Genomic DNA, 55,237 nt, shown 5'->3' on the forward strand with positions numbered 1-55,237 from the left:
TTTCAGCCGTTCAAGTCTCTGTCAAATTGACCGGACTTGCTCGACCTGCTGGAATTAAGTCGCGCCCCGCTTCCGGGACAACCCCTCTAACTTACCAGCCTGTCGCTCGGTTAGCGAACCGATCTTCAAACCCGCGAGCCAGAAGGGATTGTCGACGTTACGCGTCGCAACGCACCAAAATCACCGGAGTGAAGGGAGTGGGTTGCGCCGCACCTCGTCGGCTTCTAAAGATTAGCAGCGCTCCCGACCACTCGGGACGCGTTCGCCGGCTCTCCCGGCCACAGAACGATCACGGCCGAACATAGACTCCCCCCGTGAGCAGCAACACGCCGCCAGTGGCGAAGAAGGTACCGACTGAGCGCATCCATCACGGCGACACGTTCATCGACGAGTACGCCTGGCTAAGCAACAAGGACGACCCGGACACAACGGCGTACCTGGAGGCAGAGAACGACTTTCTCAAAGAGCACACCGCGCATCTCGCCGAGCTCCAGGAGCAGGTCTTCCAGGAGATCAAGGGGCGCACCCAGGAGACCGACCTGTCGGTGCCGAGCCGCAAGGGGGCGTGGTGGTACTTCACGCGTACCGAGGAGGGCAAGCAGTACGCGGTGTCCTGCCGGGTGCCGGCCGACAGTGACGCGCCGCCGCAGATCACCCCGGGCGAGCGCCTCGAGTGCGAGCAGGTCGTGCTCGACGGCAACGAGCTCGCCGGCGACAGCGCGTTCTTCTCCGTCGGCACCAGCGCCGTCACGCCCGACGGGACGATGCTGGCCTACTCCACCGACTACAAGGGCGACGAGCGCTTCACGCTGAGGTTCAGGAACCTCGAGACGGGCGAGGTGCTGACCGACGAGATCAAGGACATCTTCTACGGCGGCGCCTGGTCGGCCGACGGCTCGGCGTTCTTCTACACGCGCGTGGACGACGCCTGGCGTCCCTACCAGGTCTACCGGCACACCCTCGGGACGGAAGAGGACGTCCTGGTCTACGAGGAGACCGACGAGCGCTACTGGGTGGGCATCGGGCTGACCCGCAGCGAGCGGTACCTCGTGCTGGGCGCGGGCAGCAAGATCACCAGCGAGGTGCGCATCCTCGACGCCTCCGACCCCACCGGCGAGTTCCAGGTCGTCAGGCCCAGGAAGACCGGCGTGGAGTACGGCGTCGAGCACGCGGGCGACTTCTTCTACGTCCTGCACAACGAGAGCGCCGAGAACTTCGAGCTGGCCACGGCCCCCATCGACGAGCCCGGCTCCTGGACCCCGCTGATCGGGCACCGCGAGGACACCAGGCTGCTGGAGATCGACGCCTTCTCCGACCACGCCGTCGTGCACTTCCGCCGTGACGGCCTGACCGGCCTGCGGGTGCTGCCCTACAGCGCCGCGGGCGCGGGCTGGCGCGAGCGCATCGAGGCCGCCGAGCGGAACGCGTACGAGATCGACTTCCCCGAGCCCCTGTACGACGTCGGCCCGGCGGGCAACCCCGAGTTCACGACGACGCGGCTCCGGCTGGCGTACACGAGCATGGTGACGCCGCCGAGCGTCTACGACTACGAGCTGGACTCGCACGAGCTGATCCTGCTCAAGCAGCGTCCGGTGCTGGGCGGCTATGACGCGGGCGACTACGAGCAGTTCCGGGAGTGGGCGACGGCCGAGGACGGCACGCGCGTGCCGATCTCGATCGTCAAGCGCAAGGACACCACGACGCCGGCCCCGACCCTGCTCTACGGCTACGGCAGCTACGAGACCTCGATCGACCCCGGGTTCTCGGTTCCCCGGCTGTCGCTGCTCGACCGCGGGTTCGTCTTCGCCATCGCGCACGTCAGGGGCGGCGGCGAGATGGGCCGTCACTGGTACGAGGACGGCAAGCTGACCAGGAAGCGGAACACGTTCACCGACTTCGTGGCGGCGGCCAGGCAGCTGAAGGCGAGCGGCTGGAGCGGGCGGATCGTCGCGCGCGGCGGCTCGGCGGGCGGGCTGCTGATGGGCGCGGTGACGAACCTGGCTCCCGAGGAGTTCGCGGGGGTGGTGGCCGAGGTGCCGTTCGTGGACGCGCTCAACACGATCCTCGACCCGTCGTTGCCGCTGACGGTGATCGAATGGGACGAGTGGGGCGACCCGCTGCACAACCCGGACGTCTACGCGTACATGAAGAGTTATTCGCCGTACGAGAACGTGGACGGCAGGGTGTACCCGCCGATCCTGGCGATCACCAGCCTGAACGACACGCGGGTGCTGTACCACGAGCCGGCCAAGTGGATCGCGCGGCTGCGGGCGACCGCGTCCGGCGGGCCGTTCCTGCTGAAGACGGAAATGGGCGCGGGGCACGGCGGGCGCAGCGGCCGGTACGACGCCTGGCGCGAGGAGGCGTTCGCGCTGTCCTGGATCATCGAGAGGGGGACGGCGTGAGCTTTGTGGCCGATGAGCGGCGTTACGAGCGTCAGCCGTACAACCGCAGCGGGCGCAGCGGGCTGCGGTTGCCGGCGGTGTCGCTGGGGTTGTGGCACAACTTCGGCGACGACCGGCCGATCGAGAACTCGCGGGCGGTGCTGCGGCGCGCGTTCGACCTCGGGGTGACGCATTTCGACCTGGCCAACAACTACGGCGTGCCGTACGGGTCGGCGGAGCGGAACTTCGGGCGGATCCTGCGGGAGGACTTCGGGGCGTACCGGGACGAGCTGGTCATCTCGACCAAGGCCGGGTACGACATGTGGCCGGGGCCGTACGGGGAGTGGGGGTCGCGCAAGTACGTGCTGGCCAGCCTCGACCAGTCGCTCGCCCGCATGGGCCTGGAGTACGTGGACGTGTTCTACAGCCACCGTCCGGACCCGGAGACGCCGCTGGAGGAGACGATGGGGGCGCTGGACCGGGCGGTGCGCTCGGGCAAGGCGCTGTACGCGGGCGTCTCCAACTACTCGGCCGAGCAGACCGCGCAGGCTGCGCGGATCATGCGCGAGCTGGGCACGCCGCTGCTCATCCACCAGCCGTCGTACTCGATGATCAACCGGTGGATCGAGGACGACGGGCTGCTCGACGTGCTGGAGGAGGCGGGCATGGGCTGCATCGTGTACTCGCCGCTGGCGCAGGGGCTGCTCACCGACCGCTACCTGGAGGGCGTGCCCGAGGGCTCGCGGGCGGCGACGAGCCGGTTCCTGAGCGCCGAGCAGATCGACCGGGACCTGGCGCGCGACCTCAACGAGATCGCCGGGGGCCGGGGTCAGACGCTGGCCCAGATGGCTCTGTCGTGGACGCTGCGCGACCCGCGGGTGACCAGCGTACTGATCGGGGCGAGCAGTGTCCGGCAGCTGGAGGACAACGTGGCGTGCGTGGACGGCCCGGTCTTCACCGAGAGCGAGCTGGCGGCGATCGACAAGATCACCGAGCCGGTCACGTCGGCCCGCTGATCACCCGCGGCGCACGGGGCCCCGTGCCGCCCGAGGGCGGTTCACAGGGCCTCGTGCCGCTGGAGGTAGGTGAAGGCGGCCCAGCCCGGCAGCACCGGCAGCCAGAACGTGAGCAGCCGGTGCAGCAGCACGGCCGAGGCCGCCAGGTCCCATTCGAGGCCGGCCGCGACCAGGCCGAGGGTGAGCGCGTACTCGACGGCGCCGAGGCCGCCCGGGGTGGGGGCGGCCGAGCCGATGGCGTTGGCCGTGAGGTAGACGACGGCGACGGCGGTGAAGCTCAGCTCGCCGCCGAACGCCGCGACGCAGGCGTCGAGGCAGGCCACGAACGCGATCGTGATCATGAGCGTGCCGAAGGCGGCCTCGATCATCTTGGCCGGCGACTGGAGCACGTCGAGCAGGCGGGGCAGCACGTTCGAGAACAGCCTGCGCATCCGCACGGTCACGAGCCTGCGCAGCGGCGGCACGCCGAGCACCACCGCGACCAGCAGCGCGATGGCGAGCATCGCCACGACCAGGCCGCGTGAGGGGGTGAAGGAGGTGGCGGCGTCGGAGCCGGTGATGTAGGCGAACAGCAGCAGCAGGGCGATGTGGAAGACCAGCATGATGAGCTGCGAGGCGCCCACGCTGGCCACCGCGAGCGCCGGCGCGATGCCGCGTTTCTGCAGGTAGCGGGTGTTGATCGCGACGCCGCCGACCGCGGCGGGCGCGACCAGCTTGACGAACGACGACGCGAACTGCACCAGGACGGTACGCCACAGCGGCAGGCGTTCCGGGACGAACCCGCGCAGCATGAGGGCGGCGGCGACGAAGCTGGTGAACGAGGCGATCAGCGCCAGGCCGGACCACGCCCAGTTGGCGGTGGTCGCCACCTTGTAGAGGTCGACCTTGCTGAGCTGGGACAGCACGACGTAGGCGGCGACCGTGCTGGCGATGATCGTGATCAGGGTGCGCGGGCGGAAGCGCTCCAGGCGTACCTCTTCGACCTTGCCCTGGGGCTTGAGGGCGACGATGTGGTCGCGCAGGCCCGTGAGCACGTTCTTGGCCTTGGACAGGGCCGAGCGGGTCTCCCTGGTCAGGGCGATGCGCTGGAGCAGCGGCATGGCGGCGGCGAGGGCGTCGGGGCCCATCACGGCGGCGGCGGCCCGGACCGAGCGCTCGGCGCCGACGCGCAGCGCCAGGTAGGTGAGGAGCTGGGCGATGTCGAGCCGGAGCAGCAGGTCGCCGGCGGCGATCTCGCCGCTGCGGGCGTCGGTCAGCACGACCCGGCCCGCGCGGTCGAGGTGGATGCTGTCGCCGGTGAGCCGCCGGTGTGCCAGCCGCTGGATCTGCAGCAGCTCGACCTGCTCCCAGATCTGGGCGAGCAGGGCGTCGTCGATCTCGGCGTCGGGCACCTCGTCGAGCGGGCGGGTCTCGATGTGCTCGTAGGCGAGCAGGGCGGCCTCGGTGCCGATCTCGCTGGTGCCGAGCAGGCGCGGCGTGCTGGCGCCGGCGGCCTGGGCCGCGTACGCCATCAGGGCCTCGCGTTCCAGCTCGGCCCGGAGCGAGCGGATGGCCCGGCGCCTGGTCTCGGAGTTGAGCCTGATGCGCCGCCACAGCCGGTACGGCAGCCCGGCCACCTGGCGGTCGCGGTCGAGGACGGTGACGTCGAGGCTGGTGCCGTCCTTGAGGCCGATGGCGTAGCGGCGGCTGCCCTGGTGGTCGTCCTCGATGCGGCGGGCGGAGACGGGCGAGAAGGACAGCTTGCGCAGCGCGGCGACCACGGCGCTGCCGGGCGGGCGGGTGTTGGGGCTGCCGACGCCGTAGAGGGTGGCGTAGCCGATGGCCATGCCGACCAGGACGGTCACGATGGCGCTGGGCAGGGTGATCTGCCTGCCGGAGAAGTAGGTGAGGATGTAGAGGGCGATCGAGGTCCACATGAGCATGCGCCACGTGGGGCGGCGGGCGATGCGCACCGCGGTGGTGTAGGCGATCACCGAGGTGAGCAGCGTGTTCAGCGGCTCGATCGCGCGGTCGCCGGTGAGCAGGATGCGCAGGTCGGTCAGGCTGCTGGCCTCGATCCACTGGCCGAGCAGGAACGACCCGGCCATGCCGATGATGGCCGCGATCAGCCCTTCGGCGACGCGCAGGCCGTCGCGGTGGAAGACCCGCTCGACGGCGAACGCGGCGGGCACGATCAGCACGGCGGCGCTGCCGATGAAGGCCGCGACCCGGCTGAGCAGCGGGACCATCTCGGCGCCGACCTTGACGTCCTGCTCAAGGCCGTTGAGCGTCTGCTTGGCGACGAGGGCGAGCAGGATCACCGCCGCGAGCACCGTCAGCGTCGCGAAGAAGCGCAACAGGTCGGACGGCCGCCGCAACCGCTGGGGAAGGAGCGGCTCGACTACGTAGACGCCGCCGTCGGCGCGTGGCTCGGCCACGGCTGGATCCCCCTCCGCGAGGTCCTCCGTGTCATCGTCTCGTTCCCTGATTTCGGCCACCGACAGTGATTCTGCACCTTCCCGGCCGGACCGTACGATCTCTGTTCTCCAGTGTCCTCGTTCGCCGCTCCGGCGCGCGCATCGGGTACGGACCCGACCAGCATTGACCTGCCCGCGTGTCTGGCATGTTCACTCTCGCGATGCCGGTGCCGGCCCTCGTCGCCCCCGACGCCCGGCGCACACGGGGAAACCCGCGCGGCCGGGCGGCCCGGTCACGACGCGTCGGCCGAGTACGTCGCGGCCAGGCTGCGCGAGGCAGGGTACACGGTGGAACTCCAACCGTTCACCTTTGAGTTCTTATCCGAGGTCGGCTCGGCGGTGTCGCGGGCGCGGACGGTCGCCCGCCACGGCTGCCTCTCGACGTAGGCTGTGCGCATGTCGGGTGATTTGAGGGTTTTGGGGGCATGTCCGCTTGACTGCCCGGACACCTGCTCCTGGGTCGTGACCGTGCGGGACGGGCAGGCCGTCAAGATGCGCGGCAACCCCGACCACCCCTACACCCGCGGCGCGCTGTGCGTGAAGGTCAACCGGTACCTGGAGCACACGCAGGCGGACGACCGCATCCTGTACCCGATGCGGCGCACCGGGCCGAAGGGGTCGGGGCAGTTCGAGCGGATCACCTGGGACGAGGCGCTCGACGAGATCTCGGCGCGGCTGCGGACCATCGTGGACGAGCACGGCGGCCAGGCGATCTGGCCGTACCTGGGCACCGGGTCGCTGGGGTACCTCCAGGGCTGCGAGGGCGTGGCGGGCCGCCGGTTCTGGAACGTGCTGGGGGCGTCCAAGCACTGGCTGAACATCTGCTCGGCGGCCGGCAGCAGCGGGCTGATGAAGGCCAACGGCACCGCGGGCGGCATGGACCCGGAGAACTTCGCCCAGGCCAGGCTGATCCTGCTCTGGGGCACGAACACGCTGACCAGCGGCCACCACCTGTGGAAGTTCATCCAGGACGCCCGCGCGGACGGCGCGTACGTGGTCGCCATCGACCCCATCCGCACCAGGACCGCCGACCAGGCCGACCAGCACCTGGCGATCAGGCCGGGCACGGACGCCGCGCTCGCGCTCGGGCTGCTCAACGTCGTGCTGGCGGAGAACGCCCAGGACGAGGAGTTCCTGGCCGAGCACACCGAGGGCTGGGAGGACTTCCGCAAGGAGATCCTGGAGTACCCGGTGGAGCGGGTGGCGGAGATCACCGGCATCCCAGCCGAGGACGTCCACAGCCTGGGGATGCGCCTGGCCCACACCCGGCCGACCGCGATCCGCGCCACCATGGGCATCCAGCGGCACGCCGGCGGCGGCACCGCGATGCGCACGATCGCCGCGATCCCCGGCGTGACGGGCGACTGGCGGCATCCGGGCGGCGGCGTGGCGTACTCGACGAGCGGTCACGTGCGCGTGACCGTCGACACCCGCGACGACCTGCTGGCCAAGCCGGTGCGCACGCTGGTCATGACCAAGCTCGGCTCCCAGCTCGACGACGTGAAATGCCTGTGGGTGTACGCCGCCAACCCGCTCGGCTCGACCCCCGACGCCAACACGATCAGGCGGCAGCTCGCCCGCGAGGACCTGTTCACGGTCGTCATGGAGCAGTTCCCGACCGACACCGTGGACTACGCCGACATCGTGCTGCCCGCGACCATGCAGACCGAGCACATGGACCTGCACGCCGGGTACGGCCACCTGTACCTGCTGTGGAACGAGCCCGCCGTGCCGCCGCCCGGCGAGTGCCTGTCCACGACCGAGACCTTCCGCCGGCTGGCCGCTCACATGGGGCTGACCGAGCCGTCCCTGTACGACTCCGACCTGGAGCTGGCCGAGTCGCTGCTGTCGGGCGGGCACCCGTCGCTCGAAGGCGTCACGCTGGACCGGCTGCGCAAGGAGGGGTGGGTGCGGATGAACTACCCCAAGCCGTTCGCGCCGTTCGCCGAGGGCTTCCCGACGCCTTCCGGGCGGCTGCGCTTCCCGCCCGCCGGGAAGGCGTACGTGCCCTCGCACACGGCGGTCGCCGACCGGTCGGCGTACCCGCTGACGCTGGTCACGCCGGCCTCGCACACGTTCCTGAACACGATCTTCGCCAACAATCCGGAGCTGCGGCGGCGGGCCAAGGGGCCGGCCGTGCTGGTGAACCCGGCCGACGCGGCCGCCCGCGGGCTGGTGGCCGGGCAGCGCGTACGGGTGCACAACGACGGCGGCGAGTTCCTGGCCGACGTGGAGATCAGCGACCGGGTCGCGCCCGGCGTGGTGGCCTCGCCCAAGGGCCGGTGGCCCAAGCTGACCCCGGGCGGTGCGAACGCCAACGCGGTCGTGGCCGAGCGGGACGGCGACATGGGCAGGGGGCCCGCCTTCCACGACAACCTGGTCGAGATCAGCCCTTGTGCCGGTCCATGAACGCCACGACCGTGTCGAGCACCTTGGCGGCGTGAGGGCTGCCGAACAGGGCCGAGGCGTGCAGCGACTCGCCGGGGATGACCAGCACCTGGTTGTCCGGGGCCTTGGTCGCGGCAGCCTCGGCCTCGCGCATCGACCCGGCGCCGCCGTAGGAGTCGTGCTCGGAGCCGATCTGCAGCAGCGGCACGGTGAGCGCGGCGGCGTCGCCCTTGTCGATCTCGCCTGACAGGGCGACGACGCCGGCCACCTCGGCGCCCAGCCGCTCGGCCGCCGGGACCGAGGCCGTGGCGCCGATCGAGCCGCCGACCAGGAACAGCCGCTCGACGCCCTTCTCCTTGGCCAGGCGCTTGCCCATGGCGACCGCGCCGTCCTCGGGGAGGAGGCCGGCGTCCCTGGCGTACAGCAGGACGCGGTAGCCGGCGGCGACCAGGCGGTCCGACAGCGGGCGCCAGGAGCACACGGTGCCGCGGCGCTCGTAGGTGATCACCACGCCCACCGGGCCGTCGCCGGCGATCACGCCGGGCAGGCCGCGGACGTGGGTGAAGATCTTGCCGTCCTGCTCGGTGAAGCAGCCCGAGACGTTGGGGCCGGTGGGCGGCGCGCTCTGGGTGGGCGCGCTCGTGGCGGGGGTCGTCTCCGTGGTGGAGGCGGGGGACTCGGCGGCCGTCGTACGGACGGCGGTGGTGCCGGTGCCGACCGTGCCCCCGCAGCCGGTCAGCCCCATGGTGAGGAGTGCCATCCATCCGACGATCTTTCGCATGGCCGCCGCGCCCTTCTCCCGACTATGTCTGAACTGACATAGTGCCGCAAGCACCATATCCTTGGACCCACCATGACCTCAACGCTCGGATACGCGATCCTGGCCGTGCTGGCGCGCGGCGATCGCACCGGATACGACCTCGCGGCGGCCATGCGGCGGCCGGTCGGCTACTTCTGGACGGCCGGCCACAGCCAGATCCACGCCGAGCTGCAGAAACTGCGGGCGGCCGGGCTGGTCGGGTTCGAGAGCGCGCACGGGCCGGGGCCGCAGGCCAAGAAGGTCTACCACCTGACCGCCGAGGGCCTGGCGGCACTGCGGGCATGGGTCACCGAGCCGCCGCGCGAGCGGCCGGAGCGCGACGAGCTGGTGCTGAAGACGTACGCGGCGTGGCTGGCCGAGCCGGAGTCGCTGCGGCGGCTGTTCACCGACCAGCTCGCCGCGCACGAGGAGCGGCTGGCCGACTACGAACGGCAGGAGGCGTCGTTCGGCGGGCGGCCGGCCTTCGGCGACCCGGGGTTCGGCGGCTACGCGACGCTGCGCTGCGGGCTGAGCTACGAGCGGCACCGGGCCGAGTGGTGCCGCTGGATGCTGACCCAGCTCGCCGACGGCGGGTCAGCTGAGTGAGAGCTTGTAGCCCTCGTGGGAGGCGGTGAAGCCGAGCGCGTCGTAGAAGCGGTGGGCGTCGGTACGCGACTTGTCGGAGGTGAGCTGGACGACGGCGCACCCCCTGGCCCGCGCCCGGTCGATGGCCCACTGGATCATCTTGCCGCCGAGCCCCTGGCCGCGCGTCGAGGCGGCCACCCTGACGGCCTCGATCTGACACCGCTCGGAGCCCAGCCGTGACAGCCCGGCCAGGTACGTGAGCTGCATCGTGCCGACCACCTCGCCCTCCCGCTCGGCCACGATGAGCTCGTCGTGCGGGTTGGCCTCGATGCGGTCGAAGGCCATCAGGTAGCGGGTGTCGTCGGGGGCTCCCTCGCGGGCGGCGCCGAGCGGGTCGTCGGCCAGCAGCCGGACGATGGCCGGGACGTCCTCCTTGCGCGCCTGCCGGAACAGCAGGGAAAGCACGTAGTGGGACTCCATCAGGGACGGGTTGGAGGGCAGGGCCATGACCTTGCCGCTGCGGACGAAGCCCTTGGCCCCGTAGAGCGCGCGGGCGGCGTGGTTGCGGTCGACGGCCCAGAGCTGCACCTGCTCGGCCCCGGCCGAACGGGCCCACTCGACGGACCGGTCGACCAGCCGGGAGGCGAGCCCGCGTCCCCTGGCCTCGGGGGCGACCCACATGGACAGCAGGTGGGCGCCGGACTCCTCCAGGAGCATGCACACCAGGCCGACGTCGCCCAGGCCGTCGCCCTCGGCCACCCACCAGCTCGAGTGCGGATTCTTCAGCCGCTCGGCCCAGTCCGCGGCGGAGAACCCGGCCTCGCGCGCGTAGGAGGAGCCGAACGCGTCCGGTGACTCCTGGAGCGCACGCAGCCGGACGTCCTTCAGCCGCTCCCCGTCGTCCGGCCCCAACTGCACAATGGCGATTTCCGTCATATGGGAATCATGTCAGGGACAGGTCAGGGTCCGTCCCCGATGCCTCCTGGGGGCCCGCGGCGGCACCATGAGGACATGAACGAAATCAGTAGACGCGATGAAGTCTCACTGTCCGCGGCGGCCCTGCGGGGCGCCCCTTGGAAGACCGCCGCCATCGGCGGCGCCGTGGTGTCGGCCGCCAGCTTCGGGATGGGCGCGCTCACCGGCGACGGCGACCTGGTGTGGGCCCTGGGCCTCGGCATCAGCCTGTTCGCGCTGATCGCCGCGATCGGCTCGGTCGCCAAGCCGAACGAGGGCGACCGCGTCACCCGCCAGGCCCGGCTGTGGTCGTTGCGGCACCCGTGGAAGTTCGCGCTCCTGCCCGCCGCGATCACGGCGGTGCTCGACTACCCGGTGCAGCTCGTGCTCGACGACGAGGGCGTGTTCGGCTCGGCCGTGCAGGCGATGTGGCACGGCGCGCTGGTCTACCTGATCGCCGCGATCCTGACCCTCACGATGAAGGGACGAGCACGATCTTCCCAGTGACCCGCCGCTCCAGCAGGTCGTCCATGGCCCGGCCCGCCTCCGCCAGCGGCCTGACCTCCGGCGCCGCCGGGACGATGCCCGGCATCGTCAGCAGACCTTCGAGCACGGCCCGGTTCTCCGCCGCGTGGCTCATCGACCACGCGCCCCAGTCGACGCCCACCACCGCCCGGTTACGCAGCAGCACCTGGTTGGCCGGCAGCCTCGCGATCGCGCCCGAGGCGAACCCGACGACCAGGAGCCGCCCGCCCTCGCGCAGCCCGCGAAGGGCCTGCTCGGACAGCTCGCCGCCGACCGGGTCGACGGCCACGTCCACGGCCCAGGCCCTGGCCGCTTCCTTCAGCCCGTCGTAGCCGATCACGTCGTCGGCTCCCGCCCGCCGGGCGCGCTCCCTCTTCTCGCCGGTGGACGCCGCCGCCAGCACGACGGCGCCGAGCGCCTTGGCGACCTGGACCACGGCCAGCCCCACACCGCCGCCCGCCCCGAGCACGAGCACCCGCTCGCCGGGCAGCAGCCGGCCGCGCTCGCTGAGCGCGTACATGGCGGTGCAGAAGCTCTGCGGGAACGCCGCCGCCGCGAGCACGTCGAAGCCCTCGGGCAGTGGTACGGCCTGCGCCCGGTGCACCGGCACCCGCGTGGCGAAGCCGCCCAGCCCGGTGATCGCCACCACCCTGCCGCCGTCGGGCAACCGCCCGGCCGGTGCAGACGACGGCCCTCACGCTCATGGGGCCAGCTTCACCGACAGAACATCATTCCGGCAAGGCCTTCTCGGCCTCGCTCCGGCACACGCAGAACTCGTTCCCCTCGGGGTCGAGCATGGTCACCCAGCCCGTGCCGTCGGGCCTGCGCTGGTCCTGGAAGACGGTCGCGCCGAGGCCGAGCAGCCGCTCGACCTCCTCGTCACGCGTACGGCCCTCGGTGCCGTTGACGTCGAAATGCACCCGGTTCTTGCCGGCCTTGGCCTCGGGCACCCGGATGAACAGCAGGAACGGGCCCTGCGGCGTACGCAGCATCACCTCGTCGGCGCCCGGCTTGTCACCCTCGCCCAACGGCCACCCGGTGGCCTGGCTCCACCAGTTCGCGATCTCGTAGGGGTCGGTGGCGTCGACGGTGATGGCATGGATCTCAATCATCGCACTAGTGTCCACCAGCCAGATTGAGCCCCACGACACCGGCCAGGATGAGCGCGATCGAGGTCAGGCGCAACGGCGACACGTCGTCGCCCATGGCGACCATGCCGAGGATCGCGGTGCCGACGGCCCCGATGCCGGTCCACACGGCGTACGCGGTGCCGACCTCCAGGGACTTGAGCGCGTAGGCGAGCAGCCCGAAGCTGAGGGCGGCCGTGGCCAGGAAGGACAGGGTCCACCACAGGTTGCTGAGGCCGTTGCTGAGCTTGAGCGACAGTGCCATGGCCACCTCGAACAGGCCGGCCAGCACGATGAGGATCCACGCCATGATCAGTACTCCTGAGGACGAGACGTACAGGTACGTGCGTCGTCTTGGCATTCCGGGTACGGCGCGTCTCGTCCGGGAGCAGTCAGCTCAGTTCGTACAACGGCTCAGAGAAACGGATCATTCCCACCAGACGGTGACCCACCGGTCGCGCGGCACCGGCCACATGCCCAGCTCGACGGCGGTCTCGGCCACCTCCTCCACCCTGGACGGGTCGAGGCACACCCGGCGGCAGGCGCTCTCGGCCAGCTCCTCGACGGTCGTGAAACGTTCCAGGGGCGCCTCCCGCTCCTCCACGCGCACGGGGAAGCCCAGCGCCGCGGCCAGGGCCACGCAGTCTTCCGCGATGGGCCGGACCGGGCGGTCGACGCCGTGGAAGTGCTGCCAGAGCGGCGTCATCCAACTCATGGGATGACGGTGCGACAGTTCGAGCACCACCCGGCCGCGGGTGCGGCGGTCGAGCGCCTGGAGGAACTCCGCCAGGTCGGGCACGTTGTAGACCACGTGCGCGGCGACGGACACGTCGGCCACCGGCACCTGGTCGGCCACGTCGGGCCAGCGCCCCTCGACGGTGGTGGCGGGCACGCCGAGGTTCATCGCCCTGACCTTCAGGCCCTCCAGCATGGGCGCGGACGTGTCGACCGCGTAGAGGTGGCCGATGCGCTCGCGCAGCGGCAGTGAGGCGGCGCCGGGGCCCGAGCCGACGTCGAGCAGCGTGCCCTTGTCGGGCAGCGCCTCGGCGAGCCGGGTCATGGTCGGGCCGTCGTCGGGCTCGGCCAGCGCCCGGTCGGTCCGCGTGGCGAACCGGGCCGGTGAATGGCTCCACGGATCGGCCGGAGCCTTGGCCAGGATCTCCTCGGGGATGGCCCAGGATTCCAGTCGCTCCCGCCATCTGGTGGCGAGTTCTTCGGCGTCCATGGAGTCGAGCATGCCACGCATGGGCGGGGTTACCCGCGGGTAGCATTGCAGGTAAGGTTACTGGCCAGTACATGAAGACCTCGGTTCAAGGAGATCTGCACCCATGGGCCACTACAAGAGCAACGTGCGTGACCTGGAATTCAACCTCTTCGAGGTGTTCGGTCGACGCGAGATCCTCGGCACCGGGCCCTTCGGCGAAGTGGACGAGGACGTCGCGCGGAGCATCCTGGACGAGGTCAACAGGCTGGCGACCGGCGTGCTCGCCGACTCCTTCGAGGAGGGCGACCGCACCCCGCCGGTGTTCGACCCCGTGACGAGCTCGGTGACCGTCCCGGCCGGCGTCAAGAAGTCGTTCAAGGCGCTGATGGACGGCGGCTGGGCGCACCTCGACCTGCCCGCCGAGCTGGGCGGCCCCGGCATCCCGCGCACCCTCGCCTGGGCGACGGCCGAGATGGTGCTGGGCTCGAACCCGGCCCTGTACATGTACGCCGCCGGCCCCAACTTCGCCTACACCCTGTGGAAGCTGGGCACGCCGGAGCAGAAGCGCTTCGCCGAGCTGGCCATCGAGAAGAACTGGGGCGCCACCATGGTGCTCACCGAGCCGGACGCGGGCTCGGACGTCGGCGCCGGCCGGGCCAGGGCGGTCCAGCAGCCCGACGGCACCTGGCACATCGAGGGCGTCAAGCGCTTCATCACCAGCGCCGAGCACGACATGGCCGACAACATCTTCCACCTGGTCCTGGCCCGTCCCGAGGGCCACGGTCCCGGCACCAAGGGCCTGTCGATGTTCCTGGTGCCCAAGTTCCACGTGGACCTGGAGACCGGCGAGCTGGGCGAGCGCAACGGCGCCTACGTCACCAACGTCGAGAAGAAAATGGGCCTGAAGGTCTCCACGACCTGCGAGCTCACCTTCGGCGACAAGCACCCGGCGATCGGCTGGCTCGTCGGCGACGTGCACGAGGGCATCAAGCAGATGTTCATGGTGATCGAGCACGCCCGCATGATGGTCGGCACCAAGGCCATCGCCACGCTCTCCACCGGCTACCTGAACGCCCTCGACTACGCCAAGTCCCGCTACCAGGGCGCGGACCTGACCAAGATGGCCGACAAGTCCGCCCCCCGGGTGACCATCACCCACCACCCGGACGTGCGCCGCGAGCTGATGCTGCAGAAGTCGTACGCCGAGGGCATGCGCGCCCTGGTCCTCTACACGGCCACCTTCCAGGACGCCCTCCTGATCGACCCCGCGGACCGGCACGCGGAGGCCATGAACGACCTGCTGCTGCCCCTGGTGAAGGGCGTCGGCTCCGAGCGCTCGTACGAGCTGCTGGCCCGCTCGCTGCAGACCCTGGGCGGCTCGGGCTACCTGCAGGACTACCCGATCGAGCAGTACATCCGCGACGCCAAGATCGACTCCCTGTACGAGGGCACCACCGCGATCCAGGGCCTCGACCTGTTCTTCAGGAAGATCCTGCGCAACCAGGGCGCCGCGGTGGGCGCGCTGCTCGCCGAGATCAACGAGTTCGCCGCCTCCGAGGCGGGCAACGGCCGGCTCAAGGAGGAGCGCAAGCTGCTCGCCGAGGCCGCCGCCGAGGTCAAGGTCATGGGCGACACCATGGCCGGCTGGGCGCTCGGCTCGCTGGAGAAGCCGGAGGAGGTCTACAAGGTCGGCCTGAACAGCACCCGGTTCCTGCTCTCGCTGGGCGACCTGGTGATCGGCTGGCTGCTGCTGCGCCAGGCCGAGGTGGCCCTGGCCCGGCTGGCGGAGTCGGAGGACCCGTTCTACCAGGGCAAGGTGGCCGCGGCGTCGTTCTTCGCCACGACCGTGCTGCCGAGGCTGGCGGCCGAGCGGCGCGTCCTCGCCGCCACCGGCCAGGACCTCATGGAGCTTCCCGAAGAGGCCTTCTGAGCCACCGCCGGTGACGCCCGTTCCCGCTCCGGGGGCGGGCGTCGCTGTTAGGTTCCGGGCATGAGCTCTTCACCTCATGACCACCCCCTGCCCCCGCCGCGCGTCGAAGAGGTCTCCGAGGGCGTCTACGCCTACGTCCAGCCCGACGGGAGCTGGTGGATCAACAACACCGGCTTCCTGGCCGGGCGGCGCGGCGTGATCTGCGTGGACGCCTGCTCGACCGAGCGCCGCACCCGCGACCTGCGGGCGGCCGTCGGCAAGGTCAGCGGCGGGCCGATCACCACGCTGGTCAACACCCACCACCACGGCGACCACACCTTCGGCAACTGGCTGTTCCCCGAGGCCACGATCGTCGGGCACGAGGGCGTCCGCGCCCAGATCCTGGCCGACGGGGTCCCGGCGTACCGGGGGGCCTGGTCGCCGGAGGTGGTGTGGGGGGCGATGGAGGTCGCGCCGCCGTTCCTGACGTACACCGAGGGGGTCACCCTCTACTCCGATGACCTGCGCTGCGAGGTGCGGCACGTCGGGCCGGCCGCGCACACGACCAACGACTCGATCGTCTGGATCCCGGAGCGGCGGGTGCTGTTCTCCGGCGACCTGGTCTTCAACGGCGGCACGCCGTTCGTCCTGATGGGCTCGGTGGCCGGGACGATCGCCGCCCTGGACACGCTCAGGGAGCTGGGCGCGGAGACGGTCGTCCCCGGGCACGGCGAGGTGTGCGGGCCGGAGGTCTACGACCGGGTCGAGGGCTACCTGCGGTTCGTCCAGGAGACCGCCCGGCGGGGCCACGCGGCCGGCATGGCGCCCCTGGAGGCGGCGCGGGAGACCGACCTCGGCGAGTGGGGCGCGCTGCTCGACCACGAACGCCTCGTGGGCAACCTGCACCGGGCCTACGCCGAGCTGGACGGCCGCCCGCCCGGCGCGCCGATCGACGTCGGCGCGGCCGTGGAGGACATGATCGCCTACAACGGCGGACGGCCACTGTCCTGTCTCGCCTGACGCGGCGGGGGTGTGGTCACCGATACCCGGGTATGACCGTGGGCACATCTCGCCTTTGCCTGGAGGTCGTCATGGGTGTCGGGGTCAGCATCTTCTTCCTCACGCTCGGCGCCATCCTGCGGTTCGCCATCGAACCCGACGTGTTCGGCCAGAGCGTGCACATGGACATCATCGGCGTCATCTTCATGATCGTCGGAGGCGTCGGCGTCGTGCTCAGCATCGTGCTCGCGCCCCGGCGCGGGCGCACCTCCGAGGACCGGCTGATGCACCGCGAGAACCACCCGCCCGAGTTCTAGAGGGTTCTAGAGGCTGAGCTGCACGGCGGCGCGCGTCGCCAGGATCGGCTTGATGTACTCCGCGATCACGGCCTGGTGCCGGGGATGATCGCGGTAGATCACGAAGTCGTCCACGCTGTCGAGGTCGGCGACCACGGCGAACTCGTGGTTGCCCTGGGTGATGCCGGCGTCGGGCCCCACCGTGTACGCCCGTAGCTGCGGGATCTCGCCCGGCAGCTTGCGCAGCTCGGTCGCGACCGCGGCCTTCTGCTCGTCGGTGGCGTCGTCGGCCCAGGTGAACAGCACAATGTGACGGATCATGCGCCAACCCTATCGACACACACCCGTCAGTGGAGTTATTCTCAGATCGAGATTGACTCGAACTGAGAAGGACTTGGGGATGGAAGAGTTCCTGGCCGGCTACAACCCCCGGCTCTACGCGCCGGTCGCGGTCACCGTCGACGTGGTGGCGCTGACCATCCGCGACCGGCGGCTGCACGTCCTGATCGTCGAGCGCGGCGTGGAGCCGTACGCGGGCCGCTGGGCCCTGCCCGGCGGTTTCATCAAGCCGGACGAGGACCTGGCCGAGGCGGCGGTGCGCGAGCTGGCCGAGGAGACCGGCGTGGCCACCCGCCCGGCGCACATCGAGCAGCTCGCCAGCTACGGCGGCCCCGGCCGTGACCCCCGCATGCGGGTGGTGTCGATCTCCTACCTCGCCTTCGCCCCCGACCTGCCCGACCCCCAGCCCGGCACGGACGCCGCCGCGGCCGTCTGGCACCCCGTCGACGACGTGCCGCCGCTCGCCTTCGACCACGCCCGCATCCTGGCCGACGGCGTCGAGCGGGCCCGGTCGAAGCTGGAGTACACGCCGCTGGCCACCGCCTTCGCCGGCGCCGAGTTCACCGTCTCCGAGCTGCGGCTGATCTACGAGACCGTGTGGGGCACGCCGCTGCACGCGGGCAACTTCCACCGCAAGATCCTGTCCGTCCCCGGATTCGTCGAGAGCACCGGCCAGACCACCGAGACCGGCGGCCCCAGGGGCGGGCCGCGGGCCAGGCTCTACCGCGCGGGCGACGCCCGGCTGCTCCACCCCGCGCTGCTGCGGCCCGCACGGGAGGAGGAGGTGCGATGAACACCGAGCGGGCGGCGGCGATCGTCATGGGGGCGCGGTCGGCCCAGGAGCTCTTCGCCGGCGGGTCCGCGGCCGGCGTCTACCGGCGGCTGGCCAGGGCGCTGCATCCCGACCTCGCGCCGGGCGGCGAGGAGGCGTTCAAGCGGCTGGTCGCGCTCTGGGAGACCTACCACCGGGGTCAGCGGGTCGGCGACTTCCTGGTCGGGCCGCCGCTGCACAAGGGCGGCACCGCCGTGCTCTACCCGGCCGGGCGCGGCGCCGAGCGCGACTCGCTGCTCAAGGTGGCCCGCGACCCGGCCGCCGACCGGCTGCTGGTCCGCGAGGCCGCCGCGCTGCGGAAGATCGCGGCGGACGGCGACCCGCGTTTCCTGCCGTACGTCCCCCGCCTCGTCGCGAGTTTCCGCTACCGCGGCGGCGAGGTGGTCCGGCAGGCGAACGTGGTCAGCCGGGCGCCCGCCGGGTTCGTCACCCTCGAACGCGCCGGCACCGGCCTCGACCCGCGCGACGTGGCCTGGATCTGGCGGCGGCTGCTCGTGGCCGCCGGGCTCGCCCACCGGGCCGGCGTCGCGCACGGCGCCGTGCTCCCCCGCCACGTCCTCATCCATCCCCTCGACCACGGGCTCGTGCTGGTCGACTGGTGCCACGGCGACCGGCTCGACGAGCGCGCCGACATCGCCGCCCTGACCCGGTGCGTCGAACGCCTGCTGGGCGAGTGCCCGCGCCGGATGCGCGCCTTCGTCCGCGGCTGTCTGCTGCGCCCGCCGTCCGACGCGTGGGAGCTGCTGCGCGAGCTCGACGACCTGCTCGACGACCTCTACGGGCCCCGTACGTACCGTCCGCTCCACCTTTGAGGGAGGCTGCCATGGGCAGCGGAATCTGGTCCACGAACGTCTACGACTCCGCCGCGCGCTACCGCGCGGCCACCGGCTCCAGCGCCTTCGCCTACAGCGACGGCGGAGCCCGGCGCGTCCACCCCGACCTCGACCCCTTCGGCGTGACGCGGGAGAGCCGCGACTCGGCCGAGCACCCCGACTCGCTGGCCATCGCCGTGCTCTTCGACGTGACCGGCTCGATGCGCGCGGTCCCCCGCACGCTGCAGACCCGCCTGCCGGACCTGCTCGGGCTGCTGCTGCGCAAGGGGTACGCCACCGACCCGCAGATCATGTTCGGCGCGATCGGCGACGCCACCTGCGACCGGGCGCCGCTGCAGGTCGGCCAGTTCGAGTCCGACAACCGCATGGACGACCAGCTCGGTCTGATCCTGCTGGAGGGCGGCGGCGGCGGGCAGAAGCGCGAGTCCTACGAGCTGGCCATGTACTTCATGGCCAGGCACACCTCCATCGACTGCCACGAGAAGCGGGGTAAGCGCGGCTACCTGTTCGTGATCGGCGACGAGATGCCCTACCAGCGGGTGTCCAGGAACCACGTCAAGGACCTCGTCGGCGACCGCCTGACGGCGCCGCTCGGGGTGGCCGACGTCGTGGCCGAGCTGACCCGCAAGTACGACGTCTACTTCATCCTCCCGCAGGGAGCCAGCTACGCCGGCGACCCCGAGGTGCTGGACTCCTGGCGCCGCCTGCTCGGCCAGAACGTGCTGGAGCTGGACGACCTCGACGCCGTGTGCGAGACGATCGCGCTCACCGTCGGGCTCGGCGAGGACGCGATCGGCCTGGACGAGGGCCTTGAGGACCTGGCCGAGCTGGGCTCGACGGCCGGCGCGTCGGTGTCGCGGGCCCTGGCCAGGCTCGACCGCGGCACGGTGGTCACCGCCGAGCCGCTCGACGGGCTGGACGGGCTCGGCGGGCTCGGCGGGCTGCGGGCGTGAACGAGCACCTCGTCGTCGTCGACCTCGGGTACGGCGACGCCGGCAAGGGCACGGTCGTGGACTGGGCGTGCGCCACGCTGCCCGTCCACGCCGTGGTCCGGTTCAACGGCGGCGCCCAGGCGGGGCACAACGTCGTCCTGGACGACGGGCGGCATCACACGTTCGCGCAGTTCGGCGCCGGGACGTTCCGGGGGGTTCGCACGCATCTCTCGCGGTTCGTGGTGGTCGATCCGCTGGCGTTGTCGGCCGAGGCGGAGCACCTGGCGCGGCTCGGCGTGCCCGACCCCTTCGGGCTGCTCACGGTGGACCGGGACTGCCTGCTGGCGACGCCGTACCACGTCGAGGCCGGGCGCAGGCGGGAGCTGGCGCGCGGGGATGCGCGGCACGGGTCCTGCGGGATGGGCGTCGGGGAGACGATGGCGTACCACCTGGAGCACGGCGCGCTCGCGCCCCGGGCGGGCGACTCGCCGCCCGAGCTGACGCGCAAGCTGACCGTGCTGCGGGAGGCGCTGGGGGTCGAGGGGCCGCCGGTGGCCGACTGCGTGGCCGTCTACCGGGCGTTCGCCGAGCGCGTGCGGCTGGTGGACTCGTCGTACACCGCCGGGCTGGTCAGGCGGGGGCCGGTGGTGTTCGAGGGGGCGCAGGGCGTGCTGCTGGACGAGCGGTGGGGGTTCGACCCGTACACGACGTGGAGCACGACGACCTTCGCCAACGCGCTGGAGCTGCTGGAGGGGGCGGGGGCGGCGCGGCTCGGGGTGTTGCGCACCTACACCACCCGGCACGGCCCCGGCCCGCTGGTGACCGAGGACCCCGGCCTGGAGCTGCCCGAGCCGCACAACGTGACCGGCCCGTGGCAGGGAGCCTTCCGCCGCGGGCACTTCGACGCGGTCGCCCACCGGTACGCGGCCGAGGCGGCCGGCGGCGTGGACGGTCTCGCGCTCACCCACCTCGACGCGGACGTCTCTCGCATGTGCGTGCGCTACGACCGGCCCGTCACGTTCGCCGAGCCGGACCGTACGGCCCGGCTGCTACGGGCCGCGCCGGTCTACGAGGACGGTGTATCAGACTGGCCCGCGGCGGTCTCTCATGTCGTGGGCGCGCCCGTGTGGCTGGAGTCGTACGGCCCCCGCGCGCGGGACAAGAAGGCGCCCTGGCCGAGCCTGCGGTGACCGCCGGGGAGAGGGGTCCTCCCGGCGGTCGCCGCCTGGCTTCAGCCCCAGGCCAGCATGCGGAGCGGGTCCTCCAGCATCGCGCCGACGTCGCGCAGGAACATCGAGCCCAGCTCGCCGTCGACGATCCGGTGGTCGAAGCTGAGCGCGAGGGTGGTCACCTTGCGCACCGCCAGCTCGCCGTTCACCACCCACGGCATGTCCCTGACCTGGCCGAAGGCCAGGATGGCCGACTCGCCCGGGTTGAGGATGGGGGTGCCGGCGTCGACGCCGAACACACCCACGTTGGTGATGGTGATCGTCCCGCCCGCCATCTCGGCCGGCTGGGTGCGGCCGGCCCTGGCCGTCTCCGCCAGCGCGCCCAGCTGCCTGGCCAGCTCGGGGAGCGGGAGGGCGTGGGCGTCCTTGATGTTGGGCACCACGAGGCCGCGCGGCGTGGCGGCGGCGATGCCCAGGTTGACGTAGTGCTTGACCACGATCTCCTGGGCCGCCTCGTCCCAGGACGAGTTGATCATCGGGTAGCGCCTGACCCCGGTGAGCAGGGCCCGGCAGACCAGGAGCAGCGGGGAGACCTTGACCTCGGCGAAGTCGGGCAGGGCCCGCAGCCGCCTGACCGCCTCCATGGTCTCCGTCACGTCCACCTGGAGGAACTCGGTGACGTGAGGGGCCGTGAAGGCGCTGGCCACCATCGCCTGGGCGGTCATCTTGCGCACGCCCTTGACCGGGACGCGCTCCTCCCGCCGCTGGGGCTGCCCCTGCTGGACGGGCTCGGGCGCCGCCTGGAGGCCGCCCTGCGCGGCGGCGTGCACGTCGTCGCGGGTGATGGACCCCTGGGGGCCGGTGCCGGTGAGCGTGGCGAGGTCGACGCCCAGGTCCTTGGCCAGCTTGCGGACCGGCGGCTTGGCCAGCACGGCCACGCGGCCCGGACCGACGGGCGCGACGACGGGCGGCGGCCCGGCCGGCTCGGCCGGGCGGGCCGTCGGGGCCGGGCCGGGGACCTCCACGCGGGCCGGGTTGGCCACGGGCGCGGCCGCGATCGGCTCCGCAGACTGCTTGCGGGGACGGCGCTTGGAGGCGCCGGTCTTGACGCCGTAGCCCACCAGGACCGCCTGCCGCTCCTCCTTGGGCGCGGGGCTGCCGTGGGCGCCGGGCTCGACGGCGCCCTCCTCCGGCGGCTTGGGGACCATGTCGTCGGCCAGCGCCTTGAGGCCCTGGTCAGCGGGTCCCTGGCCTGCGCCGCCCGCCTCGCCGCCGGTGTCCACGGAGACGATCGGCGTGCCGACGTCGACCGTGCGGCCCTCCTCGACCAGCACGCCCGCGACCACGCCGTCCCAGGGGATCGGCAGCTCGACGATGGACTTGGCGGTCTCGATCTCCACCACGATCTGGTTGACCTTGACCTCGTCGCCCGGCCGCACGTGCCAGCGGACGATCTCGGCCTCGGTCAGCCCCTCCCCGACGTCGGGAAGCTTGAACTCGCGTCGCATGAAGCACGTCCCCCTTTCAGAACCCGAAGGCGCGGTCGACGGCGTGGAGCACCCGGTCCAGGTCGGGCAGGTAGTGCTCTTCGAGCTTCGACGGCGGGTAGGGGGTGGAGAAGCCGCCGACCCGCAGCACGGGCGACTCCAGGTGGTAGAAGCACTGTTCGGTGATCCGGGCCGCCAGCTCGGCGCCGAAGCCGCTGTAGACGGGCGCCTCGTGGACCACGACCACCCGGCCGGTACGGCGTACGGACTCCATGACCAGCGGCTCGTCCAGCGGGTTGAGCGAGCGCAGGTCGATCACCTCCAGCGAGCGGCCGTCGTCCTCGGCGGCCGTGGCGGCCTCCAGGCAGGTCTTGACCATCGGGCCGTAGGCCAGCAGCGTGACGTCGGAGCCGGGCCGCACGACCGCGGCCTTGTCGAACGGCGTCCACCAGTCGGTCGAGGCCGTGTCGATGTCGGCCTTCTCCCAGTAGCGGCGCTTGGGCTCGAAGAAGATGACCGGGTCGTCGCTCCGGATGGCCTGCTGGATCATGGTGTAGGCGTCGGCCGGGTTGGAGCAGGCCACCACGCGCAGGCCGGCCGTGTGCGCGAAGTACGCCTCGGGCGACTCGCTGTGGTGCTCGACCGCGCCGATGCCGCCGCCGCACGGGATGCGCACGACGACGGGCAGCTTGATCGCGCCGAGCGAGCGCATCGGCATCTTGGCGAGCTGCGTGATGATCTGGTCGGCCGCCGGGAACACGAACCCGTCGAACTGGATCTCGCACACCGGCCGGTAGCCACGCAGCGCCAGGCCGATCGCGGTGCCGATGATGCCGGACTCGGCGAGCGGCGTGTCGATGACCCGGTCTTCGCCGAAGTCCTTCTGCAGGCCGTCGGTGACGCGGAACACGCCGCCGAGCTTGCCGACGTCCTCGCCCATGATGAGGACCTTGGGGTCGTCCTCCATGGCGCGGCGCATGCCCTCGTTAAGCGCCTTGGACAGGCTCAACACCGTCATTTCTCGAAGCCCTCCAAGTAGGCGGCGAACTGAGCGCGCTCTCCGTCGATGAGCGCGTGGGGCTCGCGATAGACGTGGTCGAACATATCGAGCGGCTCGGGGTCGGGCATCGCCAGGCACCGCCTGCGCAGGTCGGCGCCGAGCTGGTCGGCCTCGGCGGTCACGGCGTCGAAGAAGCCCTGGTCGGCCAGCTCGTTGCGGAACAGGTACGACTTGACCCGCTCGATCGGGTCCTTCAGCTTCCACGCCTCCAGCTCGCTGGCCACCCGGTAGCGGGTCGGGTCGTCGGTCGTGGTGTGGGCGCCCATCCGGTAGGTGAACGCCTCGATCAGCGTCGGCCCCTGGCCCGTACGGGCGGCTTCGAGCGCCTTCCTGGTCACCGCGAGGCAGGCGAACACGTCGTTGCCGTCGACCCTGATGCCCGGGAAGCCGAAGCCCGAGGCCCGGCGGTAGAGGGGGATGCGGCTCTGCTTCTCCAGCGGCTCGGAGATGGCCCACTGGTTGTTCTGGCAGAAGAAGACGATGGGCGCGTTGAACACGCTGGCCCAGATGAACGACTCGTTCACGTCGCCCTGGCTGGTGGCGCCGTCGCCGAAGTAGGCGATCGTGGCGGCGGAGGCGTCGTCGCGCTGGATGCCCATGGCGTAGCCGACCGCGTGCAGGGTCTGGCTGCCGATCACGATCGTGTACAGGTGGAAGTTGTGCTCCTCGGGGTCCCAGCCCCCGTGGTTGACGCCCCTGAACAGGCCGAGCAGCTTCACCGGGTCGACGTCGCGGCACCAGGCGACGCCGTGCTCGCGGTAGGTGGGGAAGGCCATGTCCGAGTCGGTGAGCGCGCGGCCCGAGCCGATCTGGGCGGCCTCCTGGCCGAGCAGCGAAGCCCAGATGCCCAGCTCGCCCTGACGCTGCAGCGCCACGGCCTCCAGGTCGATGCGCCGGACGAGCACCAGGTCGCGGTAGAGCGACCTGACCTCCTCGGGCGTCAGGTCTATGTCGTAGTCGGGATGCTCGACCCGTACTCCTTCGGGGGTGAGCAACTGCACGAGCTCAGGGGGTGCTTCGGCACCACGAGAGGCGTCGACTGTCACGTGCCGCTCCTGTGCGATCGGGGCCGGTGTCGATGGGGTCGCCACCTGAGGCCAGCCGTGTGTGCGTGCGAACCATGTGGTGGTGGTTCATACGCGTTTGGGGACATCGTGGCAGACGTCACAGCCCTCCGCGCAAGCCCCATGTCCTCCCCGTTCCCGTTGTGTTGACGGCCATGCGCGCCGGTAGGCTTGCTTTCCCAAGCACCCACTCCACCCAGGAGGAACGTAGTGGCGCGCGTCATCGTCGACGTCATGCTCAAGCCCGAGATCCTCGACCCGCAGGGCCAGGCCATCGCCAGGGCGCTGCCCAGGCTCGGTTTCTCCGGCGTCTCGGCCGTCCGTCAGGGCAAGCGGTTCGAGGTCGAGCTGGAGGGCCCGGCCGACGAGGCGGCCCTCGACGAGGTACGGAAGATGGCCGAGACACTCCTGGCCAACACCGTGATCGAGGACTACAGCGTCCGGGTTGAGGGGTAGAAGGCACATTTGATGCCTGGTTTTACCCCTGGTGAGTTAAAGTCGCGTTCGGGCATGCCACAATGCCACGGGCGTGCCAACACTAAATAACAACAACGTGATTTTGCGGTTAGCCCCGATTTCACAGGGAAACCTACTCCAGGTGACATTCCGGAGCCCGGAGGAGTCCGGTGGATATTGAGTTCTCGTTGGCGCTGCCTCGGGATGCGATCGGCATACCGATGGTCAGGCGAGTGCTTGGCGACGCGATGCGCTCACTCAACGTGAGTGAGACCTGCATCGCCGACATGCTGCTCGCCGTCTCCGAGGCGTGCTCCAACGCGGTGCGACACGGCGGCCCCGCCAACCGTTACGAGGTCTCGGCGTCGATCGGCTACGGCCGCTGCGACGTGCGCGTCGCCGACAACGGCGACGGCCTTCCGTCGATGCCGCTGCACTTCCCTCCGCCCGACACCGAGAACGGCCGCGGCCTGCTCATCATGCGGTCCGTGGTGGACGAGATCTCCTTCGGCACCACGCCCGGCCGTGGCACGACGGTCCACCTGCGCAAGACGCTCGCCTGGGACGACGAGGCCGAGGGCGCCCGTCACCGCGAGCTGGCCGCTGTCTGACGGCTGTCCGACCACGGTCCGACCCGCTGCCCGGAACACAGCCGCGCACCCGATAATCTGAGTACACCGCCGTAGACCGCCGTCCGACCCCAAAGAGACGGTGGCACGCGCGTGCGCATTCCTCGGAGGGGACGACTGTCATGAGCGCTGCCCGTGTGGGCGTAGTCACGTTTCCAGGAACTCTCGACGACCAGGACGCCGCCAGAGCCGTGCGCCTCGTGGGCGCGCAGGCGGTCCCGCTGTGGCACGCCGACCACGACCTGAAGGGAGTCGACGCCGTCTTCCTGCCCGGCGGCTTCTCCTACGGCGACTACCTGCGTTGCGGCGCGATCTCGAAGTTCGCCCCGCTGATGGACGAGCTCGTCCCGGCCGCCAGGGCCGGACTGCCGGTCATCGGCACCTGCAACGGCTTCCAGATCCTCTGCGAGGCCCACCTGCTGCCCGGCGCGCTCACCCGCAACGCCTCGCTCCACTACGTCTGCCGCGACCAGCGGGTCACGGTGGAGCAGACCGCCACCGCCTGGACCGGCTCCTTCGAGCAGGGCCAGGAGATCGTGCTGCCGGTCAAGCACGGCGAGGGCCGTTACGTGGCCTCCGCTGAGACGCTGGCCGCGCTGGAGTCCGGCGGCCACGTCGTCGTGCGTTACGCCGGGGGCAACCCCAACGGCTCGCTCAACGACATCGCCGGCATCCGCAACGAGGCGGGCAACGTGGTCGGCCTCATGCCGCACCCGGAGCACGCCGTGGAGGAGCTGGTCGGCGCGCCGAGCACCGACGGGCTCGGCTTCTTCACGTCCATCCTGAGGAATCTGGTGAACGCATGAGCACCGACAGCGTCAAGCGGGCCGCCGAGACCCCCGACGAGCCGATGCCCTTCGCCGAGCTGGGGATGAAGCAGGACGAGTACGACCGGGTCAAGGAGATCCTGGGTCGCCGTCCCACCGGCTCCGAGCTGGCCATCTACAGCGTCATGTGGTCCGAGCACTGCTCGTACAAGTCGTCCAAGGTGCATCTGCGGCAGTTCGCCACCAAGGCGCCCAAGTCCGAGGCGCTTCTGGTGGGCATGGGCGAGAACGCGGGCGTCGTCGACATCGGCGACGGCTGGGCGGCCACGTTCAAGATCGAGTCGCACAACCACCCGTCCTACGTCGAGCCGCACCAGGGCGCGGCCACCGGCGTCGGCGGGATCGTGCGCGACATCATGTCGATGGGCGCCCGCCCGATCGCCGTCATGGACGCGCTGCGCTTCGGCGGCGCCGACGCCGTGGACACCCGGCGGGTGCTGCCCGGCGTGGTCGAGGGCATCAGCCACTACGGCAACTGCCTGGGCCTGCCCAACATCGGCGGCGAGGTCGTCTTCGACCCCTGTTACATCGGCAACCCCCTGGTCAACGCGCTGTGCGTCGGCCTGCTGCGCAAAGACCAGATCAAGCTGGCCACCGCGCCGGGGCCGGGCAACCAGGTCGTGCTGTTCGGCGCGTCCACGGGCCCCGACGGCATCGGCGGCGCGTCCGTGCTGGCCTCGGCGACGTTCGAGGACGAGTCGCAGGCCAAGCGGCCCGCCGTGCAGGTGGGCGACCCGTTCATGGAGAAGCTGCTCATCGAGTGCTGCCTGGAGCTCTACGCGGCCGACGTGGTCGTCGGCATCCAGGACCTCGGCGCGGCCGGCGTCTCCTGCGCCACGACCGAGCTGGCCGCCAAGGGCACCGGCGGCATGAAGGTCGACCTCAACCTGGTCCCGCTCCGCGACTCCTCGCTCAGGCCCGAGGAGATCCTGATGAGCGAGTCCCAGGAGCGGATGATGGCCGTGGTCCGGCCCGACGACATCCCCGCGTTCATGGCGATCTGCGCCAAGTGGGACGTCCCGGCCACCGTCATCGGCGAGGTCACCGACACCGGCCGCCTGGTCATGACCTGGGACGGCGAGGTCATCGTGGACATCCCGCCGGGCACCGCCGCCGACGAGGGCCCGGTCTACGAGCGTCCCTACCACGAGCCGGCCGGGCAGGGCGCGCTCAACGCCGACACTCCCGACCGGCTGGCGCGCCCCGACGACCTGCGGGCCACCCTGCTGCAGCTCCTCGGCTCGCCCAACCTGGCCTCCAAGGAGTGGGTGACCTCCCAGTACGACCGCTACGTCCGCTCCAACACCGTGCTGGCCCAGCCCGCCGACGCCGGGATGCTGCGCATCTCCGAGGTCATCGCCGGGGCCGAGCCGACGACCCGGGGCATCGCGCTGTCCACCGACGGCAACGGCCGTTACGCCAAGCTCGACCCCTACGCGGGGGCGCAGCTGGCGCTGGCCGAGGCGTACCGGAACGTGGCCGTGACCGGCGCCAAGCCGCTCGCCGTCACCAACTGCCTCAACTTCGGCTCGCCGGAGGACCCCGAGGTGATGTGGCAGTTCGCCGAGGCCGTACGCGGGCTCGCCGACGCCTGCCGCACCCTCGGCGTGCCGGTGACCGGCGGGAACGTCTCCTTCTACAACCAGACGGGCTCGACGGCCATCAACCCCACGCCGGTCGTGGGCGTGCTCGGCGTCATCGACGACGTGGCCAAGCGGGTGCCGTCCGGGTTCACCGCCGAGGGGCTGCGGGTGGTGCTGCTCGGTGACACCGCCGAGGAGTTCGGCGGCTCGGAGTGGGCGCACGTGGCCCACCGCCACCTGGGCGGCCTGCCGCCGCACGCCGACCTGGAGGCCGAGCAGGCGCTGGCGACCGTGCTGGTCGAGGCGGCGGCCCGCGGGCTGCTGGAGGGGTCGCACGACCTGTCCGACGGCGGGCTGGCCGTGGCGCTGGCCGAGTCGTGCCTGGCCCGCGGCATCGGGGCCACGGTGGCGCTGAGCGGCGAGCCGTTCACCGACCTGTTCAGCGAGTCGGCGGCGCGGGCCCTGGTCGTGGTGCGGCCGGAGGCGTTCGAGGAGTTCGCGGCGCTGTGCGGGCGGCACGAGGTGCCGTGCTACGGGCTCGGGGTCACCGGCGGGGCGTCGCTGGTGGTCGAGGGCGCGTTCGAGGTGGGGATCGAGGAGCTCCGCGAGACCCACTCGGCGACGCTGCCGGCGCTGTTCGGCTGAGGTCGAACGAGAAGGGCCGGTGCGGGATGACCCGCACCGGCCCTTTCGGCGTCGTCAGACCTTCTTGATGCAGACGACGTACACCTTGCCGGAGACGCTGGTGCCGTTGCCGCCGCCACTGGTGTAGTTGTTGCCGCCGCCGTTGTCATCCTTGGCGACGGTCACCGTCCAGCCGCTGTCGCCGGGGTAGCTGCCCAGGACTTCGGCGTTCTTCAGGGTGCCGAAGGAGAAGCCGCCGCCGGTGGGGGTGCCGCCGTTGTTGCAGGTGGCGGTCACCGAGCCGAGGCCGCTGATGGACGCGCTGTTGGTGTAGGTGGCGTAGTTGGCGCCGGCGCCGTCCTTGCCGGGCTCACCCTTGGGGCCCTGCTTGCCATCGTCGCCCTTGGGGCCCTGGGGGCCCGCCGGGCCGCGCTCGCCGTCCTTGCCGTCCTTGCCGGGGAGGCCCTGCTTGCCGTCCTGGCCGTCCTGGCCGTTCTTGCCGTCGTCACCCTTCGGGCCCTGGGGGCCCGCCGGGCCGCGCTCGCCGTCCTTGCCGTCCTTGCCGGGGAGGCCGTCCTTGCCGTCCTTGCCGGGGAGGCCGGGCTTGCCCTGGGGGCCCATGTGGCCCGTCTCACCGCGGGGGCCCTGCGGACCCTGCGGGCCCTGGGGGCCCTGGTCGCCCTTGGGGCCGGACGTGCCGCCGTTCAGCTGCGTCGTGCTGCCGCCTATCACGACGCGCTCTTCGGTCTTGCGGCACGGCGTGGTGGGGTTGACGATGCGGACGTACCGGGTCTTCTTGTGCACGCAGGCGTACACCTCGCTCGCCGCCGACGAGGCGGTGGCCACGCCACCGACGGCGAGGAGCGAGGCGGCGAGCGCTCCGACAGTGGCGAGGGTGAGCGTACGCCCACCGCGAACCTTGATAGCCACGGCTTTCCTTCCAGGGAACAAGTGATGCTCATGTGGTGCATGAGATTCACGTTTCGACCGTTCCAAAGGTTGGCAGAAACTACATAACGTATTTGTCACGAAACAGAGGGTTACTGACCGGATTGACCGACTGTCGCCGTTGCAGTGGGTAAAAGGACGCATTGGCAGCGGCGATCCCGCGTGCATAATCGGGTCTGTGCCCAGCCCCTACCTGCCGCCGGCCACGCAGCCCGTCCGAGGCGTGGTCTGGGTCATCCACCTCGCCCTTCCCCTGCTGGGGCTCTGGTTGCTGCTCTCCCAGCCCCACCTCAACGTCGTCTGGCAGCACAACGCGAGCCACTTCTGGATGATCCTCGCGGTGGCCGGCATCAACGTGGCGCTCGGCGGGCTGATCACCGAGGCCGCGCGCCGCCGCCAGGACGCCCGGCTGTTCCTGGTCTCCATGGTGTTCCTCAGCAGCGCGGGCTTCTTCCTCCTGCACGGCCTGGCCACGCCGGGGGTCATCCTGCCGACCGGCTCGCTGGGCTTCGACCTGGGGCAGCAGGTGGGGCTCACGATCGCCGCGATGTTCGCGTTCGCCTCGGCCCTGCCGCTGGGCGAGCGGGCGGCCGGCAGCGTCCTCGCGGCGCAGCACTTCGTCCGGGCGATGTTGTTCGGGTTCATGCTGCTGTGGGCGCTGGTCTCGCTGGTGCCCGAGCTGACCGAGCTCAGTCAGCCGCCGCCGGTCGCGCCCATGAGCTGGCTGGGCCCGGCCTCGATCCCCGGCGTCCTGCTGTACGGCGTGGCCGGCGTGATGATGTTCCTGCTCCACCGCCGCCGTCCCTCGGCCATGCTGGTCAGCCTGATCACCGCGTACGCGCTGCTGGCCGAGGCGATGGTCGCGGGAACGTCGCAGCTCAACTGGCACCTGACGTGGTGGGAGTGGCACGCGCTGCTCACCCTCGCCTTCGTGTTCGTGGCCTACAGCGCGTACCTGCAGTTCAGGCGCGAGGGGTCGAGCGCCGGGCTGTTCGACTCGGTGACGCTGGCGGCGACCGTCGCCCGCCTCCAGCAGGACTACGACCAGGCCCTGGAGGAGCTGGTCGAGCACGTACGCCGGGGCGAGCCGCTGGCCGCGGCCCGGTTGTCGGGCAAGTTCCGGCTGAACGAGAGCCAGGCCGCCGTGCTCGACCGGGCCGGGACGGCGCTGGCCCACGAGCGGGAGCTGTCGGAGCGGCTGGCCGCGCTGGTGGCGGTGAGCGCGCAGACCCGCGTGGGCCTGCCGGAGGGCGAGCTGCTGACCACCGCGCTCGACCGGGTCAGGCAGGCGTACGGAGACGTCAAGATCGCGCTGGTGTCGGAGGGCAAGACCCAGATCGGCTCCCGCGCGTACGAGTTCGAGGGCGACGGCCCGATCCGCCGCGACCACCGGCTGGCCTACCCGCTCACGGTCAGGGGCCACCTCGCCGGCGTGCTGGAGGTGCCGGTGGGCCGCACCGGCCATGACGAGGCGCTGGCCGCCACGCTCGCCGGCCAGCTGTCCATCTCGCTGGAGAACGCCCGCCTCTACCAGGAGCTGGACACCCTCTTCCGCCAGTACATGTCGCCCGACGTGGCCAACGCGCTGCTCGCCGACCCGGCGCGGGCGGCGCTCGGCGGCGAGCTGAAGGAGCTGACCGCGCTCTTCGCCGACCTCAAGGGGTTCACCTCGTTCTCCGAGCAGGTCGCGCCCGGCGAGATCGTCGAGATGCTCAACCGCTACCACACGGCCGCCGTCCCCTGCGTGCTGAACAACGGCGGCACGATCGTGCAGTTCGTCGGCGACGCGATGCTGGCCCTGTTCAACGCGCCGGCCACGCAGGCCGGCCACGCCAGGGCGGCCTGCCGGGCCGCGCTGGAGATGCAGCGGGCCGCCGCCGAGGTGGCCGAGGAGATGGCCTGGAAGCGCGTCGACGAGGTGGAGTGGCCGACCTTCCGGGTGGGCGTCAACACCGGCCCCGCGCTGGTCGGCAACATCGGCAGCCCCGAGTTACGCGGCTTCAACGCGATGGGCGACTGCGTCAACGTGGCCGCCAGGCTCCAGGCCCTGGCCGAGCCGGGGACGGTGGTGATCGGCGAGACGACCCTGAGGCAGCTCGGCCGCGACGCCTCGGTGAACGCCCTCGGACGGCTCAGCCTGAAAGGCAAGGAAGAACTCGTGGCCGCGTACGTTCTGACTGGAATGCCATAGAACGGCAATAGCCGTACGTACATAATCGGCGCATGGATCCAGAGCCCGGCGAGTTCCTTTCCATGCTCACGGCCGAGGAGGTCGAGGCGCTGCGAGCGGCCGGGCGCCCGCGCCGATGGGACCGCGGCACGACGGTGATCACCGAGGGCGACGCGGCCGACTGGGTGCTCGTGCTGACGCAGGGCCGGGTCAAGGTGTCCTCGCACACGAGCAGCGGCACCGAGGTGGTCCTCGCGGTACGCGGCCCGGGGGCGCTGCTGGGCGACATGTCGGCCGTGGACGGCTCGCCGCGCTCGGCCACCGTGACCGCGCTGGAGCCGATCCAGGGCATCGTGGTCCGCGACTTCAGCGGCTTCCTGGCCGCGCACGGCCGCATCGCCGTCCTGCTCCTGCAGCTCGTCGTCGGCCGGCTGCGCGACGCCGACCGCAAGCGGGTCGAGTACGGCGCGTTCGACACCACCGGCCGGGTGGCGACCCGGCTGCTCGAACTGGCCGACCGGTACGGCGAGCGCACCAGCACCGGCGTGCGGGTGGCCCTGCCGCTCAGCCAGGACGAGCTGGCCGGCTGGACCGGCTCCTCGCGGGAGGCGGTCAGCAAGGCGCTGCGCACCCTGCGCGACCGCGGCCTCATCGAGACCGGCCGGCGGCGGGTGGTCATCCACGACGTCGAGGGGTTACGCAGGCGAGCCAGGTGACCCCTGGTACAAAACGGACGTACGACGTACGTCATAGTGGGAGGCATGGTCGCGGTCACCCCCGAAGCCGGCACCCGCATGCGCTACGCCTGGCGCGTGTGCTCGGTCACCAGCCTGGGCCTCGTCCTCATCGGCATCGCGGGCAGCACGCTCAACGTCGCGCTGCCGACCGTCGTGCGGCACTTCCGGGCCGACGCGACGCAGTCGGGATGGATCCTGCTGGCGTTCCTGCTGGTCAACACCGCGAGCCTGGTGTTCTTCGGCCGGGTCGCCGACCTGCTCGGCAGGCGCGAGGTGTATCTGGCGGGCTTCGCCCTGTTCACGCTGGCCTCGCTGCTGGCCGGGCTGTCGCCGGACGTCTGGTTCCTGGTCGGCATGCGCGTGCTGCAGGCGATCGGCTCGGCCATGATCCTGGCCAACGGCACGGTGATCATCACCGACGCGTTCCCGCCCGAACGGCTCAGCCAGGGCATGGGCGTCTACATCGGCACGCTGTCGGTGGCCCAGCTCGCCGGTCCGACGCTCGGCGGCCTGATCGCCGAGACCGCCGGCTGGCAGTGGATCTTCTGGGTGAACGTGCCCGCCGGGCTGATCGCGCTCGGCTGGGGCGCGGTGATCTTACGCAAGATGCCGAAGAGGCCCAGGCAGCCGGTGGATGCACTCGGCAACGTGCTGGTGTTCGCCGCGCTGTCGGCCGTGCTGCTGGCGGTCAACGAGGCCGGATCGGGCGGCCTGACCAGCCCGGTCGTCCTGACGGGGGCGGCGCTGTTCGTGCTGCTGGTGCCGCTGATCGTGCTGGCCGAGCGGCGCTCTACCAACCCGGTGCTGGACCTGCGGCTGTTCGGCGGGCGGCTGCTGGCCTACGCGAACCTGGCCTCCTTCTGCAACGCGCTCGCGCGTTCCGCGCTGATCCTGGTGGTCGCGCTCTACTTCCAGGCCGCGCGCGGGCTCGACGCGTTCTCGGCCGGGCTGAGCGTGCTGCCGGTGCCGGTGGGCATCGGGCTGGCCTCGCCGATCGCGGGCCTGCTCGGGCCGCGGGTCTCGCCGTACGGGCTGTCGATCGGCGGCGCGGCGATGAGCGCGCTGGGGCTCGGCGCGCTCATGCTGACGGCCGACCCGGCGACGCCGTACTGGGTGACGGGGATCGCCCTGTTCGTGGCGGGCTGCGGCAGCGGGACGTTCCTGACCGGCAACACCACCCAGGTCATGGCCGCCCTGCCGAGCGGCAGCCTGGGCGTGGTCAACGGCTTCCGAGTCATGATCATGAACGTCGGCATCGTGATCAGCGTGGGCCTGTCGCTCAGCGTCGTGACCAGCTCCGTGGGCCCGGCGCTGCGCGCCCAGGTGTACGCGGGCACGCTGTCCACACTCTCCCCGGTGGCCGTCGGGCAGCTCATGGACGGCTTCCAGCGCGCGTACGCGGTCTTGTTCGCCGTGGCGCTGGCCGGCGCGGTGCTGGCCGCGCTCGCCAGGTCTCAGAGGGCTCCGGCGAGCCTCGACTCCACGTCGCGGTAGCGCGAGACCGGGATGAGGTGCACGCCGTCGAACGCGCCCGAGTCGCGCAGCGCGAACACCTGCTCGCAGGCCGCCTCGACGCCCGCCATACGGTCGGCGGCCACCCGCTCGACCAGCTCGCCGGGCAGGGCGATGTCGGGGATGGCGGCGGCCAGCGTACGGGCGTGGCGCTCGCTGGCCAGCACCATGACGCCCGCGTAGACCGGCACGTCGACCTGGTTGGCCTCGCGCCACCGGACCTGCGCCTCGACCGAGAAGCTGACCTGGGCGAACAGGAAGTCGGCCGCGCGCTTCCAGGCGGGCAGCGGGCGCAGCCCGGCCGCCGCGCCGACGCGGAAGGCCGGTGAGAAGCCCCTGGCCTCCTCGATCATCGAGCGGACCGTCAGGTCGCTGGTCCGGCTGCCGCTGGCGGGCTTGTCGCCGTGGACGAACAGGAACTGGTCGACGCCGTACGCCGCGGCCGTCAGCAGGTCGCGGTGGAAGCCGAGCAGGTTGCGGTCGCGGGAGTTGAGACAGGCGATGCTGCGCCCGCCCATCGCCTCGACCTCGTGGGCCACGGCCACGCTGGACACGGTGGCCCGGCCGATGTGGTTGTCGGGGATCAGGAAGGCATGGGCGACCTGGCTGAGCGTGCCGATCTGGTGGCGGACGCGCTTCAGATCGGGCTTGGTGGGCGGTTCGATCTCACAGACCAGCTCGAAAGGCATGATCTCGACCTTAACGTCCGGCGGCCAGCGCCTCGATGCCGCGCAGCACGAGATCGACGCCGAAGGAGTCGTAGAAGGCCGGGTCGGCGCCCGCGACCAGCGGTGAGGCCATCTCGACCAGGTGCGGGTACTTCTCGGGCGGCAACGACTGGAGGCCGGCCCGCTTGACCCTGACCATCTCGGCGATCTCCTCGCCGGTCCGGCCGGCCTTGAAGTGCACGGGCGCGTCGGCGATCGACAGGGCGCTCTGCAGCAGGTACTTGGTGATCAGGCAGCTCTCCTCCACGTCGAACCCGGCCGTACGGGCCAGGCCCAGCGCCTTGTCCCAGACGACCAGGAAGTTGGGGACGGAGATCGGGTCGATCTGCTCGATGACGTTCTTGGCGCAGGGATGGGTGCGCAGGGTCCTGATGAGCCCCTGGGTCAGGTCGCGGAGCTGCTCCTGCCAGGGCCGCTCATCGGCCGGCGGCGGCACGAAGCCGCCGATCAGGTGGTCGGCCATGCCGACCAGGAGCTGGTCCTTGTTCTTGAAGTGCCAGTAGAGGGCCATCGGCGTCACGCCCAGGTCGGTCGCCAGACGACGGATCGTCACGGCGTCGAGCCCCTCGGTGTCGCCGATCTCCAGCGCCCGCTCGGCGATGGCCCGCGCGGCCAGTTTTCCCATCACGGTTGACAACTATACGTCGTACAAGTTGAACTATACGACGTACAAGTACGACGTATAGGAGGCTTGTGACATGCGATGGTGGGCGCTGGGTGCCGTGACATTGGGCACCTTCATGACGTATCTCGACAACAACGTGGGGAACGTCGCGTTGCCGACGATCCAGCGGGAGCTCGGGCTGACCATCTCCGGGCTGGAGTGGATCGTGAGCTCGTACATCCTGGTCTTCGCCGGGCTCATGCTGGTCGGCGGCCGGCTCGCGGACCTGTTCGGGGCCCGCGTGGTGTTCCTGGCCGGGCTCTCCGTCTTCACCGCGGCCTCGCTGGGCGCCGGGCTGGCCACCTCCGGCGGCGCGCTGATCGCGGCGCGGGCCGTCCAGGGCGTGGGGGCGGCGCTGCTCACGCCCACGTCGCTCACGCTGATCAGCCAGATCTTTCCCGAGCCCGGCGAGCGCGGCAGGGCCGTGGGCATCTGGAGCGCGTCCGGGGCCCTGTCCATGGCGCTCGGCCCGGCGGCCGGCGGTTTCATCAGCGAGCACCTGCACTGGGGCTGGATCTACCTGATCAACGTGCCGATCGGGATCGCCACCTTCGGCCTGGCCCTGTGGGCGGTCCGGCCCGCCTTCACCCGCCGGCGGCACCGGCTCGACCTGCCCGGCCTGGCCACCTCGGCGCTCGCGCTGGTCTCCCTCACCTATGCGCTCATCGAGGGCGACCGCGCCGGATGGACGTCGGCCGAGATCCTGGCCGCGTTCGGGCTCGCGGCGGCGGCCGCCGTGGCGTTCGCGCTGGTCGAGACGCGGTCCGAGCGCCCGATGATCGACCTGTCACTCTTCCGCGCACGGGTGTTCAGCGGCGGCGCGCTGACCATGGGCATCTGGTCGTTCGGCGTGTTCGGCATCTACTTCTTCAGCGCCCTGTGGCTGCAGAACGTGCTCGGCTTCTCCCCCACGCAGGCCGGCCTGGCGTTCGTGCCGATGGCGCTGGTCATGGCGGTCGTCGCCATCACGTCGCAGCGGATCTCCGCGCGGCTCGGCACCGGCCGCACGGTGGCGCTCGGCATGGCGCTCATGGGCGCGGCGATCTACCTGATCTCCGGCGTCGGGGCCGACGGCGACTACGCCGACGTCGCCCCCTGGTTCCTGCTCTACGGCCTCGGCGGCGGCCTGCTGGTGCCGCTGACCTCGGCGATCCTCGGCGGCCTGCCCAAGGACAGGGCCGGTGTGGCCTCGGGCGTGCTGAACGTCTCGCGCGAGGTGTTCGGCCTGCTCGGCATCACCGTGCTGGGCGCGATCCTCAGCTCGCGCCAGAGCGGGAGCGACCAGCCCCCGCTGGCCGCCTTCCTCGACGCCTACCAGTTCACGCTCGTCATCGCGGCGGTGATCGTGCTGGCCGCCGTCCCGCTCGGCCTGTACGCGCTGCGCCCGTCCCGCCGCCCGCCGGTGACGGACGAGCCTCAGGCCACCGCCCCCGCGACCGTCGGCTCGTCGAACTGAGTGCGGTACAGCTCCTCGTAGCGGCCGCCCATGGCCAGCAGTTCGGCGTGCGTGCCCCGTTCGGCGACGCGGCCGTCCTCGATCACCAGGATCTGGTCGGCCGCCCGCACGGTGGACAGCCGGTGCGCGATCACCACGGCGGTCCGGCCCGCCAGCGCCTCCCCCAGGGCCTCCTGCACGGCCGCCTCGGAGGTGGAGTCGAGCGCGGCGGTGGCCTCGTCCAGGATCACCACGCGCGGCCTGGCCAGCAGGAGCCGGGCGATCGTGAGCCGCTGGCGCTCGCCGCCGGACAGCCGGTAGCCGCGCTCGCCGACCACCGTGTCCAGGCCGTCGGGCAGCGACTCGATCAGCGTCCGCAGCCGGGCCCTGGTCAGGGCGTCCCAGATCTCCTCCTCGCTCGCCGCCGGCCTGGCCAGCAGCAGGTTCTCCCTGATCGTCTCGTGGAAGAGGTGGCCGTCCTGGGTGACCATGCCGAGGGTGTCGCGGACGGCGTCGAAGGTCAGGTCCCGTACGTCCACGCCGCCGATGCGGACCGCGCCGGAGTCGACGTCGTACAGCCTGGGCAGCAGCTGGGCGATCGTGGACTTGCCGGCCCCCGAGGAGCCCACCAGCGCCACCATCTGGCCCGGCAGGGCCGTGAACGAGATCCCGTGCAGCACCTCCTCGCCGCCCCGCGAGTCCAGCGTGGCGACCTCCTCCAGCGAGGCCAGCGACACCTTGTCGGCGGCGGGATAGGCGAAGCGCACGTCGTCGAACTCGACCGCGACCGGGCCCTCGGGGACCTCGCGGGCGTCCGCCCGCTCCTGGATCAGCGGCTTGAGGTCGAGCACCTCGAAGACGCGCTCGAAGCTGACCAGGGCGCTCATCACGTCCACGCGGGCGCTAGCCAGGGCGGTGAGGGGCGCGTACAGGCGGGTCAGCAGGAGGGCCAGCGAGACCACCGCGCCGGGTTCGAGCTGGTCGCGCAGGGCGTAGAAGCCGCCGAGGCCGTAGACGAGGGCCAGCGCGAGCGCCGAGACCAGGGTCAGGGCCGTGACGAACACCGACTGGTTCATGGCCGAGCGCACGCCGATGTCACGCACCCGCCGCGCCCGCGCGGCGAACTCGGCGGACTCGCGCGCCGGCCGGCCGAACAGCTTCACCAGCGTCGCGCCCGGCGCCGAGAACCGCTCGGTCATCTGGGTGCCCATGGCGGCGTTGTGGTCGGCGGCCTCGCGACGCAGCCGCGCGATCCTGACACCCATCCGCCGCGCGGGCAGCACGAACACCGGCAGGAGCAGCAGCGCGAGCAGCGTGATCTGCCACGAGATGCCGATCATCACGGTGAGCGTCAGCACGAGCTGCACCAGGTTGCCCGCCACGCTGGACAAGGTGTCGGTGAAGGCCCGTTGCGCGCCGATCACGTCGTTGTTCAACCGGCTCACCAGCGCCCCGGTACGCGTCCGCATGAAGAACGCGACCGGCATCCGCTGCACATGGTCGAAGACCGAAGTGCGCAGGTCGAGGATCAGCCCTTCGCCGATGGTGGCCGACTGCCAGCGGTTCAGCAGGCCGAGCCCAGCCTCGGCGAGCGCCAGGCCGGCGATCAGCAGCGCCACCACGACCACCACGCCGAGCGGCTCACTGTTGAAGATCGCGTCGACCACCCGCCCCGCGAGCAGCGGCGACACCACGGCCAAACCTGCCAGCACCACGCTGAGCAGCAGGAACAGCACGATCCTGCGGCGGTGAGGGCGGGCGAACCCGCCGATACGCCGAAGCGTCGCCCTGTTCAGCGGGCGACGCTCCGGCCGGTTGTTCATCGAGTAAAGCTGATGCCAGGCGGTCACTTCCATGCTCATGCATGGGAGACTATTTCCTCAAGTTAACTTGAGGTCAACTGGTTTTCGCCGGGGATCAGCTGCCGATCTTCCTGCCCCTGCCGTGCCAGACCACCGCGACCGACGGGCGCGGCTGGTCGCCGTCGGGCCAGCGGCTGGCCGGGTTGTCCGGGGTCGCGCCGTCGATCTCGCCCGGGTGCTGCACGGCCACGAACACGCTCTTCTGGTCCTCGGTCACCAGCGGGCCGCAGGTCTCCGCGCCGAGCGGGACCGTGAGGAACTGGCGCAGGTGGCCACGGTCGGAACCGCGTACCGGCATGACGAACAGGCCGTCGTTGCTGCCGAGCTGGTTGCCGTCGGTGGAGATCCACAGGTTGCCGTCGGCGTCGAACGTCACGTTGTCCGGGCACGAGATCGGCGAGACCTTGGTCTTGTCGAAGCCGGCGAAGTACGTCGTGGGGTCGTTCGGGTCGCCGCAGATCAGCGGGAGCGACCAGGAGAAGGTGGTCTCGCCGGCGTCGTTGCGCCGCTCGGCCACCTCCAGGACGTGACCGTGCTTGTTGGACGGGCGCGGGTTGGCCTCGTCCACCTGGGCGGCGGTGCGGTTGGAGTTGTTGGTCAGGGCCACGTAGACGCCGCCGGTGACCGGGTTGCGCTCCATGTCCTCCGGACGGTCCATCTTGGTGGCGCCGCCCTTGACCCTGTCGGCCGCCGATCGCGTGTAGATCAGCACCTCGGCGGCGGTCATGCCGTCCACGTACGACCTGTCGCCCGACACCAGCGGGAGCCACTCGCCGGAGCCGTCGAACAGCCCGTCGGAGGGCAGCTTGCCGGAGCCGTCGATCTCGGCGGCCGGGCTGTCGCCGGTGAACTTGGCGACGTACAGGGTGCCCTCGTCCAGCAGGGTGCGGTTGTGGCGGTCGAAGCCGGGGATGTACCGGTTCTTGGAGACGAACTTGTAGATGTACTCGAAGCGCGAGTCGTCACCCATGTAGACGACCAGGCGGCCGTCCCTGGCCAGGGTGGTGTTGGCGGCCTCGTGCTTGAACCTGCCGAGCGCGGTGCGCTTGATCGGCGTGGAGTCGGGGTCGAACGGGTCGATCTCCACGATCCACCCGAACCTGTTGGCCTCGTTCGGGTGCTTGGCCAGGTCGAAGCGCTCCTCGACCCGGTCGAAACGGCGGCTGCTCGCCGGGGTGCCCGTCGTGATCGTGTAACGCGAGATGTACGGCCGCTGCGCCTCGGGGACCTTGTCGCCGTTGACGAAGTACTGGTCGAAGTTCTCCTCGGCGGTCAGGACCGTGCCCCACGGGGTGGAACCGCCCGAGCAGTTGTTCAGCATGCCGACCGGCGCCAGGCCCTTGGGGTCGGCGGCCGTCCTGAGCAGGGCGTGACCGGCGGCGGGGCCGGAGAAGCGCATCGGCGTCTGCGCGGTGACGCGCCGGTTGTAGCGGCGGCGGCCCTTGGTGGTGAGCTTCCACTCGCCGGTGCCGTGCGCCCGCTCGATCTCCACGACCGAGCCGCCGTGCGCGGCCAGCGCGATCTTGATCTGCTCCTCGGTCGCGGCCGCGCCGCCGGTGTACCCGCGGTACATCAGGTTCTCGTCGGTGTACTCGTGGTTCACCCACAGCAGGCCGCGGTTGTGGCCCATCGGGAAGAACGTCACGTAGTCGCAGTTGTAGCCGAACTGCTTGTTCTGGGCGTCGGCCGTCTGGTTGCCGAAGTCGAAGGCCGGCGCGTCGGGCAGCACCGGGTCACCCCAGCGCACGACCACGGAGGAGTTGTAGCCGTCGGGGATGCGCAGCGCGTCGTCCTTGTTCGGCGGCACCGGGGTGAAGGCGATCCCGCTCCGGCCGCGCAGGCCCTCCGCGACCGGCTCGGCGGCCGCCTCGGCCGCAGGCTCGTCGGCGAACGCCGGGACCGCGCCCGCCACGCCCACGCCCGCCACCAGCGCGCCGAGCGCGCCCGCGCGCAGCACGCCGCGACGCGACATCGCCTCCTTGACCACGTCGCCGAAGTAGGCGTTGCCCGTCGTGTTGGCCACGTCGTGCGCGCACGCGTTCCCGCAACGGAACTGACAGGTCAGAGCGGATCGGCCACCTTTGTGCGGGGTGGAAAGCAGCGGCAGCAGCCGCCCCGCCTCAGGGTTCGCCACAGGTCCTCCAGATATGTGCGCGTTTGTACGGCGGGGACGTTACGGTCGTCAACGAAACCGGGGGTGAACGACGACCTCCGTCCCGATGAACGCTTGCCGCGAGACAATGGGCCCGTGCCACCACGCAAGATGGATCCGGAGAAACTGCGCGCCGCCCTCGACGGCCAGCTCGTCGCCCTCGACGAACCGCCCTACGACGGCCCCGCATCGGCCCTGCCCGACGCCCTGGTCGCCGCGGTGCTGACCGCCTACGACCGCGGGCTCGCCCCCGAGCGCGACGCGGCCAGGCAGGCGGTGCGCCACCTGCTGGAGAAGCTGGCCACCGCGGCTCCCGGCCGCACGGTCGAGGTGCGCGTGCCTCCTTACGCGGCCGTCCAGGCCGTCCCCGGCCCCCGCCACACCCGCGGCACGCCGCCGAACGTCGTGGAGACCGACGCCCGCACCTGGCTGGAGCTCGCGCTCGGCCGGCTGACCTGGGACGAGGCCGTGGCCAGGGGCTCGGTCGCGGCCAGCGGCTCCCGTGCCGACCTGTCAGCCCACCTGCCGCTCTAGCGGCCCCTGCCCATCCAGGGGAACTTGCTCTCGAAGCACTGGTCGGCGAGCTGGCTGGGAAGCTGGCCGCACTCCTGGACCACCTTCCAGAACCAGATCGCGACGATCGCGAACAACACCAGCGACAGCGCGCTGATCACGATCCCGGCGATGGCCCGGCCCCTGCCCACGCGCTTGGCCAGCGCCACACAGCCGAAGACGATCGACAGGATCGCGGTGAGCACGCCGGTGAAGCAGACGAACACCAGGAACGGGCTGGCCACCCCCAGCACCAGCGAGGCGGTGGCGAGGCCGCTGCCCGGCTGCGTGGGCGGCTGGGTGCCGTAGGGGCCGTACTGGCCGTAGGCGGGGGCTCCCGGCGGCGGGCCGTACCCGGGCGGGCCGCCGTAGGGGCTGGAGGGGGTGGTGCCGGGGACGGACGTGTCCCGCCCGCCGGTCTCGTACGAGCCGGGAGCCGCCTCATAGGGCCCTCCCGACGCCGCCGGTCCCCCACGGGCCCCTTCACCACCGCCGCCGGCCGCCGGCCCGCCATAGGGCCCGCCGGACGCCGTGGGACCGCCACCGGCCGCCGTAGGGCCGCCGTAGGCCCCCTCACCGCCATACGGCGCTCCCGGCCCGCCGTAGGCCCCCTCGCCGCCGTGGAGCGCTTCCGGCCCGCCATAGGCCCCCTCGCCGCCGTACGGCGCTCCAGGTCCTCCTGGTGGCACGCCCCCGGCGCCCGGCGTCACGCCCCCCGCGCCCGTGGTACGGCCCGTGCCGGCGGCGCCTCCTGGGCCTTCGGCCCCCTCAGCACCTTCCGCACCGCCCGGCCGGGCGCCCGGCTCCTCGGGGCCGCTGGCCGCGTGGGTGCCGGTGGCCGGAGGCTCGAAGGTGGGCACGTCGCCGTATTCGTAGCGGGACGGCGCGGGGCGGCTCGGTTCCTCGTCCGGCTGCGTGCCCCAGCCCGGATAGGCCGGGGTGCCGCCGGGCATCGGATAGACCTGCGTCTCCTCGGCGTCCCCGCCGGACCACCGCGTCCTGCCCGCGCCGCCCTCGGCCGGTCCCGGCGTCTCGGGCGAGGTGGGCAGGTCGGGATGGTCGGGACGGCCGCCGGGCCTGGGCTCGTGCGACGGCGGCACGTCCGGTGGCGGCGGTGGCACCACGGGCGGCACGGGCGCGATCGGCTCCTCGCCCTCCCGCTCCTCCTCGAACGGCCACTCATCCGCCCACCGCCCACCCCCGGCCCGCTCCCCAGACTGTTCACCGGGCCGCTCGCCGGGCCGTTCACCGGGCCGTTCACCGGGCCCTTCACCGGGCGGTTCGCCGGGCCGGTCGCCCTCGTGCCGCCCGCCACCCGGTCGGGCTCCCTCTCCGGGACCGGCGCCCTCGCCGGGGGCCGCGCCCTTCGGCGTGTCCGCGTGCCCAGGGGTGTCCGCGTGTTCATGGCCGTGCTCGTGGTCGGGGACGGTCCATCCCTCCGGGGTTCCTGCGCCGCCGGTCGGCCCCGCGCCGGGCGGGCCGCCGACGGCCCACTCGCTCGGGCTCCACTCGCTGCTCGTCGGCCCGCCCTCGTACGGCCCGATCTCCGGCGGCTCCTCCTCGGGCGCCGGCGGCTCCTCCTCGGCCGTCCCCTCCCGCCACCATTCGGGCGTGTGCCGCGGCGGCGTGGATTCGGGCCGGTCCTCGCGGGGAGGGCCTTCGGGGTGCTGCGGGTCCTGCCCCTCGCGGGGTTCGTTGGGGTCCCCAGGTGTGGTCACGTCTGCGTCTCCCGACGGGTCTGCATGCCGGATACTTCACCTTTTCGCGGAGGGCATCGGCTAAAGCGCACGACACGGTAAGACGGGCGCCATCCTTGGGTCTCCATGCGCCAAAGCGGCAGGCGGCGGGCAAGATGAGTGCATGCTGGACGAGACCCTGACGTACGCCCTGATCATGGTCATGAAGACCCACCGCAACCGGATGGCCGCCGCCCTGGCGCCACTGGGCCTGCACGTGGGCCAGGAGCTGCTGCTCAACCAGCTGTGGCGGCAGGACGGCCTCACCCAGGGCGAGCTGATCGCCCGGCTGGGCGTGGAGCCGCCGACCGTCACCAAGACCCTCCAGCGCCTCGAACGCGCGGGCCTCGTCCGCCGCTCCCCCGACCCCGACCGCCCACGGGTGGGCCGCGTCCACCTGACGGAGGCGGGCAAGGCGCTGCGCGAGCCGGTCGAGGCGATCTGGGCCAGGACCGACGAAGAACTCCAGCACGGCCTGGACGACACCGAACGCGCCCTGCTGTCCCGCCTCGTACGCGCCATCCCCCAGTAATCCTCTTCACCAAGAGCGAAACCCCCTTGCCTCCAGGCGCCGGTAGCCACTTAGCTGGCTAATTAGTCGGCTAATCAAGAGAGGCATTCCCATGCACGCGTTCATCACCGGCGGCTCCTCCGGCATCGGCGCCGCCACCGCGCTCGCCTACGCCAGGGCCGGCGCGCGGGTCACCATCACCTACAACACCGGCCCCGGCCGCGCCGCAGAGGTCGTCAAGCGCATCGAGGAGGCGGGCGGGCAGGCGGCGGCCGTCCATCTGGACCTGGAGGACCACGCCACCATCGCGCCCGCCGCCGCCCAGGCGGGCCCGGTGGACGCCCTCGTGCTCAACGCCGTCCGCTGGGGCACGATCATGCCCAACAGCATGAGTTTCGAGGACGTCCCCGCCGCCGAATGGACGGCCGCCCTGCACGCGAACGTCGTCGGCAACGCCCTGCTCGTCCAGGCCGTGCTGCCCGGGATGCGGCGGAACGGCTTCGGCCGGATCGTCTTCGTCTCCTCGGGCGCCGCCGAGGAGGGCCAGCCGGGCCCCGGCCCGTACGGCACCGCCAAGATGGCCCTGCACGGCATGGCCCGCGCCCTGGCCTGGGAGGCCGGCCGGGACGGCGTGCTGGTCAACGTGGCCGTGGCCGGGCTCACGATCACCGAGGCCGAGCGCCCGGTCACCCAGGAGGCCCTCGACCGGATCGCGGCCCGCACGCCGAGCCGCCGGCTCTCGACCGCCGACGACATGGCGGCGCTGATCCATTTCCTCGGATCTGCGGCGAACCGCAACGTCACAGGAGAGTTCGTCCGCGACGGATCCAACGCCGGCAGATCCTCCCACGCCGGCTGATGGAGCACCCGGGTGTGCGAGCACGGAGACCCGCAACCTAAACTGAGGCATGTGCTGAAGGGCGACGGCCGGCTCGGCCATGACCTGGACCCCCACGACCGCGCACCCAAAGACGCTTGTGGTGTCTTCGGCGTCTGGGCACCAGGCGAGGAAGTTTCCAAACTCACCTACTACGGGCTGTACGCGTTGCAGCACCGCGGCCAGGAGTCCGCGGGCATCGCGGTCAGCGAGGGCAGCCGCATCCTCGTCTACAAGGACATGGGCCTGGTGGCCCAGGTCTTCGACGAGTCGGTGCTGGGCACCCTCCGCGGCCACCTGGCCATCGGCCACTGCCGATACTCCACCACGGGTTCGAGCGTGTGGGAGAACGCGCAGCCGACCCTCAGCTCCACCGAGGTCGGCGGGCTCGCGCTCGCCCACAACGGCAACCTGATCAACACGCCGGAGCTGGCCGAGCGCCTGGCTCCCGGCTCCACCCGGGCGACCACCGACACCGAGGTCCTCGCCTCGCTGCTCGCCCAGGATCGCACGCGTTCCATCGAAGACTCTGCGGCCGAGCTGCTGCCGCAGGTCAAGGGCGCGTACTCGCTGGTGTTCATGGACGAGAAGACGCTCTACGCGGCCCGCGACCCGCAGGGCATCCGCCCGCTGGTCCTGGGCCGCCTGGAGCGCGGCTGGGTGGTGGCCTCGGAGACGGCGGCCCTCGACATCGTGGGCGCCACTTTCGTCCGCGAGATCGAGCCCGGCGAGCTGCTCACCATCGACGAGGACGGCGTCCGGTCCCGCCGCTTCGCCCTGCCCGACCCCAAGGGCTGCCTGTTCGAGTACGTCTACCTCGCCCGTCCCGACACCACGATCGCGGGCCGCGGCGTGCAGGTCACCCGGGTCGAGGTCGGCCGCGTGCTGGCCCGCGAGCACCCGGTCGAGGCCGACCTGGTCATCCCCACGCCCGAGTCCGGCACCCCGGCCGCCGTCGGCTACGCCGAGGAGAGCGGCATCCCCTACGGCCAGGGCCTGGTGAAGAACTCCTACGTGGGCCGCACGTTCATCCAGCCCTCGCAGACCATCCGCCAGCTCGGCATCCGGCTCAAGCTCAACCCGCTGCGCGAGGTCGTCGCGGGCAAGCGCCTGGTGGTCGTCGACGACTCGATCGTGCGCGGCAACACCCAGCGCGCCATCGTGAAGATGCTGCGCGAGGCGGGGGCGCGCGAGGTGCACGTCCGCATCTCCTCGCCGCCCGTGGCCTGGCCGTGCTTCTACGGCATCGACTTCGCGACGCGCGCCGAGCTGATCGCCGGTTCGCTGTCGGTCGAGGAGATCCGGGCCTCGCTGGGCGCCGACTCGCTGGGGTACATCTCCCTGGAGGGCCTGACCAAGGCCACCACCATCCCCGCCGAGCGGCTCTGCCGGGCCTGCTTCGACGGCTCGTACCCGATCCCCATCGACCAGGACAACGTGGGCAAGTTCGTGTTGGAGAGCAAAGCGTGAGTACCTACGAGGCCGCCGGCGTCGACATCGAGGCGGGCGAGCGCGCCGTCACCCTGATGAAGGACAAGGTGGCGCGGGCCCGCCGGCCGGAGGTGGTCGACGACGCCAGCGGCTTCGCCGGGCTCTTCGACGCCTCGGCGCTGCTGCGTTACCGGCGTCCGCTGCTCGCCTCCTCCACCGACGGCGTGGGCACGAAGGTCATGATCGCCCAGCGCTACGGCAAGCACGACACGATCGGCATCGACCTGGTCGGCATGGTCCTCGACGACCTCGTGGTCTGCGGCGCCGAGCCGCTGTTCATGACCGACTACATCGCCGTCGGCAAGGTCGTGCCCGAGCGCGTCGCCGAGATCGTCGGCGGCGTGGCCGAGGGCTGCCGGCTGGCCGGCGCGGCGCTGGTCGGCGGCGAGACCGCCGAGCACCCCGGCGCCATGGGCCCCGACGAGTACGACCTGGCCGGAGCCGGCACCGGCGTGGTCGAGGCCGACGCCATGCTGGGCCCCGACCGGGTCCGCGAGGGCGACGTGGTCCTCGCGCTGGCCTCCTCCGGCATCCACTCCAACGGCTACTCGCTGGTGCGGCACGTGCTGCGCGAGGCGTCGCTGTCGCTCGACGCGGTGCTGCCCGAGCTGGGCCGTCCGCTGGGCGAGGAGCTGCTGGAGCCGACCCGCGTCTACTCGCTCGACTGCCTCCACCTGGCCCGCACGACCGAGGTGCACGCCTTCGCGCACATCACGGGCGGCGGCCTGGAGGCCAACCTGTCGCGGTCGCTGCCGGGCCACCTCGACGCGCTGCTCGACCGGTCGTCCTGGACCCCGCCGGCGATCTTCGGCGTGCTGGCCGGGCACGGGCGGATCGCCCAGCAGGACATGGACCGTACGTTCAACCTCGGCGTGGGCATGGCGGCCGTGGTGGCGCCCGGCTCGGCCGACGAGGCGATCCGGCTGCTCGCCGAGCGCGGTCTCGACGCGTGGGTGCTGGGCGAGATCGTCCAGGGCTCGGGCCAGGCTCGCTACCGCTGATCCGAAGGGGGCCGGCTCGGCCCGGCCCCCGTTCAAACAGGCTTGTGCCGCTGATAGTGGCGGGCGACGCGCACCCGGTTGCCGCACAGCTCCGGTGAGCACCAGCGCCGCCGGGGGTGGGCGGGCAGGAAGATCATGCGGCACCGGGGCCCCTCACAGGCCCGGATCCGGCTCGCCGCCGGATCCGTGAGCAGGTCGGCCGCGGCCTCGGCGAGCTGCGTGAGCAGGCGGGCGAGCCGGTCACCGTCCCTGCGCGCGCCCTTGCTGAGCCCGCCGTCCATGACGTCGAGATGCCCGTACGCGGGCGCGGCGCGCATCGCGTCGTTGAGCGCACCGACCGCCTCGCCGGACGGCCTCTCCCCCCGGCGCACGGCGTCGACCGCGGCCTCCACGTGCGCCCGCAGCTCCCGGAGCACGCCCAGGTCGTCCGCCGTGAACGGCCCCCGGACCGAGGTCAGCCGGCCCGCCTGACGATCGAGCCACTTCCCGAACATCTCGGGCGTGTCGAGGACGTCGAAGTCCTGGGCCCGGGTGTTCACCAGGTCCAGCGCGAGCGGCTCACCGATCAGGAACTCCATGAGTCCTAATGCTACATCTCCCCCTTGACGCGTTAGAAGCCTGCTCGCTATAACTAACGCATCATTGTGCGAGAAAGGCATTAGGCATGGAGATCCCACAGATCCGCCACGGTTTCGTGGACGTGGAAGGCGTGCAGGTGTTCTACCGGGAGGCGGGCCCGCGCGACGGCATCCCCGTGCTCCTGCTGCACGGCTTCCCCTCGGCCTCCCACCAGTACAGGCGCCTGATGGACGCCCTGGGCACCCGCTACCGCCTGATCGCGCCGGACTATCCCGGATTCGGCCACACCGAGGCCCCCGGCGACTTCGTCTACTCCTTCGACCGCCTGGCCGACGTGGTCGAGGGTTTCGTGCAGAAGATCGGGCTCGACCGCTTCGTCTGGTACGCCTTCGACTTCGGCGGCCCCGTCGGCTTCCGCCTGGCCACCAGGCACCCCGAATGGATCGCCGGCCTGATCGTCCAGAACGCCAACGCCTACGACGAGGGCCTGTCGGACCTGGCGCGCACCACCGTCCACGCGCCCGCGGAGAGCCTGGGCGACCTGTTCACCCTGCCCGTCACGCGCGGCCAGTACGAGGGCGGCGCGTCGGACGTCTCAGGCGTCGCACCCGACGGATGGACCCTCGACCAGCACTTCCTGGACCTGCCCGGACGCCGGGAAGCCCAGCTCGCGCTCGCGCTCGACTACCGCTCCAACCTCGCGCTCTACGCCGACTGGCAGGCATGGCTGCGCCGCCACCGGCCGCCCACGCTGATCGTGTGGGGCCGCAACGACGCCTTCTTCCCGGAGCCGGGCGCGCACGCCTACCTGCGGGACCTGCCGGACGCCGAGCTGCACGTGCTCGACACCGGGCACTTCGCGCTGGAGGACAAGCTTCCCGAGATCGCACCGCTGGTCGCGGGCTTTCTCGACCGCACGCAAGCGTGACGAAAGCCCCACGGTTGCCCGTGGGGCCCGACGCTCATGAACGAGGATCCGGCACATGCCGGACCCTCGGCCACGTCACTCTGAAGAACGGCTATCGGCGGCCGGAAGAACGGCCGTCTTCGTCGTCCCCGGAACCGTAGTCATCGGCGTAATCGGCATAGCGATCCGCCAGCTCATCGTTGAGGTCGTCGGCGTCGTCGTTGCCGGAGTCGCTGACCCCGAGTTCGTCGCGCAGACGGTCAAGATCCGTGCCACCGCTGTTGTACTTCAGCTGGCGAGCAACCTTGACCTGCTTGGCCTTTGCTCGGCCGCGCCCCATTGGCTCGACCCCCTCGTGTGGGGTCGTCCCCGACCCCTCGTCGCTAACGCACCACACACTGACGCCGCCTGACTTTGGACGTCAGCCTATCGTTCGCCTATTACCGTACCTGTTTTGTGCCCAGCTCGGTACGTCGTATGGGCGTGGGGCGTCAGTGGCCCAGCCAAATGGCCCTAATACGCCCGACTTCCGACATTCTGCGCTCAGCTAGCCTATCCGCTGCCACAGCCGGAGGAACGCCCTCGTCCGCCGCGATCCCGAAGATCTTCAGAGTCGTGTCGTAGATCTGGGCCGCCTTCGCCCTGGCCCGGTCCATGCTGAAGCCCTCGATCTCGTCGGCTACCTGGATGACGCCGCCGGAGTTCACCACATAGTCGGGCGCGTACAGGATCCCGCGGTCGGCCAGCTGCTTCTCGACGCCGGGATGCGCGAGCTGGTTGTTGGCCGCGCCGCAGACGATCTTCGCCCGCAGACCGGCCACCGTGGCGTCGTCGAGCGCGCCGCCCAGCGCGCAGGGCGCGAAGACGTCGATGTCGGACGTGGTGAGCGCCTGGGCGTCGGCGACCACCTCGACCTCCGGATGCCGCAGGCGCACCCGCTCGACGGCCCGCGGGTCGACGTCGCAGATCACGACCTCGGCGCCGTCCTCGCGCAGGAGGTCGACCAGGCGATGGCCCACCTTCCCGACCCCCTCGACGCCGACCCGCCTGCCGTGCAGCGACGGCGTGCCGAAGACCCGTTCGGCCGAGGCGCGCATGCCCTGGAAGACGCCGAACGAGGTCAGGACGGAGGAGTCGCCGGCGCCGCCGTGGGCCAGGGTGCGGCCGGTGACGTGGCGGGACTCGCGGGCGACGACGTCCATGTCCTCGCTGAAGGTGCCGACGTCGCAGGCGGTGATGTAGCGCCCGCCGAGCGACTCGACGAACCTGCCGTAGGCGCGCAGCAGCGCCTCGCTCTTGACCCTGGCCGGGTCGCCGATGATGACGGCCTTGCCCCCGCCGAGGTCGAGGCCGGCCAGGGCGTTCTTGTAGGACATGCCCTTGGCCAGATTGAGCACGTCGGCCAGGGCCGCCTGCTCGTTCTCGTACGGATAGAACCTGGTGCCGCCGAGCGCGGGCCCGAGGGCCGTGCTGTGGACGGCGATGATCGCACGCAGGCCGCTCTGCTCGTCGGCGCAGAAGACGACCTGCTCGTGGACGTCCTTGTGGGACGTGCCGAAGACGTCGGTCACGGTAGTGACTCCCTGTCCGGTCCACCGCTCCTTCGCGGCGGAGGTCACTCTCAGACTAGTAAGCCCAACGGTGCGCGCAGGTGCTCTTCGTGACACGATGCCTCCGTGCTGCCCTATGCCGCCTACCTCCGCGTCTATGAGCCACTGACCGCGTTCGCCGAGTCCGAGCGCAAGCTGTGGGCCGACTACGCCGACTCACGCGACCGTCCGCGCCGGGCGAACGCGCTCAACGCGGAGCACAGCGAGTCGGTCATGCGCCTGCTCGGCATGCCCCCTCAGCCGGTTCCCGCCCAGGAGAGCCCCAATGCCTATCTGCGGCGCGTTGAGGACCGTTTGTACGTATGTCCCTGGCAGACCCGTCTGCGGTCGTGGCTGGCCTTCTCAAGGCTCCGTGGCGCCACTCCCGTGAAGCTGATGGACCGGCTCGTGCCCAAGGCCATCGCCGAGCAGACGGCCGACGACTTCGACCGGTTCAAGCGCCGGGCCGGTTCGTCCGCCTTGCGTACGCACATTCGCACCACGGCGTGGCATGTGCCGCCATCGTGGTTCGTGCCGTTTGATGGGAACGAGCGCTGGCTGGTGCTCGGCTCCTCCACCCCGGGACAGGACGTGACGACCACTACGGGCCGCAACCTCATCTACGTCACCTCCATGGCGCAGGCCAGGAGGCGCGCGGCCCGCGCCCTCAACGTGATGCGCCGGCACCTCGGCGACGCGTCGTCCAACTTCGACGTGGAGGACATCGCGCGCTGGCTGGAGGAGTTCCACCCGCACTCGCTGGTCGAGCTCGACTACGGCGGCCTGGTCCACCTGATGAACGACGACGCCCTCCAGGCCGACCAGTCGGTTGCTGAGCTTTCTGCCGCTTTGACCGGTCTGGACACGGGTCAAGAAGAACTTGCCTATGCCATGTACCAGCGCGTCATCCTTCGGTGGAAGTCAATGCAACAGCTGGAATCTGCCAACTGACCCCCAAAACAACCGTCTGACCTGCATGAGTAGGTCACGTCTCGCGGCTGCTCTCTTCTGCGAACTGAGTAGTTTGCCGTTTTCACTGCGATACCACGAACCGTGTCGCTAGAATCACCGAGCGTGACATCGCCATGGGGGCGGGCAGTTGGGTCAAAGAAGGGCTCGCCAATCGCTCTGCGTGGCGGTATGGTCACATCGGGTGATGCCGCATATGGCTCAGAAAAGCCGCACGCTCTGCGCCATAGGGGGACATCCGTGACACGCGCAAAGGCAGTCACAGGATCGCTAAGCCGGTCCACACGGAGGAGAGGCCGCACAAATGTCAGCTCGTACACCCGAGGCCGAGCCGCTGCTCACGCCCGCTGAGGTCGCGACCATGTTCAGGGTCGACCCCAAGACCGTTACGCGGTGGGCCAAGGCGGGCAAGTTGACGTCGATTCGTACCCTCGGCGGTCATCGGCGTTACCGGGAGACCGAGGTTCGCGCACTGCTGGCGGGCATTCCGCAGCAGCGTTCCGAGTAGTCGCAAGGGTCGTCACGAACCTCAGGGGGGTTGAGGGTGGACCAGGTACGCTTGCCCGGTCCACCGACGTGACGTCGCACGGGGAAGTTGGCGTCGCCCGCCCGGCGCCACTCTTCCCCCGCTACGCCAGCTGCTCGCCGGTGAGCACGTCGAGCAGCTCGCCGACCTCGCCGTCGTAGGCGGCGGCCACGCCCAGCAGGGCCACCATGTGGTCGACGAGCATCTTCTCCAGGATCGGCCGCTCGACGTCGCGGTGCTCCAGCCAGTCGAGACCGGCCGTCTCCACGGAGGCGATCCACGAGCGCAGCGTGGTGCGCAGCACCGGGCTCGGATCCTCGACGCGCATCTGCTTCTGGATGAGGCGGAACAGCCTCCGGCGCACGCCGTCGACGATCTCCCCCACCTCGCCCGCCCGGTTGGCGGGCCCTCCGCGCAGCAGCGCGGCGAAGCCGGCGGCGTGCTCCTCGACGAAGTCGAAGTAACGCCCGAGGCCCGCGGCCAGCTCGTCGAGCGGCCTGCCGCCCTCGGCCGGACGCAACCGCGACTCCAGCTGCTCGGCCGCGCTCCTCAGCGCGGCCACGTAGAGCTCCTGCTTGCCACCGAAGTAGTGGTAGACGAGCGCCCGCGAGGCGCCTGCCGCGGAGGCGACGTCGTCGATCGAGACGTCCTCGGCGTCACGGGTGCTGAACAGCTCCAGCGCAGCCGCCATGAGCTCCTCGCGACGGCGGTCCACGCTCAGCCTTCGGCGTGCGGGGCGTGCCGTCTCGGCTGACTTCCCGGGTGTCACACCTGCACAGTATCCGACGACGTGCCCAATAGCGGACGTGTGGCGAATGGGTCAATATCAGGCTTCCCTAACCCGAAGCCGTACCCTGTGGCTTACTCGATCGTTTGGTGAGACAGGTGCCCATATCCGCATCGCGGGGGAGACACATGTCAGGACCGCCCGTCAACACTTCAACCATCGCCGAGCTCCGCGAGGTAGACCCATTGCCTCGGCCACGACCCACCATCCGCAACGTCGCCGAGCGAGCCGGCGTCTCGAAGTCGCTGGTCTCACTCGTGCTGCGCGGATCCCCGCACGTGAGCGAGCACCGGCGGCAGGCAGTGCTCCAGGCGGCGCGCGAGCTCGGCTACCGGCCGAACGCCGTCGCGCGCAGCCTGGTGGAAGGACGTACACATCTGGTCGGGGCGCTCGTCGCCGACCTGCACAACCCGTTCTACGCCGAGTTCCTCGACGGCCTGCAGGAGAGCCTGCACGGCGACGGGCTGCGCATGCTGATCGGGAACAGCCAGTGGGACCCGGCGTTCGAGGACGAGGCCGTCGAGGCCTTCCTGGAGCTCCGGGTCGACGGGCTGGTGCTCTTAGGCATCGCGCCGACCAGCGAGACGCTGATCGAGGCCACCGCCTACACCCCGACCGTCGTCGTAGGGGAACGTGACATCGAGCTCGACGGCGTCGACATCGTGGTCGACGACGACCAGCTCGGCGCCCGGCTGGCCATCGACCACCTGGTGAACCTCGGGCACAAGCGGATCGCGCACATCGAGGGCCCCCGGTCCTCGCGCTGCGAGGGCTACCTCGTGGCGATGCGCAGGCATTCGCTGGCCCCGTACATCATGGTCGAGGCGGCGGACGCGACCGAGGAGGGCGGCCGGGCGGCGGCGATCGCCCTGCTGACCCGCGACCCGCGGCCGACGGCCGTGTTCGCGGCCAACGACGTGGTGGCGCTCGGCGTGCTGGCCGCCGCGGCCGAGCTGGGGCTGCGGGTGCCGGACGACCTGTCCGTGGTCGGCTACGACAACACCCACCTGTCGGCCTCACGGCACATCTCGCTCACCTCGGTCGACCAGCCGCGCCGCGCCATGGGCAGGTCGGCGGCCGCGCTGCTGAGCGACAGGATAGGCGAGCCGGCCAAGGGCGCCCGGCTGCGCGAGATCCAACCCGAGCTGATCGTGCGCCGCAGCACGGGACCCGCCTGAGGGATATGTGCCGGTTGCGCTGCCGTTGCGGGCCTTTACCGGGCACCGCAATGGCACGGCGGGCCAATGCGCAGGTCTCTCGTCAGCAAGCCCGCCCAAAGCCTGGGTCAAGCCGTACGGCAGCGTCGCCGGACGGCGGTTTACTCGTCAGGGTCATGCTAATTGTGGCCGAATCTGGTTCGGTCACGATCTGATCCGGGGGACAGTCATGCGTGATCCAGAACTGGTGTCCTGCGCCCAGCGCGCGGCGGCCGAGCTCGAACGCGCCTGGGGGCACTGGCGCGCGGGCAGGGGGCGGGGCACCGACGTCGGCGCCGAGTCCGTCGCCAGCTACGTGGCGCATTCCCTCGACCATCCGTGGGGCCGCCCCCGCGTCGTCCTCGGCCTCGACGCCGAGGACGCGCGGGAGCTGGCCGCCCTGCTCGAACGGCAGGAGGTTGGCGAGCACGTGTGGTGAAGCGGACGGCGAAACCGCCAGGCGGACCGTCGCAGCGGTCCCCATCCGGCACTTCGGTGGGATCGCGGGCCGACTCGCAGGATTGCTGTTGATACGGGCCTGATCGCGTGGCTTCACGTAAGTTGGAGCTCATGCGTGCTCTACCAGCCACCGTCCTCGCCGTCTGCGGCCTGATCGCCTCCGCGTGCGGCGGCACCGAGCCTGGTGGCGCCGCGGCAGGTCAGGCCCACTCCACCGCGCAGGGGCCCGACAAGGCGTCCGTCCAGGACGGGCCGACGGAGACGGCCACGGCGCAGCAGGCGCCGCCCGGCGCCAAACCCCTCGCCGGCAAGGTCATCGTCATCGACCCCGGGCACAACGGCGGCAACTACCGCAACCCGAAGGCCATCAACCGCAAGGTCAACGTGCTGACGCAGTGGAAGGCCTGCGACACGACCGGCACCGCCACCAACAACGGCTACAGCGAGGCCGCCTTCACCTGGGACGTCTCCAACCGCATGGCCAAGATCCTCAAAGGCCGCGGCGCCACCGTCAAGCTGACCAGGTCCGACAACGAGAGCGTCGGGCCGTGCATCACCCAGCGGGCCGCGATCGGCAACAAGGCGAAGGCGGACGCCGCGATCTCGGTGCACGCCGACGGCGCCGCCCCGGCGGGCCACGGGTTCCACGTGATCATCCCGAAGAAGATCAACGGCCCGGTGGACAAGGTCGTGGCGCCCTCCACCGAGCTGGGGCTGGCCGTACGCGACGCCTTCGCCAAGGGCACGGGCCTGCCCTACTCCACCTACGTCGGCAGCAAGGCGCTCAGCTTCCGCAACGACCTCGGCGGCCTCAACCTCTCGACGGTGCCGAAGATCTTCGTCGAGTGCGGCAACATGCGCAACGCGGCCGACGCGGCCAAGTTCCAGGATCCGAAGTTCAGGCAGCGGATCGCCTTGGCACTCGCGAACGGGATGCAGCACTATCTCGAAGCATGATTCCTCGCCCAGAGCTGCTCAGTGATCTTTCCGGCTCCTTCGAGCTGACCTCGGGCGCGACCGTCGCCGGTCCGTACGCGGACGCGGTACGTCGCGCGCTGCCCCTTCTCGACCTGCGCCCGGGAGACTCGGGCGAGATCGAGGTACGCCAGGATCCCGCGCTCGGCGAGGAGGCCTACCGGCTGACCACCGGGTCGCGTGGGGTCGAGATCGTCGCCGGCGGGGCGGCGGGCGCGTTCTACGCCGCGCAGTCGTTGCACCAGTTGCTGCCGGACGCCTCCTACCGGTTCGCCGCCGGCGCGTCGTGGCCCGTGCCCGGGGTGCGCATCGAGGACGCACCGCGGTTCGCCTGGCGGGGGCTGCACCTCGACGTGGCCCGGCATTTCTCCCCCAAGCGGGAGGTGCTCCGGCTGAT

53 protein-coding genes and 1 riboswitch (1 of these 54 cut by a window edge) are annotated in these 55,237 nt (G+C 71.2%); of the genes, 32 read left to right on the forward strand and 21 right to left on the reverse strand.

Annotated elements, in window-relative coordinates; all coding sequences use genetic code 11:
- The first annotated feature begins 314 nt into the window (after window positions 1-314).
- Entirely contained in the window at window positions 315-2,405 is a 2,091-nt protein-coding gene (locus tag ABZ459_RS48315) for a S9 family peptidase (protein ID WP_357986772.1), read from the forward strand.
- Complete coding sequence (gene mgrA / locus ABZ459_RS48320) at window positions 2,402-3,400, forward strand: L-glyceraldehyde 3-phosphate reductase (protein WP_357986775.1); 999 nt, start codon at window positions 2,402-2,404, stop codon at window positions 3,398-3,400. Before ABZ459_RS48315 ends, mgrA begins: the two co-directional genes overlap by 4 nt.
- Window positions 3,401-3,441: 41 nt before the next feature.
- Here mgrA and ABZ459_RS48325 read toward each other — a convergent pair whose 3' ends face one another.
- Window positions 3,442-5,817: a lysylphosphatidylglycerol synthase transmembrane domain-containing protein gene (locus tag ABZ459_RS48325; protein ID WP_357986778.1), complete on the reverse strand. Its 2,376-nt coding sequence runs from the start codon at window positions 5,815-5,817 to the stop codon at window positions 3,442-3,444.
- Window positions 5,818-6,252: 435 nt separating this feature from the next.
- On the opposite strand from ABZ459_RS48325, the gene ABZ459_RS48330 reads away from it, so the two are divergent.
- Window positions 6,253-8,265, forward strand: coding sequence for a molybdopterin oxidoreductase family protein (locus ABZ459_RS48330; RefSeq protein WP_357986781.1), 2,013 nt, complete (start codon window positions 6,253-6,255; stop codon window positions 8,263-8,265).
- Here the strand turns inward: ABZ459_RS48330 and ABZ459_RS48335 are convergent.
- Complete coding sequence (locus tag ABZ459_RS48335) at window positions 8,243-9,004, reverse strand: hypothetical protein (protein WP_357986784.1); 762 nt, start codon at window positions 9,002-9,004, stop codon at window positions 8,243-8,245. The two genes, ABZ459_RS48330 and ABZ459_RS48335, sit on opposite strands and share 23 nt — an antisense overlap.
- Window positions 9,005-9,097: 93 nt before the next feature.
- On the opposite strand from ABZ459_RS48335, the gene ABZ459_RS48340 reads away from it, so the two are divergent.
- Window positions 9,098-9,649, forward strand: coding sequence for a helix-turn-helix transcriptional regulator (locus tag ABZ459_RS48340; protein ID WP_357986787.1), 552 nt, complete (start codon window positions 9,098-9,100; stop codon window positions 9,647-9,649).
- Here the strand turns inward: ABZ459_RS48340 and ABZ459_RS48345 are convergent.
- Window positions 9,638-10,564, reverse strand: a complete 927-nt coding sequence (locus tag ABZ459_RS48345) for a GNAT family N-acetyltransferase (protein ID WP_357986790.1) — start codon at window positions 10,562-10,564, stop codon at window positions 9,638-9,640. The two genes, ABZ459_RS48340 and ABZ459_RS48345, sit on opposite strands and share 12 nt — an antisense overlap.
- Before the next feature lie 75 nt (window positions 10,565-10,639).
- Here ABZ459_RS48345 and ABZ459_RS48350 point away from each other — a divergent pair, with 75 nt between their 5' ends.
- The gene (locus tag ABZ459_RS48350; RefSeq protein ID WP_357986793.1) at window positions 10,640-11,089 is read left to right on the forward strand and encodes a hypothetical protein; all 450 of its coding nucleotides are present in this window, start codon (window positions 10,640-10,642) and stop codon (window positions 11,087-11,089) included.
- On the opposite strand, the gene ABZ459_RS48355 is transcribed toward ABZ459_RS48350, so the two are convergent.
- From ABZ459_RS48355 to ABZ459_RS48370, 4 genes are all read right to left on the reverse strand, one after another.
- Window positions 11,055-11,753 (reverse strand): zinc-binding dehydrogenase, encoded by a 699-nt coding sequence (locus ABZ459_RS48355; protein ID WP_357986796.1) that lies wholly within the window; start codon window positions 11,751-11,753, stop codon window positions 11,055-11,057. The genes ABZ459_RS48350 and ABZ459_RS48355 overlap by 35 nt on opposite strands.
- An 82-nt stretch (window positions 11,754-11,835) precedes the next feature.
- On the reverse strand, window positions 11,836-12,219 hold the full coding sequence (locus tag ABZ459_RS48360) for a VOC family protein (protein ID WP_357986799.1): 384 nt from the start codon (window positions 12,217-12,219) through the stop codon (window positions 11,836-11,838).
- A gap of 4 nt (window positions 12,220-12,223) precedes the next feature.
- Window positions 12,224-12,595 (reverse strand): multidrug efflux SMR transporter, encoded by a 372-nt coding sequence (locus ABZ459_RS48365; RefSeq protein WP_357986802.1) that lies wholly within the window; start codon window positions 12,593-12,595, stop codon window positions 12,224-12,226.
- Window positions 12,578-12,636, reverse strand: a riboswitch (guanidine-III (ykkC-III) riboswitch). (Overlaps the previous gene by 18 nt.)
- A gap of 25 nt (window positions 12,637-12,661) precedes the next feature.
- Window positions 12,662-13,459: a methyltransferase domain-containing protein gene (locus ABZ459_RS48370; protein WP_357986805.1), complete on the reverse strand. Its 798-nt coding sequence runs from the start codon at window positions 13,457-13,459 to the stop codon at window positions 12,662-12,664.
- A 103-nt stretch (window positions 13,460-13,562) separates the two neighbouring features.
- On the opposite strand from ABZ459_RS48370, the gene ABZ459_RS48375 reads away from it, so the two are divergent.
- The 3 genes from ABZ459_RS48375 (at window position 13,563) to ABZ459_RS48385 (ending at window position 16,663) form a co-directional block, all read left to right on the forward strand.
- Complete coding sequence (locus ABZ459_RS48375) at window positions 13,563-15,368, forward strand: acyl-CoA dehydrogenase (protein WP_357986810.1); 1,806 nt, start codon at window positions 13,563-13,565, stop codon at window positions 15,366-15,368.
- Between the two features lie 60 nt (window positions 15,369-15,428).
- Complete coding sequence (locus tag ABZ459_RS48380) at window positions 15,429-16,367, forward strand: MBL fold metallo-hydrolase (protein ID WP_357986812.1); 939 nt, start codon at window positions 15,429-15,431, stop codon at window positions 16,365-16,367.
- A 71-nt stretch (window positions 16,368-16,438) separates the two neighbouring features.
- Window positions 16,439-16,663, forward strand: coding sequence for a hypothetical protein (locus tag ABZ459_RS48385; protein ID WP_352320513.1), 225 nt, complete (start codon window positions 16,439-16,441; stop codon window positions 16,661-16,663).
- A gap of 6 nt (window positions 16,664-16,669) precedes the next feature.
- Here the strand turns inward: ABZ459_RS48385 and ABZ459_RS48390 are convergent, their stop codons facing one another.
- Complete coding sequence (locus ABZ459_RS48390) at window positions 16,670-16,963, reverse strand: Dabb family protein (protein WP_357986816.1); 294 nt, start codon at window positions 16,961-16,963, stop codon at window positions 16,670-16,672.
- 79 nt (window positions 16,964-17,042) lie between these two features.
- Between ABZ459_RS48390 and ABZ459_RS48395 the strand changes: the two genes are divergently transcribed.
- The 4 genes from ABZ459_RS48395 to ABZ459_RS48410 are packed head-to-tail and all read left to right on the forward strand — an operon-like array spanning window position 17,043 to window position 20,768.
- A complete protein-coding gene (locus tag ABZ459_RS48395; protein ID WP_357986819.1) occupies window positions 17,043-17,774 on the forward strand; it encodes an NUDIX hydrolase in 732 nt (243 codons plus the stop codon).
- The gene (locus tag ABZ459_RS48400; protein ID WP_357986822.1) at window positions 17,771-18,625 is read left to right on the forward strand and encodes a molecular chaperone DnaJ; all 855 of its coding nucleotides are present in this window, start codon (window positions 17,771-17,773) and stop codon (window positions 18,623-18,625) included. Before ABZ459_RS48395 ends, ABZ459_RS48400 begins: the two co-directional genes overlap by 4 nt.
- 11 nt (window positions 18,626-18,636) lie before the next feature.
- On the forward strand, window positions 18,637-19,599 hold the full coding sequence (locus ABZ459_RS48405) for a hypothetical protein (RefSeq protein WP_357986825.1): 963 nt from the start codon (window positions 18,637-18,639) through the stop codon (window positions 19,597-19,599).
- Window positions 19,596-20,768 carry an adenylosuccinate synthetase gene (locus ABZ459_RS48410; protein WP_357986828.1) on the forward strand — a complete coding sequence of 391 codons (1,173 nt, stop codon included), beginning with the start codon at window positions 19,596-19,598 and terminating at the stop codon, window positions 20,766-20,768. Before ABZ459_RS48405 ends, ABZ459_RS48410 begins: the two co-directional genes overlap by 4 nt.
- A gap of 41 nt (window positions 20,769-20,809) precedes the next feature.
- Here ABZ459_RS48410 and ABZ459_RS48415 read toward each other — a convergent pair whose 3' ends face one another.
- From ABZ459_RS48415 to pdhA, 3 genes are read right to left on the reverse strand one after another with little or no spacing between them, the layout of a single operon-like run.
- Entirely contained in the window at window positions 20,810-22,255 is a 1,446-nt protein-coding gene (locus ABZ459_RS48415) for a dihydrolipoamide acetyltransferase family protein (RefSeq protein WP_357986831.1), read from the reverse strand.
- Between the two features lie 16 nt (window positions 22,256-22,271).
- Complete coding sequence (locus tag ABZ459_RS48420; protein ID WP_357986834.1) at window positions 22,272-23,252, reverse strand: alpha-ketoacid dehydrogenase subunit beta; 981 nt, start codon at window positions 23,250-23,252, stop codon at window positions 22,272-22,274.
- Window positions 23,249-24,340 carry a pyruvate dehydrogenase (acetyl-transferring) E1 component subunit alpha gene (gene pdhA, locus ABZ459_RS48425; protein ID WP_357986837.1) on the reverse strand — a complete coding sequence of 364 codons (1,092 nt, stop codon included), beginning with the start codon at window positions 24,338-24,340 and terminating at the stop codon, window positions 23,249-23,251. Before pdhA ends, ABZ459_RS48420 begins: the two co-directional genes overlap by 4 nt.
- A 228-nt stretch (window positions 24,341-24,568) precedes the next feature.
- On the opposite strand from pdhA, the gene purS reads away from it, so the two are divergent.
- The 4 genes from purS (at window position 24,569) to purL (ending at window position 28,498) form a co-directional block, all read left to right on the forward strand.
- Window positions 24,569-24,814 carry a phosphoribosylformylglycinamidine synthase subunit PurS gene (gene purS, locus ABZ459_RS48430; protein ID WP_352320496.1) on the forward strand — a complete coding sequence of 82 codons (246 nt, stop codon included), beginning with the start codon at window positions 24,569-24,571 and terminating at the stop codon, window positions 24,812-24,814.
- Window positions 24,815-25,035: 221 nt separating this feature from the next.
- Window positions 25,036-25,425, forward strand: a complete 390-nt coding sequence (locus ABZ459_RS48435) for an ATP-binding protein (RefSeq protein ID WP_352361053.1) — start codon at window positions 25,036-25,038, stop codon at window positions 25,423-25,425.
- Window positions 25,426-25,565: 140 nt separating this feature from the next.
- Window positions 25,566-26,249 (forward strand): phosphoribosylformylglycinamidine synthase subunit PurQ, encoded by a 684-nt coding sequence (gene purQ / locus ABZ459_RS48440; protein WP_357986841.1) that lies wholly within the window; start codon window positions 25,566-25,568, stop codon window positions 26,247-26,249.
- On the forward strand, window positions 26,246-28,498 hold the full coding sequence (gene purL, locus ABZ459_RS48445; RefSeq protein ID WP_357986844.1) for a phosphoribosylformylglycinamidine synthase subunit PurL: 2,253 nt from the start codon (window positions 26,246-26,248) through the stop codon (window positions 28,496-28,498). The genes purQ and purL overlap by 4 nt, the downstream gene beginning before the upstream one ends.
- Before the next feature lie 54 nt (window positions 28,499-28,552).
- On the opposite strand, the gene ABZ459_RS48450 is transcribed toward purL, so the two are convergent.
- Window positions 28,553-29,407: a hypothetical protein gene (locus ABZ459_RS48450; protein WP_357986847.1), complete on the reverse strand. Its 855-nt coding sequence runs from the start codon at window positions 29,405-29,407 to the stop codon at window positions 28,553-28,555.
- 196 nt (window positions 29,408-29,603) lie between these two features.
- On the opposite strand from ABZ459_RS48450, the gene ABZ459_RS48455 reads away from it, so the two are divergent.
- From ABZ459_RS48455 to ABZ459_RS48465, 3 genes are read left to right on the forward strand one after another with little or no spacing between them, the layout of a single operon-like run.
- Entirely contained in the window at window positions 29,604-31,616 is a 2,013-nt protein-coding gene (locus ABZ459_RS48455) for an adenylate/guanylate cyclase domain-containing protein (protein ID WP_357986850.1), read from the forward strand.
- A 32-nt stretch (window positions 31,617-31,648) separates the two neighbouring features.
- On the forward strand, window positions 31,649-32,311 hold the full coding sequence (locus ABZ459_RS48460) for a Crp/Fnr family transcriptional regulator (RefSeq protein ID WP_357986853.1): 663 nt from the start codon (window positions 31,649-31,651) through the stop codon (window positions 32,309-32,311).
- A gap of 45 nt (window positions 32,312-32,356) precedes the next feature.
- The gene (locus tag ABZ459_RS48465; RefSeq protein ID WP_357986856.1) at window positions 32,357-33,826 is read left to right on the forward strand and encodes an MFS transporter; all 1,470 of its coding nucleotides are present in this window, start codon (window positions 32,357-32,359) and stop codon (window positions 33,824-33,826) included.
- Here the strand turns inward: ABZ459_RS48465 and ABZ459_RS48470 are convergent.
- The gene (locus tag ABZ459_RS48470) at window positions 33,787-34,533 is read right to left on the reverse strand and encodes a methylenetetrahydrofolate reductase (RefSeq protein WP_357986859.1); all 747 of its coding nucleotides are present in this window, start codon (window positions 34,531-34,533) and stop codon (window positions 33,787-33,789) included. The genes ABZ459_RS48465 and ABZ459_RS48470 overlap by 40 nt on opposite strands.
- A gap of 10 nt (window positions 34,534-34,543) precedes the next feature.
- Window positions 34,544-35,197: a TetR family transcriptional regulator gene (locus tag ABZ459_RS48475; RefSeq protein WP_357986933.1), complete on the reverse strand. Its 654-nt coding sequence runs from the start codon at window positions 35,195-35,197 to the stop codon at window positions 34,544-34,546.
- Window positions 35,198-35,270: 73 nt separating this feature from the next.
- On the opposite strand from ABZ459_RS48475, the gene ABZ459_RS48480 reads away from it, so the two are divergent.
- Entirely contained in the window at window positions 35,271-36,692 is a 1,422-nt protein-coding gene (locus ABZ459_RS48480) for an MFS transporter (RefSeq protein WP_357986862.1), read from the forward strand.
- Here ABZ459_RS48480 and ABZ459_RS48485 read toward each other — a convergent pair.
- Window positions 36,653-38,533 (reverse strand): ABC transporter ATP-binding protein, encoded by a 1,881-nt coding sequence (locus ABZ459_RS48485; protein WP_357986865.1) that lies wholly within the window; start codon window positions 38,531-38,533, stop codon window positions 36,653-36,655. The genes ABZ459_RS48480 and ABZ459_RS48485 overlap by 40 nt on opposite strands.
- A 55-nt stretch (window positions 38,534-38,588) precedes the next feature.
- Entirely contained in the window at window positions 38,589-40,556 is a 1,968-nt protein-coding gene (locus ABZ459_RS48490; protein WP_357986868.1) for a PhoX family phosphatase, read from the reverse strand.
- 240 nt (window positions 40,557-40,796) lie between these two features.
- Here ABZ459_RS48490 and ABZ459_RS48495 point away from each other — a divergent pair, with 240 nt between their 5' ends.
- Window positions 40,797-41,219, forward strand: a complete 423-nt coding sequence (locus ABZ459_RS48495) for a sterol carrier family protein (RefSeq protein WP_357986936.1) — start codon at window positions 40,797-40,799, stop codon at window positions 41,217-41,219.
- On the opposite strand, the gene ABZ459_RS48500 is transcribed toward ABZ459_RS48495, so the two are convergent.
- Entirely contained in the window at window positions 41,216-42,955 is a 1,740-nt protein-coding gene (locus ABZ459_RS48500) for a DUF4190 domain-containing protein (RefSeq protein ID WP_357986871.1), read from the reverse strand. The two genes, ABZ459_RS48495 and ABZ459_RS48500, sit on opposite strands and share 4 nt — an antisense overlap.
- Before the next feature lie 142 nt (window positions 42,956-43,097).
- Between ABZ459_RS48500 and ABZ459_RS48505 the strand changes: the two genes are divergently transcribed.
- From ABZ459_RS48505 to purM, 4 genes are all read left to right on the forward strand, one after another.
- Window positions 43,098-43,505 (forward strand): MarR family transcriptional regulator, encoded by a 408-nt coding sequence (locus ABZ459_RS48505; protein WP_357986874.1) that lies wholly within the window; start codon window positions 43,098-43,100, stop codon window positions 43,503-43,505.
- A 91-nt stretch (window positions 43,506-43,596) separates the two neighbouring features.
- On the forward strand, window positions 43,597-44,343 hold the full coding sequence (locus ABZ459_RS48510; protein ID WP_357986877.1) for an SDR family NAD(P)-dependent oxidoreductase: 747 nt from the start codon (window positions 43,597-43,599) through the stop codon (window positions 44,341-44,343).
- A gap of 51 nt (window positions 44,344-44,394) precedes the next feature.
- Window positions 44,395-45,831, forward strand: a complete 1,437-nt coding sequence (gene purF, locus ABZ459_RS48515) for an amidophosphoribosyltransferase (RefSeq protein WP_352361025.1) — start codon at window positions 44,395-44,397, stop codon at window positions 45,829-45,831.
- Window positions 45,828-46,853: a phosphoribosylformylglycinamidine cyclo-ligase gene (purM, locus tag ABZ459_RS48520; protein WP_357986881.1), complete on the forward strand. Its 1,026-nt coding sequence runs from the start codon at window positions 45,828-45,830 to the stop codon at window positions 46,851-46,853. The genes purF and purM overlap by 4 nt, the downstream gene beginning before the upstream one ends.
- A gap of 32 nt (window positions 46,854-46,885) precedes the next feature.
- Here the strand turns inward: purM and ABZ459_RS48525 are convergent, their stop codons facing one another.
- Window positions 46,886-47,431, reverse strand: a complete 546-nt coding sequence (locus tag ABZ459_RS48525) for an ABATE domain-containing protein (protein WP_357986884.1) — start codon at window positions 47,429-47,431, stop codon at window positions 46,886-46,888.
- Between the two features lie 86 nt (window positions 47,432-47,517).
- Between ABZ459_RS48525 and ABZ459_RS48530 the strand changes: the two genes are divergently transcribed.
- Entirely contained in the window at window positions 47,518-48,360 is an 843-nt protein-coding gene (locus tag ABZ459_RS48530; RefSeq protein WP_357986887.1) for an alpha/beta hydrolase, read from the forward strand.
- A 91-nt stretch (window positions 48,361-48,451) separates the two neighbouring features.
- Here the strand turns inward: ABZ459_RS48530 and ABZ459_RS48535 are convergent, their stop codons facing one another.
- Both ABZ459_RS48535 and ABZ459_RS48540 read right to left on the reverse strand, forming a co-directional pair.
- A complete protein-coding gene (locus tag ABZ459_RS48535; RefSeq protein WP_357986890.1) occupies window positions 48,452-48,679 on the reverse strand; it encodes a DUF3073 domain-containing protein in 228 nt (75 codons plus the stop codon).
- A 151-nt stretch (window positions 48,680-48,830) separates the two neighbouring features.
- On the reverse strand, window positions 48,831-49,910 hold the full coding sequence (locus tag ABZ459_RS48540; RefSeq protein WP_357986892.1) for a Glu/Leu/Phe/Val dehydrogenase dimerization domain-containing protein: 1,080 nt from the start codon (window positions 49,908-49,910) through the stop codon (window positions 48,831-48,833).
- Between the two features lie 105 nt (window positions 49,911-50,015).
- Between ABZ459_RS48540 and ABZ459_RS48545 the strand changes: the two genes are divergently transcribed.
- Both ABZ459_RS48545 and bldC read left to right on the forward strand, forming a co-directional pair.
- A complete protein-coding gene (locus tag ABZ459_RS48545) occupies window positions 50,016-50,879 on the forward strand; it encodes a hypothetical protein (protein WP_352320456.1) in 864 nt (287 codons plus the stop codon).
- 322 nt (window positions 50,880-51,201) lie between these two features.
- Window positions 51,202-51,405, forward strand: a complete 204-nt coding sequence (gene bldC / locus ABZ459_RS48550; RefSeq protein ID WP_013133571.1) for a developmental transcriptional regulator BldC — start codon at window positions 51,202-51,204, stop codon at window positions 51,403-51,405.
- Window positions 51,406-51,526: 121 nt separating this feature from the next.
- On the opposite strand, the gene ABZ459_RS48555 is transcribed toward bldC, so the two are convergent.
- Entirely contained in the window at window positions 51,527-52,114 is a 588-nt protein-coding gene (locus tag ABZ459_RS48555; RefSeq protein ID WP_357986897.1) for a TetR/AcrR family transcriptional regulator, read from the reverse strand.
- 281 nt (window positions 52,115-52,395) lie between these two features.
- Here ABZ459_RS48555 and ABZ459_RS48560 point away from each other — a divergent pair, with 281 nt between their 5' ends.
- From ABZ459_RS48560 to ABZ459_RS48575, 4 genes are all read left to right on the forward strand, one after another.
- On the forward strand, window positions 52,396-53,388 hold the full coding sequence (locus tag ABZ459_RS48560; RefSeq protein ID WP_357986900.1) for a LacI family DNA-binding transcriptional regulator: 993 nt from the start codon (window positions 52,396-52,398) through the stop codon (window positions 53,386-53,388).
- Between the two features lie 208 nt (window positions 53,389-53,596).
- Window positions 53,597-53,845 carry a hypothetical protein gene (locus ABZ459_RS48565; RefSeq protein ID WP_125645653.1) on the forward strand — a complete coding sequence of 83 codons (249 nt, stop codon included), beginning with the start codon at window positions 53,597-53,599 and terminating at the stop codon, window positions 53,843-53,845.
- 131 nt (window positions 53,846-53,976) lie between these two features.
- A complete protein-coding gene (locus ABZ459_RS48570) occupies window positions 53,977-54,822 on the forward strand; it encodes an N-acetylmuramoyl-L-alanine amidase (RefSeq protein ID WP_357986903.1) in 846 nt (281 codons plus the stop codon).
- A protein-coding gene (locus ABZ459_RS48575; protein ID WP_357986906.1) for a beta-N-acetylhexosaminidase crosses the window boundary here: on the forward strand, window positions 54,819-55,237 show its 5' portion. 1,174 nt of this gene lie beyond the right edge of the window; only the first 419 of its 1,593 coding nucleotides appear in the window; the start codon lies at window positions 54,819-54,821; the stop codon falls past the right edge of the window. Before ABZ459_RS48570 ends, ABZ459_RS48575 begins: the two co-directional genes overlap by 4 nt.

The sequence above is a fragment of the Nonomuraea sp. NPDC005692 genome (assembly GCF_040631115.1).
Classification (GTDB): domain Bacteria; phylum Actinomycetota; class Actinomycetes; order Streptosporangiales; family Streptosporangiaceae; genus Nonomuraea.

Coding starts and splice junctions, on each gene's coding strand:
- ABZ459_RS48330 (WP_357986781.1), top strand. CDS start 6,253: ATGTCGGGTGATTTGAGGGTTTTGGGGGCATGTCCGCTTGACTGCCCG.
- ABZ459_RS48335 (WP_357986784.1), bottom strand. CDS start 9,004: ATGGCACTCCTCACCATGGGGCTGACCGGCTGCGGGGGCACGGTCGGC.
- ABZ459_RS48340 (WP_357986787.1), top strand. CDS start 9,098: ATGACCTCAACGCTCGGATACGCGATCCTGGCCGTGCTGGCGCGCGGC.
- ABZ459_RS48345 (WP_357986790.1), bottom strand. CDS start 10,564: ATGACGGAAATCGCCATTGTGCAGTTGGGGCCGGACGACGGGGAGCGG.
- ABZ459_RS48350 (WP_357986793.1), top strand. CDS start 10,640: ATGAACGAAATCAGTAGACGCGATGAAGTCTCACTGTCCGCGGCGGCC.
- ABZ459_RS48360 (WP_357986799.1), bottom strand. CDS start 12,219: ATGATTGAGATCCATGCCATCACCGTCGACGCCACCGACCCCTACGAG.
- ABZ459_RS48365 (WP_357986802.1), bottom strand. CDS start 12,595: ATGCCAAGACGACGCACGTACCTGTACGTCTCGTCCTCAGGAGTACTG.
- ABZ459_RS48370 (WP_357986805.1), bottom strand. CDS start 13,459: ATGGACGCCGAAGAACTCGCCACCAGATGGCGGGAGCGACTGGAATCC.
- ABZ459_RS48375 (WP_357986810.1), top strand. CDS start 13,563: ATGGGCCACTACAAGAGCAACGTGCGTGACCTGGAATTCAACCTCTTC.
- ABZ459_RS48380 (WP_357986812.1), top strand. CDS start 15,429: ATGAGCTCTTCACCTCATGACCACCCCCTGCCCCCGCCGCGCGTCGAA.
- ABZ459_RS48385 (WP_352320513.1), top strand. CDS start 16,439: ATGGGTGTCGGGGTCAGCATCTTCTTCCTCACGCTCGGCGCCATCCTG.
- ABZ459_RS48390 (WP_357986816.1), bottom strand. CDS start 16,963: ATGATCCGTCACATTGTGCTGTTCACCTGGGCCGACGACGCCACCGAC.
- ABZ459_RS48395 (WP_357986819.1), top strand. CDS start 17,043: ATGGAAGAGTTCCTGGCCGGCTACAACCCCCGGCTCTACGCGCCGGTC.
- ABZ459_RS48400 (WP_357986822.1), top strand. CDS start 17,771: ATGAACACCGAGCGGGCGGCGGCGATCGTCATGGGGGCGCGGTCGGCC.
- ABZ459_RS48405 (WP_357986825.1), top strand. CDS start 18,637: ATGGGCAGCGGAATCTGGTCCACGAACGTCTACGACTCCGCCGCGCGC.
- ABZ459_RS48415 (WP_357986831.1), bottom strand. CDS start 22,255: ATGCGACGCGAGTTCAAGCTTCCCGACGTCGGGGAGGGGCTGACCGAG.
- ABZ459_RS48420 (WP_357986834.1), bottom strand. CDS start 23,252: ATGACGGTGTTGAGCCTGTCCAAGGCGCTTAACGAGGGCATGCGCCGC.
- ABZ459_RS48435 (WP_352361053.1), top strand. CDS start 25,036: ATGGTCAGGCGAGTGCTTGGCGACGCGATGCGCTCACTCAACGTGAGT.
- purQ (WP_357986841.1), top strand. CDS start 25,566: ATGAGCGCTGCCCGTGTGGGCGTAGTCACGTTTCCAGGAACTCTCGAC.
- purL (WP_357986844.1), top strand. CDS start 26,246: ATGAGCACCGACAGCGTCAAGCGGGCCGCCGAGACCCCCGACGAGCCG.
- ABZ459_RS48460 (WP_357986853.1), top strand. CDS start 31,649: ATGGATCCAGAGCCCGGCGAGTTCCTTTCCATGCTCACGGCCGAGGAG.
- ABZ459_RS48465 (WP_357986856.1), top strand. CDS start 32,357: ATGGTCGCGGTCACCCCCGAAGCCGGCACCCGCATGCGCTACGCCTGG.
- ABZ459_RS48470 (WP_357986859.1), bottom strand. CDS start 34,533: ATGCCTTTCGAGCTGGTCTGTGAGATCGAACCGCCCACCAAGCCCGAT.
- ABZ459_RS48475 (WP_357986933.1), bottom strand. CDS start 35,197: ATGGGAAAACTGGCCGCGCGGGCCATCGCCGAGCGGGCGCTGGAGATC.
- ABZ459_RS48480 (WP_357986862.1), top strand. CDS start 35,271: ATGCGATGGTGGGCGCTGGGTGCCGTGACATTGGGCACCTTCATGACG.
- ABZ459_RS48485 (WP_357986865.1), bottom strand. CDS start 38,533: ATGAGCATGGAAGTGACCGCCTGGCATCAGCTTTACTCGATGAACAAC.
- ABZ459_RS48495 (WP_357986936.1), top strand. CDS start 40,797: ATGGATCCGGAGAAACTGCGCGCCGCCCTCGACGGCCAGCTCGTCGCC.
- ABZ459_RS48505 (WP_357986874.1), top strand. CDS start 43,098: ATGCTGGACGAGACCCTGACGTACGCCCTGATCATGGTCATGAAGACC.
- ABZ459_RS48510 (WP_357986877.1), top strand. CDS start 43,597: ATGCACGCGTTCATCACCGGCGGCTCCTCCGGCATCGGCGCCGCCACC.
- ABZ459_RS48525 (WP_357986884.1), bottom strand. CDS start 47,431: ATGGAGTTCCTGATCGGTGAGCCGCTCGCGCTGGACCTGGTGAACACC.
- ABZ459_RS48530 (WP_357986887.1), top strand. CDS start 47,518: ATGGAGATCCCACAGATCCGCCACGGTTTCGTGGACGTGGAAGGCGTG.
- ABZ459_RS48535 (WP_357986890.1), bottom strand. CDS start 48,679: ATGGGGCGCGGCCGAGCAAAGGCCAAGCAGGTCAAGGTTGCTCGCCAG.
- bldC (WP_013133571.1), top strand. CDS start 51,202: ATGTCAGCTCGTACACCCGAGGCCGAGCCGCTGCTCACGCCCGCTGAG.
- ABZ459_RS48555 (WP_357986897.1), bottom strand. CDS start 52,114: ATGGCGGCTGCGCTGGAGCTGTTCAGCACCCGTGACGCCGAGGACGTC.
- ABZ459_RS48565 (WP_125645653.1), top strand. CDS start 53,597: ATGCGTGATCCAGAACTGGTGTCCTGCGCCCAGCGCGCGGCGGCCGAG.
- ABZ459_RS48570 (WP_357986903.1), top strand. CDS start 53,977: ATGCGTGCTCTACCAGCCACCGTCCTCGCCGTCTGCGGCCTGATCGCC.